Annotated in this window: 42 protein-coding genes (1 of these 42 running past the window's edge); 30 read left to right on the top strand and 12 right to left on the bottom strand. The window is 65.1% G+C overall.

Going from position 1 to position 57,671, the window contains the following annotated elements:
- The 6 genes from ACIPG5_RS22075 to pvdM all read right to left on the bottom strand — a co-directional run.
- Positions 1-6,401: the 5' portion of an amino acid adenylation domain-containing protein gene (locus ACIPG5_RS22075; RefSeq protein ID WP_401378154.1), read on the bottom strand. It extends 2,143 nt beyond the left edge of the window; only the first 6,401 of its 8,544 coding nucleotides appear in the window; its start codon is at positions 6,399-6,401; its stop codon lies off the left edge, out of view.
- Complete coding sequence (locus ACIPG5_RS22070; protein WP_401378152.1) at positions 6,401-12,781, bottom strand: amino acid adenylation domain-containing protein; 6,381 nt, start codon at positions 12,779-12,781, stop codon at positions 6,401-6,403. Before ACIPG5_RS22070 ends, ACIPG5_RS22075 begins: the two co-directional genes overlap by 1 nt.
- Positions 12,782-12,900: 119 nt before the next feature.
- Positions 12,901-14,556 carry a cyclic peptide export ABC transporter gene (locus ACIPG5_RS22065; protein WP_401378149.1) on the bottom strand — a complete coding sequence of 552 codons (1,656 nt, stop codon included), beginning with the start codon at positions 14,554-14,556 and terminating at the stop codon, positions 12,901-12,903.
- 73 nt (positions 14,557-14,629) lie between these two features.
- The gene (locus ACIPG5_RS22060; protein ID WP_401378146.1) at positions 14,630-15,511 is read right to left on the bottom strand and encodes a formylglycine-generating enzyme family protein; all 882 of its coding nucleotides are present in this window, start codon (positions 15,509-15,511) and stop codon (positions 14,630-14,632) included.
- Positions 15,512-15,525: 14 nt separating this feature from the next.
- A complete protein-coding gene (locus tag ACIPG5_RS22055) occupies positions 15,526-16,797 on the bottom strand; it encodes an aminotransferase class V-fold PLP-dependent enzyme (protein WP_401378143.1) in 1,272 nt (423 codons plus the stop codon).
- A 17-nt stretch (positions 16,798-16,814) separates the two neighbouring features.
- Positions 16,815-18,161, bottom strand: coding sequence for a pyoverdine-tailoring dipeptidase-like protein PvdM (pvdM, locus tag ACIPG5_RS22050; protein WP_176516644.1), 1,347 nt, complete (start codon positions 18,159-18,161; stop codon positions 16,815-16,817).
- A gap of 209 nt (positions 18,162-18,370) precedes the next feature.
- On the opposite strand from pvdM, the gene ACIPG5_RS22045 reads away from it, so the two are divergent.
- Positions 18,371-20,005, top strand: coding sequence for a PvdJ/PvdD/PvdP-like protein (locus ACIPG5_RS22045; RefSeq protein WP_401378140.1), 1,635 nt, complete (start codon positions 18,371-18,373; stop codon positions 20,003-20,005).
- Positions 20,006-20,293: 288 nt separating this feature from the next.
- On the opposite strand, the gene ACIPG5_RS22040 is transcribed toward ACIPG5_RS22045, so the two are convergent.
- The 3 genes from ACIPG5_RS22040 to ACIPG5_RS22030 are packed head-to-tail and all read right to left on the bottom strand — an operon-like array spanning position 20,294 to position 24,844.
- A complete protein-coding gene (locus tag ACIPG5_RS22040; protein WP_401378137.1) occupies positions 20,294-21,697 on the bottom strand; it encodes an efflux transporter outer membrane subunit in 1,404 nt (467 codons plus the stop codon).
- A 3-nt stretch (positions 21,698-21,700) separates the two neighbouring features.
- The gene (locus ACIPG5_RS22035) at positions 21,701-23,665 is read right to left on the bottom strand and encodes a MacB family efflux pump subunit (RefSeq protein ID WP_176516638.1); all 1,965 of its coding nucleotides are present in this window, start codon (positions 23,663-23,665) and stop codon (positions 21,701-21,703) included.
- The gene (locus ACIPG5_RS22030) at positions 23,666-24,844 is read right to left on the bottom strand and encodes an efflux RND transporter periplasmic adaptor subunit (RefSeq protein WP_401378134.1); all 1,179 of its coding nucleotides are present in this window, start codon (positions 24,842-24,844) and stop codon (positions 23,666-23,668) included. It abuts the gene before it with no gap.
- 195 nt (positions 24,845-25,039) lie between these two features.
- On the opposite strand from ACIPG5_RS22030, the gene ACIPG5_RS22025 reads away from it, so the two are divergent.
- The 5 genes from ACIPG5_RS22025 to ACIPG5_RS22005 all read left to right on the top strand — a co-directional run bounded on the left by ACIPG5_RS22025 (position 25,040) and on the right by ACIPG5_RS22005 (position 28,353).
- A complete protein-coding gene (locus tag ACIPG5_RS22025) occupies positions 25,040-25,516 on the top strand; it encodes a sigma-70 family RNA polymerase sigma factor (RefSeq protein WP_176516634.1) in 477 nt (158 codons plus the stop codon).
- 170 nt (positions 25,517-25,686) lie between these two features.
- A complete protein-coding gene (locus ACIPG5_RS22020; protein WP_176516633.1) occupies positions 25,687-26,163 on the top strand; it encodes a histidine kinase in 477 nt (158 codons plus the stop codon).
- Positions 26,164-26,232: 69 nt separating this feature from the next.
- Positions 26,233-27,558, top strand: coding sequence for an MFS transporter (locus ACIPG5_RS22015; protein WP_176516631.1), 1,326 nt, complete (start codon positions 26,233-26,235; stop codon positions 27,556-27,558).
- A 94-nt stretch (positions 27,559-27,652) separates the two neighbouring features.
- Positions 27,653-27,949 (top strand): type II toxin-antitoxin system MqsR family toxin, encoded by a 297-nt coding sequence (locus ACIPG5_RS22010; protein ID WP_401378130.1) that lies wholly within the window; start codon positions 27,653-27,655, stop codon positions 27,947-27,949.
- A 2-nt stretch (positions 27,950-27,951) separates the two neighbouring features.
- Positions 27,952-28,353: a type II toxin-antitoxin system MqsA family antitoxin gene (locus tag ACIPG5_RS22005; RefSeq protein WP_176516629.1), complete on the top strand. Its 402-nt coding sequence runs from the start codon at positions 27,952-27,954 to the stop codon at positions 28,351-28,353.
- An 81-nt stretch (positions 28,354-28,434) separates the two neighbouring features.
- Here ACIPG5_RS22005 and ACIPG5_RS22000 read toward each other — a convergent pair whose 3' ends face one another.
- Positions 28,435-30,117 carry an electron transfer flavoprotein-ubiquinone oxidoreductase gene (locus ACIPG5_RS22000; protein ID WP_176516627.1) on the bottom strand — a complete coding sequence of 561 codons (1,683 nt, stop codon included), beginning with the start codon at positions 30,115-30,117 and terminating at the stop codon, positions 28,435-28,437.
- Positions 30,118-30,650: 533 nt separating this feature from the next.
- Between ACIPG5_RS22000 and ACIPG5_RS21995 the strand changes: the two genes are divergently transcribed.
- The 9 genes from ACIPG5_RS21995 (at position 30,651) to ACIPG5_RS21955 (ending at position 37,576) form a co-directional block, all read left to right on the top strand.
- Positions 30,651-31,400 carry an electron transfer flavoprotein subunit beta/FixA family protein gene (locus tag ACIPG5_RS21995; protein ID WP_176516625.1) on the top strand — a complete coding sequence of 250 codons (750 nt, stop codon included), beginning with the start codon at positions 30,651-30,653 and terminating at the stop codon, positions 31,398-31,400.
- Entirely contained in the window at positions 31,401-32,330 is a 930-nt protein-coding gene (locus ACIPG5_RS21990; RefSeq protein WP_176516623.1) for an electron transfer flavoprotein subunit alpha/FixB family protein, read from the top strand.
- A 78-nt stretch (positions 32,331-32,408) separates the two neighbouring features.
- A complete protein-coding gene (locus ACIPG5_RS21985) occupies positions 32,409-33,230 on the top strand; it encodes a substrate-binding periplasmic protein (RefSeq protein ID WP_401378126.1) in 822 nt (273 codons plus the stop codon).
- A 9-nt stretch (positions 33,231-33,239) separates the two neighbouring features.
- Positions 33,240-33,593, top strand: coding sequence for a DUF4398 domain-containing protein (locus ACIPG5_RS21980; RefSeq protein WP_176516619.1), 354 nt, complete (start codon positions 33,240-33,242; stop codon positions 33,591-33,593).
- Positions 33,590-34,402: an OmpA family protein gene (locus ACIPG5_RS21975; protein WP_176516617.1), complete on the top strand. Its 813-nt coding sequence runs from the start codon at positions 33,590-33,592 to the stop codon at positions 34,400-34,402. Before ACIPG5_RS21980 ends, ACIPG5_RS21975 begins: the two co-directional genes overlap by 4 nt.
- Positions 34,403-34,607: 205 nt before the next feature.
- Entirely contained in the window at positions 34,608-36,050 is a 1,443-nt protein-coding gene (locus tag ACIPG5_RS21970) for a PLP-dependent aminotransferase family protein (RefSeq protein ID WP_236238083.1), read from the top strand.
- Between the two features lie 63 nt (positions 36,051-36,113).
- Positions 36,114-36,560 carry a hypothetical protein gene (locus ACIPG5_RS21965; RefSeq protein ID WP_176516613.1) on the top strand — a complete coding sequence of 149 codons (447 nt, stop codon included), beginning with the start codon at positions 36,114-36,116 and terminating at the stop codon, positions 36,558-36,560.
- A gap of 121 nt (positions 36,561-36,681) precedes the next feature.
- Entirely contained in the window at positions 36,682-36,936 is a 255-nt protein-coding gene (locus ACIPG5_RS21960; RefSeq protein ID WP_008091885.1) for a YkgJ family cysteine cluster protein, read from the top strand.
- A gap of 34 nt (positions 36,937-36,970) precedes the next feature.
- On the top strand, positions 36,971-37,576 hold the full coding sequence (locus ACIPG5_RS21955; RefSeq protein ID WP_176516611.1) for an START domain-containing protein: 606 nt from the start codon (positions 36,971-36,973) through the stop codon (positions 37,574-37,576).
- 72 nt (positions 37,577-37,648) lie between these two features.
- Here the strand turns inward: ACIPG5_RS21955 and gltA are convergent, their stop codons facing one another.
- Positions 37,649-38,938 (bottom strand): citrate synthase, encoded by a 1,290-nt coding sequence (gltA, locus tag ACIPG5_RS21950; protein ID WP_012315351.1) that lies wholly within the window; start codon positions 38,936-38,938, stop codon positions 37,649-37,651.
- 352 nt (positions 38,939-39,290) lie between these two features.
- Here gltA and sdhC point away from each other — a divergent pair, with 352 nt between their 5' ends.
- The 11 genes from sdhC (at position 39,291) to ACIPG5_RS21895 (ending at position 53,318) form a co-directional block, all read left to right on the top strand.
- Positions 39,291-39,677 carry a succinate dehydrogenase, cytochrome b556 subunit gene (gene sdhC / locus ACIPG5_RS21945; RefSeq protein WP_077068487.1) on the top strand — a complete coding sequence of 129 codons (387 nt, stop codon included), beginning with the start codon at positions 39,291-39,293 and terminating at the stop codon, positions 39,675-39,677.
- The gene (sdhD, locus tag ACIPG5_RS21940) at positions 39,671-40,039 is read left to right on the top strand and encodes a succinate dehydrogenase, hydrophobic membrane anchor protein (RefSeq protein ID WP_054899920.1); all 369 of its coding nucleotides are present in this window, start codon (positions 39,671-39,673) and stop codon (positions 40,037-40,039) included. The genes sdhC and sdhD overlap by 7 nt, the downstream gene beginning before the upstream one ends.
- Before the next feature lie 3 nt (positions 40,040-40,042).
- The gene (sdhA, locus tag ACIPG5_RS21935; protein WP_176516609.1) at positions 40,043-41,815 is read left to right on the top strand and encodes a succinate dehydrogenase flavoprotein subunit; all 1,773 of its coding nucleotides are present in this window, start codon (positions 40,043-40,045) and stop codon (positions 41,813-41,815) included.
- An 11-nt stretch (positions 41,816-41,826) separates the two neighbouring features.
- Positions 41,827-42,531, top strand: coding sequence for a succinate dehydrogenase iron-sulfur subunit (locus ACIPG5_RS21930; protein ID WP_012315348.1), 705 nt, complete (start codon positions 41,827-41,829; stop codon positions 42,529-42,531).
- Between the two features lie 246 nt (positions 42,532-42,777).
- Complete coding sequence (locus tag ACIPG5_RS21925) at positions 42,778-45,609, top strand: 2-oxoglutarate dehydrogenase E1 component (protein WP_176516607.1); 2,832 nt, start codon at positions 42,778-42,780, stop codon at positions 45,607-45,609.
- Positions 45,610-45,651: 42 nt separating this feature from the next.
- The gene (gene odhB, locus ACIPG5_RS21920; RefSeq protein WP_401378117.1) at positions 45,652-46,869 is read left to right on the top strand and encodes a 2-oxoglutarate dehydrogenase complex dihydrolipoyllysine-residue succinyltransferase; all 1,218 of its coding nucleotides are present in this window, start codon (positions 45,652-45,654) and stop codon (positions 46,867-46,869) included.
- 93 nt (positions 46,870-46,962) lie between these two features.
- A complete protein-coding gene (gene lpdA / locus ACIPG5_RS21915; protein ID WP_176516603.1) occupies positions 46,963-48,399 on the top strand; it encodes a dihydrolipoyl dehydrogenase in 1,437 nt (478 codons plus the stop codon).
- Between the two features lie 172 nt (positions 48,400-48,571).
- Positions 48,572-49,738: an ADP-forming succinate--CoA ligase subunit beta gene (gene sucC / locus ACIPG5_RS21910; RefSeq protein ID WP_011534748.1), complete on the top strand. Its 1,167-nt coding sequence runs from the start codon at positions 48,572-48,574 to the stop codon at positions 49,736-49,738.
- Positions 49,738-50,622 (top strand): succinate--CoA ligase subunit alpha, encoded by an 885-nt coding sequence (sucD, locus tag ACIPG5_RS21905; RefSeq protein WP_003254203.1) that lies wholly within the window; start codon positions 49,738-49,740, stop codon positions 50,620-50,622. Before sucC ends, sucD begins: the two co-directional genes overlap by 1 nt.
- A 373-nt stretch (positions 50,623-50,995) precedes the next feature.
- Positions 50,996-52,309, top strand: a complete 1,314-nt coding sequence (gene brnQ / locus ACIPG5_RS21900) for a branched-chain amino acid transport system II carrier protein (RefSeq protein WP_176516601.1) — start codon at positions 50,996-50,998, stop codon at positions 52,307-52,309.
- A 262-nt stretch (positions 52,310-52,571) separates the two neighbouring features.
- Positions 52,572-53,318, top strand: coding sequence for a DUF599 family protein (locus ACIPG5_RS21895; RefSeq protein WP_314615272.1), 747 nt, complete (start codon positions 52,572-52,574; stop codon positions 53,316-53,318).
- Positions 53,319-53,385: 67 nt separating this feature from the next.
- Here the strand turns inward: ACIPG5_RS21895 and ACIPG5_RS21890 are convergent, their stop codons facing one another.
- Positions 53,386-53,661 carry a hypothetical protein gene (locus tag ACIPG5_RS21890; protein WP_079229000.1) on the bottom strand — a complete coding sequence of 92 codons (276 nt, stop codon included), beginning with the start codon at positions 53,659-53,661 and terminating at the stop codon, positions 53,386-53,388.
- 154 nt (positions 53,662-53,815) lie between these two features.
- Here ACIPG5_RS21890 and ACIPG5_RS21885 point away from each other — a divergent pair, with 154 nt between their 5' ends.
- From ACIPG5_RS21885 to ACIPG5_RS21870, 4 genes are all read left to right on the top strand, one after another.
- Positions 53,816-54,292, top strand: coding sequence for a PaaI family thioesterase (locus ACIPG5_RS21885; protein WP_286915624.1), 477 nt, complete (start codon positions 53,816-53,818; stop codon positions 54,290-54,292).
- Positions 54,289-54,771, top strand: coding sequence for a PaaI family thioesterase (locus ACIPG5_RS21880; protein WP_176516594.1), 483 nt, complete (start codon positions 54,289-54,291; stop codon positions 54,769-54,771). Before ACIPG5_RS21885 ends, ACIPG5_RS21880 begins: the two co-directional genes overlap by 4 nt.
- A 70-nt stretch (positions 54,772-54,841) precedes the next feature.
- Positions 54,842-56,746, top strand: a complete 1,905-nt coding sequence (gene htpG, locus ACIPG5_RS21875; RefSeq protein WP_401378111.1) for a molecular chaperone HtpG — start codon at positions 54,842-54,844, stop codon at positions 56,744-56,746.
- A gap of 61 nt (positions 56,747-56,807) precedes the next feature.
- Entirely contained in the window at positions 56,808-57,533 is a 726-nt protein-coding gene (locus tag ACIPG5_RS21870; RefSeq protein WP_176516589.1) for a dienelactone hydrolase family protein, read from the top strand.
- The last annotated feature ends 138 nt before the right edge of the window (positions 57,534-57,671 follow it).

The following is a 57,671-nucleotide window of genomic DNA, read 5'->3' as shown; positions in this document are numbered from 1 at the left end:
GCCTTGAGGGCCGGGTCGTGGTCGCTCGACGACAGCTGCGCCCGGTCCAGGTCGAGGCGCCTTTGCGCAGGCACCCCCAGGCGCTCGCCGATGGCCTGCTCGGTCAGCAGCAGGGCGACGTCGGCATCGCCGATGATCCACTGCAGGCGTTCGGCAGGGTAGTCGATGTCCAGCGGCACGTAGGCGGCGCCGGCCTTCATCACCCCGTAGAAGGCGACGATCGTGGCCACCGAACGGCCCAGGGCGATGCCGACCCGGTCCTCACGGCCGATGCCGCGTTCGATCAGGGTCCAGGCCAGGCGGTTGGCCTGCTGCTCCAGCTGGGCGTAGCTCAGCGCGCGACCGTCGCAGCGCACGGCGACCTGCTCGGGGCGCAGGCTGGCGTGGCGGCCGATCAGCGCGGCCAGGTCCGGCTGTGGCGCAGCACTTGCCAGCTGCGGCGGCTGGGTGCTGGCGACCGGCAGGCCGAGGGTGCCGATGGCGGCATCGGGGTTGCCCAGCAGGCTTTCCAGCAAGGCCTCGTAGTGGCCGCGCAGGGCCTCGACCTGGTGCGCCTGGAAGTGGTCCAGGCGGTACAGGAACTCGATGCGCAGGCGCGTGTTCAGGTGCACGGCCAGGTCCATCGGGTAGTTGGTGACATCGCGCAGCTGCGCCTCGCCGAAGCGCAGGCCGGCGTCACCGGCCGACTGCAGGCGCTCGTCGATCGGGTAGTTCTCGAACACGATGATGCTGTCGAACAAGGCCTGGCCGTTGCTTTCGGCCCAGCGCTGGATGTCCACCAGCGGCGTGTGCTCGTGGTCGCGCACTTGCAGGTTGCAGGTCTGCAGCTGTTGCAGCCAGGCGTGAACAGGTTGCGCCGGGTGCGGGGTCTGGATGATCGGCAAGGTATTGATGAACAGCCCCAGTAGGCTGTCGGCGCCGGCCAGGCTCGCCGGGCGCCCGGACACCGTGGCGCCGAAGCACACGGTCGGCTGCCCGGTGTAGCGCTGCAGCAGCAGTACCCAGGCGGCTTGCACCAGGGTGTTGGGGGTGACCCGCAGGCGCTGGGCCTGCTCGCGCAGGCGGCGGGTGCGCTGCTCGTCCCAGTGCAGGTACAGCGCCTGGTGGCCTTGTGCGCCCGAGCGGCTGCGGGTGCCGGCGGCACCGGTCAGTTGCGTTGGCCCCTGCAGCTCGGCCAGGCGCGGGCGCCAGAAGGCTTCGCTGTGTTGTTGGGCCGGTGCCTGCAGCCAGCGGATGTAGTCGCTGTAGCGGCCTTGCCGGGCCGGCAGGGGTTGGCCTGCGTAGCACTGGAACAGCTCGCCGAGCAGGCGCGACTGGCTCCAGCCATCCATGAGGATGTGGTGGCTGGTCAGGATCAGTTGGTGGCGCTCGTCGTCCAGGCGCACCAGCAGCAGGCGCAGCAAGGGCGGGGCGAGCAGGTCGAAGGGGCGGCGGCGCTCGGCTTCGGCGGCCGCGGCCAGGCGCGCCGGGTCGCAGGCCTGGCCGCGCCAGTCCTGTTCACGGGCGTCGAGCCGGCCCTGGCGCAGCACCACCTGCAGCGGCTCGCGCAGGTGCGCTGCCTGCCAGAAGGCGCTGCGCAGCATCTCGTGGCGTTCCACCAGCTGGCCCCAGGCGGTGATGAAGCGCTCGGCGTGCAGGCCCTCGACCGCCACGCTGGTCTGGTTGATGTAGAAGTCGCCGTCGCCGCTGTCCTGGGTGTGGAACAGCATGCCCTGCTGCACGGTGGTCAGCGGGTAGATGTCCTCGACCTGCTCGCAGGGCAGCGGCAGCGTGGCCAGTTGGGCCTGGGTCAGGTGCGCCAGCGGCACGTCGGAGGGGGTCAGGCCGATGCGCAGGCCCTGGCCGCACAGGGCGATCACGGCGCGCAGCTCGCCGGCGTAGTCGTCGGCCAGTTGCTGCATTTGCGCCGGGTCGAACATCAGCGGGCTGAAGCGCCAGTTCAGGCGCAGCTCGCCGTCGAAGACCTGGCCATTGAGCGCCAGCCAGTTCTGCAGCGGGGCGTCCGGGTGCTGCTCGCGGCCTTTGTCTGCCGGGGTGGGGCTCAGCAGGGCGTTGGCATCGTCGTTGCCGCTGTCGAACTGGCCGAGGTAGTTGAAGGTGATGCGCGCGGCGGGCAAGGCGTTCAAGGCTTCGCGCAGCGCCGGGCGGGCATAGCTGCGCAGGGCGCCGAAGAACGCGCCTTTGCCGGGCAGGCTACGCAGCTGCTCCTTGGTCAGCATGATCGCCTCGGCCAGCGAGTCGCCGGCGCTGATGCGCGCCGGGTACAGGCTGGTGAGCCAGCCGACCGTGCGGGTCAGGTCGGCTTCGTCGTCGGCAAAGGCTTCGCGGCCATGGCCTTCGAGCTCCACCAGGTGCTCGCGGGCGCCGGTCCAGCGCTGCAGCACGCGCGCCAGGGCGGCGAGCAGCAGGTCGTTGATCTGCGTGCGATAGGCCGCCGGGCATTGCTTGAGCAGGCGTGTGGTGCTTTCGGCGTCCAGGTGGGTGGTGACGCTCTGGCTGTCACGCACGCGCAGCGGCGCCGTTGTGTCGAGCGCGGGCAGGGCAGTGTCGATGCCGCTGCCCTGGCGTTGCCAGAATGCCGCCTCCTGCTCGCCGGCCGGGCTCTGCGCATAGGCCTGCAGGCGCAGCGCCCAGTCCTGGACCGGCAGAGTGCGCGGCGGCAACTGGCAAGGCTGGCCGGCGCTGGCCTGGGTGTAGGCGCTGTGCAGGTCTTCGAGCAGGATGCGCCAGGACACGCCGTCCACGGCCAGGTGATGGATCACCAGCAGCAGGCGTACCTGGCCCTGGTCTTCGCCCAGCACGGCGCGCAGCAGCGGGCCTTGGGCGAGGTCCAGGCTGCCCTGGGCGCGGTCGCACAGGGCCTGCCAGGTTTCGCCGAGGCTGGGGTCGAATTGCCAGAGCAGGTCAGCGCCGGGCGGCTGTTCGCCGAACTGGGCTTGCCACTGGCCCTGAGCTTCAGTGAAGCGCAGGCGCAGGGCATCGTGGGCCGCCACCAGGGCGTGCAGCGCCTGGCGCACGTGGGCCGGGGCCAGCGCCTGGCTGGCCGTGAGCATCACCGACTGGTTCCAGCGCTGCGCCTCGGGCATGGCCAGGGCGAAGAACTGCTGCTGCATCGGCAGCAACAGGCTGTTGCCACGGGCCGGCAGGTAAGTGGCCTGCGCCGCTTGCGCCTGGGTCTGGGTGACGCGCGCCAGGGTGCGCACGGTCTGGTGGCTGAACAGGTCCTTGGGGGTGAAGTGCAGGCCGTCACGGCGGGCGTGGCTGACCAGCTGGATGGACACGATCGAATCGCCGCCGAGCTCGAAGAAGTTGTCGTCGATCCCCACTTGCTCACGCTTGAGCACCCGCTGCCAGACCTGCACCAGGCGCGCCTGCATATCATCCTCGGCGGCGCTGTAGCTCGCCTGTGGCTGGGCCGCGCCGGGCTTGGGCAGGGCCTTGCGGTCGAGCTTGCCGTTGGGGCTCAGCGGCATGCTGTCGAGGAAAAGCCAGTGGTTGGGCACCATGTAGTCGGGCAGGTGGGCCAGCAGGGCCTGGCTCAGTTGCTGGCGATCGGGCGCGGGCTGGCCGGCCTTGGCCACCAGGTAGGCGACCAGCTGGTTGTCCACGGCCAGCACCGCAGCTTCATGGATGGCCGGCTGTTCCATCAGGCGTGCTTCGATCTCGCCCAGTTCGATGCGCAGGCCGCGAATCTTCACCTGGTGGTCGATGCGCCCGCAGTATTCGATCACACCATCGGTGCGGTAACGCGCCAGGTCGCCGGTGCGATACATGCGTGCGCCGGGCTGGAACGGGCAGGCGACGAAGCGCTCGGCGGTCAGCGCCGGGCGCTGGTGGTAGCCGCGGGCCAGGCCTGCGCCGCCGAGGTAGAGCTCGCCGATGACCCCGGCAGGCTGCGGCTGCAGGCCGGCGTCGAGCACCCAGCAGGCCAGGTTGGCGATCGGCGTGCCGATCGGCACGCTGGTCTTGCCTTCGTCGCGGCAAGTCCAGTGGGTGACGTCGATGGCCGCTTCGGTGGGGCCGTAGAGGTTGTACAGCTTCGCCTGTGGCAGGCGCGCGAACACCTGCTGCTGGGCGTCGACCGGCAGCGCTTCGCCACTGCAAACGATGCGTTGCAGGCCGCTACAGGTGGCGACCTGCTCGTCGAGCAGGAAGGCCTGGAGCATCGAGGGCACGAAGTGCAGGGTGGTGACCTGGTGCTGGTGGATCAGTTGCACCAGGCGCGCCGGGTCGCGGTGGTCACCCGGCGCGGCGATGGCCAGGCGGGCGCCGGTGATCAGCGGCCAGAAGAACTCCCACACCGACACGTCGAAGCTGAACGGGGTTTTCTGCAGCACGGTGTCGCAGGCGTCCAGCTTGTAGGCAGCCTGCATCCACTGCAGGCGGTTGGCCAGGGCCTGGTGGCTGTTGCCGGCGCCCTTGGGGCGGCCGGTGGAGCCGGAGGTGTAGATGACGTAGGCCAGTTGCTCGGGCGTGCAGGGCAGTTGCGGGTCGTGCTCGGGCTGCGCGGTTTGCGCGGTGTCGAGCAGCAGCACCGGTAAACCGGCTGGCAGCGGCAGCTGATCGCGCAGGTGCGACTGGGTCAGCAGCAGGCCGATGCCGCTGTCTTCGAACATGTAGCTCAGGCGCTCGGCGGGGTATTCAGGGTCCAGCGGCACATAGGCGCCGCCGGCCTTGAGGATCGCCAGCAGGCCGACCACCAGCTCCAGGCTGCGTTCGGCGGCGATGCCGACTGGGGTGTCCTGGCGCACGCCTTGGGCAATCAGGGCATGGGCCAGCTGGTTGGCCTGGCGGTTGAGCTGGGCATAGGTCAGGGTGGTGTCGCCGAACAGCAGCGCGGTGGCGTCTGGGGTGCTGCGCGCCTGGGCTTCGAACAGGGCATGGATCGACGGTGCTTGCGGGTAGCGGTGGGCGGTGTCGTTCCACTGTTGCAGCAGTTGCCGGCGCTCATCGGCGGCCAGCAGGTCGACTTCGCCGATGGCCTGCGCGGGCGCTGCGAGCATCTGCTGCAGCAGGCGCAGCCAATGCTGGCCGAGGCGCTCGACGGTGGCGTGGTCGAACAGGGCGCTGGCATAGGTGAAGCTGGCGCTCAGGCCCTGGGCATCCTCGTGGGTATTGAGGGTCAGGTCCAGTTGCGCGGTTTCGCCAGCCAGGGCCAGCGGCTCGATGTGCAGGCCGTGCCCGGCTGCCGGGGCGCTGTGCTGGGCCGCATCGACCTGGTGGTTGAACATCACCTGGAACAGCGGGTTGTGGCTGAGGTTGCGTTCTGGCTGCAGCGCCTCGACCAGTTGCTCGAAGGGCAGGTCCTGGTGCGCCTGGGCCTGCAGCGTGGTGGCCTTGACCTGGTCGAGCAGCCGGCTGAACGACAGGGTTGGTTGGCACTGGCCGTCGATGACCAGGGTGTTGACGAAGTAGCCGATCAGGTCTTCGGTCTCGACCCGGTTGCGGTTGGCGCTGGGCACGCCGATGCGGATGTCCTGCTGGCGCGTGTAGCGGTGCAGCAGGGCCATGAACGATGCCAGCAGCACCATGAACGGCGTGGCCTGGTGGGCCTGGGCGCAATGGCGCACGGCCTGCGCCACGGCTGGCGAGATCGCCAGCGGCAGGCGTGCGCCTTCGAAGCGCTGCACGCTCGGGCGCGGGCGGTCCAGCGGCAGCTCCAGCACCGGCACCTCGCTGCCCAGGCGCTGGCGCCAGTAGTCGAGCTGGCGCTCCTGCTCGCCGGCTTCCATCCAGTGGCGTTGCCAGATGGCGTAGTCAGCGTACTGCAGCGGCAATTCGCCAAGCTGGCTCGGCTGGCCCTGGCTGAAGCGGGCGTAGCAATGGGTCAGTTCCTTGACCATCACCTGCATCGAGCGGCCATCGCTGACGATGTGGTGCTGCACCAGCAGCAGGACATGGTCGTCGTCGCCCAGGCGCAGCAGTTCGGCGCGCAGCAGGGCGCCGTTGGCCAGGTCGAAGGGCTCGCGCGCGCGGTCCTGGATGTAGGCCTGCACGGCGGCCTCGTGCAGCGGGGTCACCTGCAGCGGCAGGTCGTCTGCCGCCACCACCTGTTGGGCGACGCCCAGCTCGTCCTCGACGAAGCGGGTGCGCAGGCTGTCATGCCGGCGCACCAACTGCGCCAGGCTGGCCTGGAGGGCGGCGGTGTCCAGCGCGCCGCGCAGGCGCAGGGCGCAGGGGATGTGGTAGGCGCTGGAGTCACGCGCGAACTGCCACAAGAACCACTGGCGCTGCTGGGCGTAGGACAGCGGCAGGCGCACGAATTCCTCGCGCACCTGCGGGATCGGCAGGCTGGCCAGCGACAGGCCCTCCTGGCGCATCTTCAGCAGGTACTGCCGGCGCTTTTCCAGCGGCAGCAGGACGAAGCGCTTGGCAATCCTCGAAGCGGTAGTGCTGTCCATCAGTGTTCCTCCATTTCGTCGAGCCAGGCTTCGAGGGTGTCGAGCTTGTGTTCATCGACCGCGGTTGTGGTGGTGTCCAGGTGAAGCGCCAGGGCTTCGAGGGTGGGGTGCTGGAACAGCGCCTGCGGGGTGAGCTCGCGGCCCAGCTCCAGCTGGATGCGCGAGACGGTGTTGATCACCAGCAGCGAGTGGCCGCCGAGTTCGAAGAAGTCGTCGTCCAGGCCCACCACCTGAACCCCCAGCACCTGCTGCCAGATGCCCGCCAGCTGCTGCTGCAAGGGCGTGTGCGGGGCGCGCAAGGGGCGTTCGGCATTGCTGTCGGGTGGCGCCGGCAGGGCCTTGCGGTCGAGCTTGCCGTTGACGGTCAGGGGCAACTGCTCAAGCCACACGCAGTGGGCCGGGACCATGTAGTCGGGCATCTGCGCCTTGAGCGCGGCACGCAGGGCGGCGCTGTCCTGGGGCTGGCCGGGGTGGGCCACCAGGTACGCCAGCAGGCGCGTGCCGGCCGGGCCTGGGGCGGCCAGCACCACGGCCTGGGCCACGCCCGGCTGGGCCAGCAGCCGGGCTTCGATCTCGCCAAGCTCGATCCGGAAGCCGCGCACCTTCACCTGCTGGTCGATGCGCCCGATGTACTCCAGGGTGCCGTCGCCGCGCCGGCGGGCCAGGTCGCCGGTGCGGTACAGGCGGCTGCCGGGTGCCTCGGCGAACGGGTTGGCGACAAAGCGCGTGGCACTGAGGCCGGCGCGGTTGAGGTAACCGCGGGCAAGGCCGGCCTGGCCGATGTACAGCTCACCGATGCAGCCCGCTGGCACCGGGTTGAGCTCGCCGTCGAGCAGGTAGCCGCTGAGGTCGTCGATCAGCTCGCCGATCGGGCTGACGTTGCGCGCCAGGTCCGCCAGGGTGATCGGCCGGTAGGTGACGTGCACGGTGGTTTCGGTGATGCCGTACATGTTCACCAGGCGCGGGCGCTGCTCGCCGAAGCGTTCCAGCCAGGGGCGCAGGGCGGCCACATCGAGGGCTTCGCCGCCGAAGATCACCAGGCGCAGGGCCAGCGCTGGCGAGGCATTGGCGCAGGCGGCCTGGGTCAGCGGCTTGAACGCCGAAGGGGTCTGGTTGAGCACGCTGACGCGCTCGTTCACCAGCAGTTGCAGGAAACCTTGCGGGTCGCGGCTGAGGGTTTGCGGCACGATCACCAGGCGCCCGCCGTGCAGCAGCGCGCCGAAGATTTCCCACACCGAGAAATCGAAGGCGAAGGAGTGGAACAGGGTCCAGACATCTTCATGGTCGAAGTGGAACCAGCGGTCGCACGCGCTGAACAGCCGCAGCACGTTGCGCTGGCTGAGCAGGGTGCCTTTGGGCAGGCCGGTGGAGCCGGAGGTGTAGATGATGTAGGCGAGGTTGTCGACGCCGCTGCGTGGCGCCGGGTTGTGCGTGGGTTGCTCTGCATGGGCTGCGTCGAGGTCCAGGCGCAGCAGGTTGCCCGCTGGCAGCTCGGTGAGCAGGCCGGGTTGGGCCAGCAGTACCTTGAGGCCACTGTCGCTGACCACGAATGCCAGGCGTTCGGCCGGGTGCGCAGGGTCGAGCGGCACGTAGGCGCCGCCGGCCTTGAGGATGGCCAGCAGGCCGACGATCATCTCGAAGCCGCGCTCGGCGGCCAGGCCAACCGGCACATCGGCGCCCACACCGGCGGCGATCAGGCGATGCGCCAGGCGGTTGGCGCGCAGGTTGAGCTCGGCGTAGCTCAGGGCCTGGCCCTGATAGCGCAAGGCGACGGCCTGCGGCCGGCGTTGGGCCTGGGCTTCGATGCGTTCGGCCAGGGCCTGGCTTTGCGGGTGCGAAACAGCGTCGCCATTCCATGCCTCCTGGGCCTGCAGGCGCTCGGCCGGGGCGAGCATGGCCAGGCGCGCGAGCGGCAGCTCGGGGTGCTGCAGGGCCTGTTCGAGCAGGGCCTGCCAGTGGTTGGCCAGGCGTTGCAGGGTGGCGGCGTCGAACAGGTCGCGGTCGTAGGTGAAGGCGGCGCTGAGGCCATGTTCACCCTGGGCTGTGCTCAGCGCCAGGTCGAACTGGGCCTGCTGCGGCTGGCTGTCCAGGGCCTCCAGGCGCAGCCCGCCGAGATGCGCGGCGTCGGCGGCCTGGTGGTGGTTGTACAGCACCTGGAACAACGCCTGCTGCGCGCCGCGTTGCGGCATCAGGTGTTCCAGCAGTTGCTCGTAGGGCAGGTCCTGGTGGTCCTGGGCCTCGATCATCGCCTGGCGGGTCTGGGCCAGCAGCCCGGCGAACGACAGGTCGGCGCTGCAGTCGGCACGCAGTACCAGGGTGTTGACGAAGAAGCCGATCAGTTGCTCGGTTTCCAGGCGGTTGCGGTTGGCCACCGGCACGCCGATGCGGATGTCTGCGTGGCCGGTGTAGCGGTGCAAGACGGCTTGCCAGGCGGCCAGCAATACCATCGGCGTGGTGGCCTGACGGGCGCTGGCGAAGCGCTGCAGGGCCTCGCCCAGCGGCGCCGGCAGGGCCAGTTGCAGGCGTGCGGCCGGGCGCTTGGAGCCGTCGCGGCGCGGCTGGTCGTAGGGCAGCTCCAGCACCGGCGCTTCACCGGCCAGGCGCGTGCGCCAGTAGGCCAGCTGGCGCTCGCGCTCGCCCGCTTCGAGCCAGCTGCGTTGCCAGGCGGCGAAATCGGCGTATTGCAGCGGCAGTGGCGCCAGGGCCTGGCCCTGGTAGAGCGCGCACAGCTCGCGAACCATCACCTGCATCGACCAGGCATCGGAAACGATGTGGTGCTGCACCAGCACCAGCAGGTGTTCATCGGCGGCCACTTGCGCCAGGCCGACGCGCAGCAGGCGGCCGCTGGCCAGGTCGAAGGGCTGGCCGAGCAGGTTGCCGACGAAGGCTTCGCGGGCGGCGGCCTCCAGTGGCTGCGCCTGCAGCGCCAGCGACCAGGGGGCGAGCACCTGCTGGCGTGGCTGGGCGCCGTCGAGGGTGAAGGCGGTGCGCAGGCTTTCGTGGCGCTCGATCAACCGGTCGAAGGCATGGTTCAGCGCGGCGACGTCCAGCGGGCCTTGCAGGCGCAGCACGCTGGGGATGTGGTAGGCGGTGCTGGCCGGGTCGAGCTTCCACAACAGCCACTGGCGTTCCTGGGCGAAGGACAGCGGCAGCTGCTCGCGCTCGGCCTGGGCGTGGATGGTGGCGGGCGTGGCGCTTTGCAGGCTGGCCAGTGCCTGGCAGAAATCGCCCAGGCGCGGCTGGTCGAACAGCAGGCGCAGGGGGAACTCCAGGGCCAGCTCGTGGCGCAGGCGCGAAACCACCCGCGCCACCAGCAGCGAGTGGCCGCCGAGGGCGAAGAAGTCGTCGGCCAGGCCCACGCGCTCGGCCTTGAGCAGCTCGGCCCAGGTGGCCGCGACCTGGCGTTGCAGGGCGCTGGTCGGCGCCAGGTAGGCGGCCTGCTGTGGCTGCCCGCTCAGCGGCGGCAGGGCCTTGCGGTCGAGCTTGCCGTTGGGGCTCAGGGGCATGGCGTCGAGCAGCAGCCAGTGGTTGGGCACCATGTAGTCGGGCAGGTGGGCCAGCAGGGCCTGGCTCAGTTGCTGGCGATCGGGCGCCATCTGGCCGGCCTTGGGTACCAGGTAGGCCACCAGCTGGTTGTCCACGGCCAGCACGGCGGCTTCATGGATGGCTGGCTGCTCCATCAGCCGCGCTTCGATCTCGCCCAGTTCGATGCGCAGGCCGCGGATTTTCACTTGATGGTCGATGCGCCCGCAGTATTCGATCACGCCATCGGCGCGGTAGCGCGCCAGGTCGCCGGTGCGGTACATGCGTTCGCCGGCGCGGAACGGGCAGACCACGAAGCGTTCGGCGGTCAGGGCCGGGCGCCGGTGGTAGCCGCGGGCCAGGCCTGCGCCGCTCAGGTACAGCTCGCCGATCACCCCGGCTGCCTGCGGCTGCAGGCCGGCATCGAGGATCCAGCAACCCAGGTTGGCGATGGGGATGCCGATCGGCACGCTGGTCTTGCCTTCGTCGCGGCAAGTCCAGTGAGTGACGTCGATGGCCGCCTCGGTGGGGCCGTAGAGGTTGTACAGGCGCGCCTGCGGCAGATGCTCGAACACCTGCAACTGGGCTTCCACCGGCAGAGCTTCACCGCTGCAGATGATGCGTTGCAGGCCGGTGCAGCGGGCCATTTCGCCATCGAGCAGGAAGGCCTGGAGCATCGAGGGCACGAAGTGCAGGGTGGTGACCTGGTGCTGTTCGATCAACTGCACCAGGCGCGCCGGGTCGCGGTGGTCGCCCGGCGCGGCGATGGCCAGGCGGGCGCCGGTGATCAGCGGCCAGAAGAACTCCCATACCGACACGTCGAAGCTGAACGGGGTTTTCTGCAGCACCGTGTCGTTGGCGTCCAGGCCGTAGGCGGTCTGCATCCACTGCAGGCGGTTGGCCAGGGCCTGGTGGCTGTTGCCTGCGCCCTTGGGGCGGCCGGTGGAGCCGGAGGTGTAGATGACGTAGGCCAGTTGCTCGGGCGTGCTCGGCAGTTGCGGGTCGTGCTCGGGCTGCGCGGTTTGCGCGGTGTCGAGCAGCAGCACGGGCAGGCCGGCCGGCAGCGGCAGCTGATCGCGCAGGTGCGATTGGGTCAGCAGCAGGCCGATGCTGCTGTCATCGAACATGTAGCTCAAGCGCTCGGCGGGATATTCAGGGTCCAGCGGCACATAGGCGCCGCCGGCCTTGAGGATCGCCAGCAGGCCGACCACCAGCTCCAGGCTGCGCTCGGCGGCGATGCCGACCGGGGTGTCCTGGCGCACGCCATGGGCAATCAGGGCATGGGCCAGCTGGTTGGCCTGGCGGTTGAGCTGGGCATAGGTCAGCGTAGTGTCGCCGAACAGCAGCGCGGTGGCGTCGGGGGTGCTGCGTACCTGGGCTTCGACCAGGGCATGGATCGACGGCGCACTGGGGTAGGCCTGGGCGGTGGCGTTCCAGTCTTGCTGCTGTTGCTGGTGCTGGGCGGTGGACGGCAGCTGCAGCTCGCCGAGCGCGCAGTGCGGGTGGTCGAGCATGGCCTGCAGCAGCGCCAGCCAGTCCTGGCCCAGGCGCTGGGCGGTGGCGGCGTCGAACAGCGTGGCGTCGTATTCCAGGGTGATGCGCAACTGCTCGCGGCCGGCCTGGATGTTCAGGCTGAGGTCGAACTTGGCGTTGGCGGGCGCGCTGGGCAGCGGCTCGATGCGCAGGCCGGCAAAGCTTGGGACGGGCTGCTCGGCGTTGTCGCTGGTCCAGTTGAACAGGCAGTGGAACAGCGCGCCGCTGGCGCCCTGGCGCTGCTCGGCAAGCACGTGTTCCAGCGGGTGGTCGGCGTGCTCCAGGCAGGCCAGGGCATGCCGGCGAACCTGGTCGAACAGGCCGGCGACGGTCTGGCGTGGGTCGAGGCGGGCGCGGTGGATCTGGCTGTTGACGAAGTAGCCGATCAGTTCCTGGACCTGCTCCTGGTTACGCCCGGCATTGGGCACGCCGAGGATGAAGTCGTCCTGGCCGCTGCGCCGGCCAAGCACCAGTTGCCAGGCCGCCAGCAGCACCATGAACGGGGTCAGGCCAAGGCTGCGGCAAGTGGCCTGGAGCTGGTTGAACAGGCCTGGCGCCATGGCCCATTCACAGGCCCCGGCGGCCTGTGGCGGGCGGCTGCCGCGGGGGTGGTCGGTGGGCAGTTCGAGCAGGGTGATACCGCCATCCAGGTAGCCGCGCCAGTAGTGCGCGGCCTGGGCCTGCGCCGGGCTGGCCAGGTAGGCGCCGCGCTGCCAGTGGGCGAAGTCGTGGTACTGCACGGCCGGGCGCGGCAAGGCCTGCCCGCTGGCATACGCCTGCGCCAGGTCGCGCAACAGCAGCGGGTTGGACCAGGCATCGCTGATGCTGTGGTGGCTGGTCAGCGTCAGCACATGGCGGTCGCTGTCCAGCTGGTACAGGCAGGCGCGCAGCAGCGGGGCCTGGGCGAGGTCGAACGGGGTGCTGGCATCAGCCTCCAGTGCCGCTTGCAGCCTGGCCTGCGGCTGGCCGCGCAGGTCGACGCTGCGCAGGTTCAGGCGCGCCTCGCGTTCCACCCGCAGGCGTGGCTGGCCCTGAATTTCCTGGATGCACGAACGCAGGATGTCGTGCCGATCGATCACCCGGTCCAGGGCCTGCTGCAGGTCGGCGGCGCGCAACGTGCCCTGCAGCATGAAGGCGCGCGGCTGGTTGTAGGTGGCGGCGTCGGGGTCGAGCTGGGCGAGCAGCCAGAGCTGCTCCTGGGCGAAGGACAGCGGGGCGTCCGTGGTGCCCAGGGCAACGATGCCGGCAGGGGTGGCGGTGGGCTCGTCGAGCCCGCAGAGCAGGGCCAGCAGCGCGTCATCGGTGGAGTGGTCGTGGGGTGTCATCTCGGTCTCGCCATCACTGGAGAATTAAGCGTATTGAGAGAGACGAAGGGGCAGCGGGGTGATTTAGGCGGGCGGTGCAACAGCCGCACCCGGCGCGCACGGGGCGCGCCAGGTGGGTTTCAGGCGAGGGCGGGGGCGCGTTCGACCACGACCTTGCCGGCCTGCAGGCGGACCAGCTGGTCGGCGATGTCGAAGTAGCGGTCGTCGTGGGAGATGACGATGATGGTCTTGCCCAGGCGCTTGAGGTCGGGCAGCAGCTCGGTATAGAAGATGCGCCGGAAGGTCGGGTCCTGGTCGGCGGCCCATTCGTCGAACACCAGCACCGGGCGCTCTTCCAGCCAGGCATTGATCAGCGCCAGGCGCTTGCGCTGGCCGGTGGACAGGTCGGTGGTGCTGAATGCGCCGTCTTGCACCTTGACCTTGTGGGCGATCTCCAGGCGCTCGAGGTAGCGGTTGGCATCGTCGGGGATGTGCGTGTCGCCCTGCACCACGTCATCGAACAGGTAGTAGTCGGCGAACACCGTGGTGAACAGCTGGCGGTAGTCGTCGCGCCGGGCGGCGTCGATGGCCTGGCCGTTGAGCAGGATCTGCCCGTGCTGCGGCGGGTACAGGCCCAGCAGCAGCTTGATCAGGGTGGTCTTGCCGCAGCCGTTCTCGCCGACCACGAAGACGATGTCGCCGTGGTTGATGCGCAGGTTCACCGGCCCGACCTGGAAGGGCTGGGCGCCGGGGCTTGGCGGGTAGATGTAGTTCACCTCGCGCAACTCCAGGCTGTCGACCGCCACCGGCTTGCTGCCAGGGTCTTGCAGCAGCAGGTGCGGCTCGGGCGAGGAGAACTGCTCGGACAGCTCGGCGATGCGGCGAAAGGCTATTTGCGCGCGGCTGACCACCGGCAAGGTGCCGATCAGGTGCTCCAGCGGGCCTTTCATGTACAGCAGCACCAGGACGAAGCCGCTGATGGCCTTGGGGTCGGCGCTCGGCCAGAGGAACTGCAAGGTCAGGCCCAGGCCGATGACCACGAAGAACAGCATCGAGCCGAAGCTCTTGGCGATCACGAAGGTGTTGATCGAGCGCACCTGGGTGGCGCAGATCTCGTCGGCGGTGTCCTGGATGCCCTGGCGGAACATGCGCTGGCGCCGGGGGCGGTGGATGCGCAGTTCCTTGGCCCCCTCGGCCACCGCGTGGTAGTGCTTCTGCAGGCGGTCTTCGGCATCGCGGGCGGCCATGAAGCCTTTGATGCCGCGGCCGCGGGCGATGTACTGGATGACGCTGCCGATGCCGATCGCCAGCAGCATCATCAGGAACATCGGCAGCGACAGCGTGGCCAGGTAGCCCAGGCAGCCCAGGGTCACGGTCAGCGAGATGGCCAGCGGCGCGAAGGCGAAGGCGAAGTCGCTGATGGTGTCGACGTCGTGGGTCAGTACCGGGATCAGGCGGTGGCTGCGAAAGCGTTCGATCTGCTCGATCGGCGCCGACAGCACCTTTTCGCCCAGGGCTTTGCGCAGCTTGGCGATGATGTGCTGGCCGACGTAGTTGGTGCCGATGTCCGAGCAGATCGAGCTGGCCAGGGCCAGTGCGCACAGCCCGGCAAAGCCCAGCACCACGCTGTTGCTCAGGCCGCCTTCGGCGTGCAGGCCGCTGTTGATGGTGGCCAGCAGCGCGGTGACGCTGAGGCCACCGACCATGCCCATGACAATCGACAGGCTGACGATCGGCCAGAAGGGTTTGAGCAGGGTGAACAGCTCGCTCAGGGCCCCGCGGGGTTTGGAGGTCATGTTGGTTTCCTGGATCAGAGGCGTGAGTACACCGTTAGGACGAGTGGCCGGGAGGGCAATTTAAGCCCCGGGCCTACAGCTCGCGGGCCACCCTGAAGCCCAGCCAGTCGCCCAGGCGCTCGGGGGTGTTGGTGTTGCGGTTGCCCGAGCGCGAGAAGATCGGCGCCTCGCCCCAGTCGTTGCCGCGGATGCTCACCACCTTGCAGCTGCCTTCGGCGCGGCTGGCCTGGCCCCAGGCGCTGCCGTCGGCCGGCGCGCCCTGGTAGCTGTTGTGGTAGCAGTCGGCGACCCACTCGTAGACGTTGCCGTGCATGTCGTACACGCCGAAGGCATTGGCCGGGAAGCTGCCCACCGGCGAGCTGTAGCTGAAGCCGTCCTTGGGGCCGTAGACGTTGGCGTGCTGGCTGATTTCCAGGGTGGCATCGGGGTCGAGCGGGAACGGGAACATGCCGCTGCTGCCACCGCGGGCGGCGTATTCGCGCTCGGCTTCGCTGACCATGCGATAGTGCTTGCCGGTCTTGTTCGACAGCCAGGCCACGTAGCCCTGCACGTCGTGGTAGCTCATGCACACCGCCGGTTGCCGCGGGCCTTGCTTGTAGCTTGGTTTGCTGGCGGTGCAGCGCCGGCCAGGGCGGTCGTCGCCGTCGGCGATGCGCGTGCCGCTGGCCTTGAGGTAGGCGTCCCATTCGCCGGCAGTCACTTGGAAACGGCTGATGGCGAAGGGCTTGGCGAAGGTCACCGGGTGCTGCGGGCCTTCGTCGTCCTGGCGGCCCATTTCGTCGGGCGGGGTGCCCATGGTGAAGGTGCCGGCGGGCAGCACCACCATTTCCGGGCACAGCGTGTCGCAGTCGCGAAATACCTTGCCGGGGGTGTCGGCGCCTTGCGCGGCCAGGGCCGGCAGGCTGCAGGCGGCCAGCAGGGCGGCCAGGGTCAGGCGGTTCAGGGGAGCGGTCATGGGCAATGCCTTGTTCAAAGGTTGCGAGTGATCAGGGCCATGGCCCGATCGATCTGCTGCTCGTCGTTGAGCAGGCTGGGGGCCAGGCGAATCACCGGGCCGACGTCACGGTGCACGGCGTCGCACATCACCTTGTTGGCGATCAGGTCGGCGGCGACGGCATCGGCGTTGCGATCCTTGATGCGAAAGAAGGTGAAGCCTGCCGAGTAGCGCTCGCTGCGCGGGGTTACCAACTGGACCTGGCGATGCTCGGCAAGGCGCTCCTTGAGCAGGCTGTTGAGCTGGTGGATGCGTTGCTGCACCTCGGCCTTGCCCAGCTGCAGGTGCAGCTTGAAGGCTTCGCCGGCGGCCCAGCGGTGCTCGAAGGCGTGGTAGCCGCCGGGGGTCATGATGGTGGCGAAGTCCTCATCGCGGGAGAAGGTGGCGAAGGTCGGCGTCAGGTGTTGCATGCCCGTGGAGGCGGCGCAGATGATGCCGGTGCCGCGTGGGCCGAACATCCACTTGTGGGTGCCGGCGATGAAGTAGTCGCAGTTGAAGTCGGCGAAGCGCGCGTTCTCCACGCCGAAGCCGTGCACGCCATCGACCACGTAGAGGATGCGCTCGGCTTCGCTGCGGTTGCGGTTGTGCCGGCGCACCAGCTCGCCGATCTCGCCCACTGGCAGCTTGACGCCACTGCCCGAGTGCACCCAGGTCATGCCGAGCACTCGGGTCTGTGGGCCGATGGCTTTGTCGACCGTGCTCAGGACCTGGTCGGTGGACACCGTCCAGGGGTCGTCGAACAGGCGGATCTTGCGCACCGTGGTGCCCTGGCGCTGGGTGCGGAAGGCCAGCGCCTTGTGCGTGGAGTAGTGCTCGTGCTCGGTGACCAGGATCTCCTGGCCGGCGTTCACCGCAAGGCCGCCATAGATCATCGCCAGGCCTTCGGTGGTGCTGCCGGTGAGGGCGACCTGGCGCGGCTGCACGTCAAGGTAGCGCCCGGCCCATTCGCGCACTTCGTCCTCGCGCTGCCATTCGTACTGGCTTTCCCAGTCCATCAGCGCGGCGGGGTTGCGGTCGAGGTCGGCGCGGTGGCGGTCGATGGCCGCCTGCACCGGGCGCGGGTGGGCGGTGACCAGGAAGTTGGCGAAGTGCGCCACCTGCGGGTCGAGCGGGAACAGCGTGCGCAGGTTGCGCCATTTGTCGGCGCCGGTGAGCGGCGTCTCGCTGCTGGCCAGGGCCTCGGGCAGCAGGGGCAGGCTGGCGGCCAGCAGGCCGGCCTGTTTGAGGAAGGTGCGGCGGTTGCTCATGGTCGGGCGGGCTCGCTTCAGCGGTTGGCGACGGGGAGGGCGGCTTTTTGCACCTGGGCCCAGGCGCGCAGGAAGTTGCCCGCCCAGAGCTTGGCGATGTCGGCTTCGCTGTAGCCGCGGGTGAGCAGCTCGGCGGTGACATTGCGGATTTCGCTGACGTCCTTCCAGCCGTCCAGGCCGCCGCCGTCGTTGAAGTCCGAGGCGATGCCGACGTGGTCGATGCCGACCTTCTTCACCGTGTAGTCGATGGCGTCGACGTACTGCTTGAGGGTGGCCTTGGGTTCTTCGTCGAGGATGCTGTAGAGCGAGCTTGCGTACTCGCCGAAGCGCGCCTCGGGCCAGATGGCGATCACCGCATCGCCGGGCATCAGGGCATTGGCCAGGCCTTGCAGCGGTTGCAGGTCGAAGCGCGCGCGCAGGGCGTCGAGCTTGTCCACCACCGGCTGGGTCAGGGGCTTGAGGTACTGGCCGAAACCGACCACCTGGATGACCCCGCCGCTGTCCTTGATCAGCTGCATTTCCTTGTCGGAGAGGTTGCGCGGGATGTCGACCAAGGCCCGCGGCGCCGAATGCGAGGCCACCAGCGGCGCGCGCGACAGGCGCGCGACATCTTCCAGGGCCAGGGTCGACATCTGCGAGACATCGATGATCACGCCCAGGTCGTTCAGGCGCTTGACCGCCTGCTCGCCCAGCGGCGACAGGCCACCCAGTGCGTCGGCGGTGTCGTTGAAGAACGGCAGCGGCCGCGAGGAGTCGGCCCAGTCGTTGTTGCCGACATAGCTGAAGCCGAACATGCGCATGCCGCGTGCCGCCCACAGGTCGAGCTGCGCCAGGTCGTGGCCCAGCGGGTAGGCGTTGAGCATGCTGATGAAGATGGCGAACTTGCCTTCGCCGTTCAGGCGCCGGAAGTCGTCGGGGGTGTAGGCGATGCCGACCTGGTTGGGGAAGTCGCGGACCATGCCGGTGATGATCTTGTAGCGCGCTTCCTGCTCTTGCCGGGCGGCATCGACGAAGCCTGGGGTGGGGCGGTGCGGGGCGTTGGCGCCGTTCCAGATTTCCGGCCAGCCGAACACCGTCAGCGCCGCGCCCGACAGGCGCCCGCGGTTGGCCTTGGCCAGGTCGAACTGGCCGGGGCCGTCCTTGTCCGCTTCGTGGCCGGCGCTGCCCAGGGCCAGTGGCACGGTGACGTGGCTGTCGAACGAGAGCATGTGATCGTGCAGCGCCTCGGCCTGCTGGACGATCTTCAGCGGGTAGCCTGCGTGCAGGTGCCGCCAGTAGAAGTAGCCGGCGGCACTCCCCAGGGCGACCGTCAGGGCCAGGGGCAGGCCGATGTACAGGGCTTTGCGGGAGCGGGTCTTGGTCATTGCCATCTCGTTGCGCGTTGATCGGGTGGGCCTTGCGCCGCAGCGGCGGTGGCGCGGCCAGGGCTTGGGTATCAGGTTGGACGAACGAGGGCGGGGCAAATTTATCGACGGCGCGCGGTGGGCGGGGCGTTAAATTTCGCTGCGTGGGCAACGTTCTAGCCTTGGACAGGCCGTGCTCCATGGCCGCAACGAATGCTCAGGTAGTGGCAATGACGATTTCACGACGCGGGTTCATCGCCGGTGTGGCATTGACGGGCGTGGTAGTACCCGGAGCGCTGTATGCGCGGCATGTGCAGCGCCAGCAGTTCGACGAGCAGTTCCCGGAAACCCCGGGCGAGGCCGTGGTGGAACTGGCCGATGCGACGCTGCAGCAGTTGGGCGATACCTTGCGCGGCGTCTGGCGCTGGAGCTGCCATGGCGCCGATGCCGGCCTGCAAGGCCTGCCCGCAGGGGAGCTGGAGCTGCTGCTGGACGTGGCGCAGAACGGCCGTGGCCTGCGCGGCTACCTGGACACCCCCGAGCGCCTGCGCGGCGAGCAGGAACCCCGCTACCGGGTGCTCGGCGACCTGCTGACGGAAAAGCCCGGCACCCTGCGCTGGCGCCTGTTCGCCACCCAGGCGGGCGAGGCGCAGGCGGACTATGAATGCCAGGTGGTGCTCGACGAAGCCTGGGGCGGCCTGGGCAATGCCGGGCCGGCCAGCCTCAACGGCCGCATCGCCCGGCTCGACCGGGCCCTGACCCTGCCGCTGCAGGACAACCAGTTCCTGGCGGTCAAGCGCACCTTCCCCGAGCCCCGCGAACGCACGCCGTTGTCACCGGCCTTGCTGGCCTGGCTGGTGGCGCCCGAGCATCGGCTGTTCCACCAGTTGTGGCATGCCTCGCGGGACAAGTGGCACAAGCTGGACGAGCAGAAGCAGGCGTCCCTGCGCGGCCTGGGCTGGCAGCCCGGGCCCCGTGACCAGGAGCGCGATGCCCGCGGCCGGCACAAGGACCGCAATGGCTCGGGGGTGGATTTCTTCTTCATGCACCGGCACATGCTGCGCGCAGCCCGTGCCCTGCAGGACCTGCCCTCGTGGCCGCGGTTTCCGCTGCCGCAGCCGGAGCTGGAGCGCGACCGGGCCGGTTTCGTGCGCTATTTCGACAACCACGATGGCAATGCCTTGCCGCCCACCTGGCTGGCGCCGAGCGATGCGCAGTACACCCAGTGGGTGCGCGACATCAAGACGCCCGACACCTACCACGGCAACTTCCAGGTGTGGGAGTCGCGCTACAGCGACCCGCACTACCTGAGCACGCTGACCCTCGGCCAGTTCGGCTCGGAAATGGAGCTGGGCCTGCACGACTGGCTGCACATGCGCTGGGCGTCGGTGCCGCGTGACCCGTCCAATGGCATGCCGGTGCCGTTTGCGCGGGCGCCGGAGGACTTTGCCGGGCGTTGGTTCGAGGCGCAGAACGACTTTCTCGGCGACCCGTTTTCGTCCCATGTGAACCCGGTGTTCTGGCATTTCCATGGCTGGATCGATGACCGTATCGAGGATTGGTACAGGGCCCATGAGCGCATCCACCCGGGCCAGGTGCGGCGCACCGAAGTCAATGGCGTGCCGTGGTTCGCCCAGGGGCCGTGGGTGGAGGTGGCGGACCCTTGGCTGGGGCCGGATACCCATGGCTGCTCGACGGTGCCTGGGTTGAGGCCGGGGCGCAGTGTGGAGATGGACCCGGAAACCATGAAGCTGGCGTTGCGGATCATTTTTGGGGATGACGACCTGTTTGCCCGGTTGAAGCCCAAAGTGCCGCAGCGGCCTTGGTATGCGCGTAATTTGAAGGTGGTGCAGCGGGGGAGTTGAGTGCCTGGCGGGGGATGTGTGGCGCCTGGTAGATCGAGCGCCGCCCACGCGGCGCATCGCGGATGAATCCGCTCCTACATTTGTTGCAACGTGCCACGGTCTGTCAGGCCATAGTTGTCCGCCTTTGGTGCCCGCCGAGAAATCGCGTCGTACAAAAAAGGCTTACAACCATGACCTATCAGGCATAGGTACGTTGCAACAAATGTAGGAGCGGATTCATCCGCGATGCGCCGCGCGGGCGGCGCTCGATTTACGCCCCAAAACAAGGCCCAAGCCCTGCACCTTCGCTCAACGCTCGACCTGCCACCCGCCACCCAACGCCTTGTACAACGCCACGCTGCCTTGCAGCCGGGCCAGGCGCAGCTGCGCCTGCTGGTCCTGGGCCAGGTACAGGGTGCGCTGGGTTTCCAGCACGCTCAGCAAGGTCTCGGCGCCGGCGCCATAGCGCTGCTGCGCGAGGTCGAAGGCTTGGCGTGCCTGCTGCACTTCCTCGTCCTGCCACTGGCGCTGGCGGTCCACGCCGTGGATGGCGTTCAGCGCCTTCTCGACATCGGCAAAGCCAGCCAGGATGCTGCTGCGGTAAGTCTCCAGCAGTTCGTCCTGCTCGGCTTCGGCCAACTGCCTGGCGGCGCGCAGCCGGCCGTTGTTGAACACCGGCGCCACCAGGCCTGCGGTGAGGGTGTAGTAGGACGTGTCGAACACCTCGGCGAAGGTATTGGCGCCGGTGCCCAGGTTGGCGCCGAGGGTCAGCTTGGGCAGCAGCGCCGCCCGCGCCACTTGCACGTTGGCGCTGGCGGCGGCCAGGCGTGCCTCGGCCGCGGCGATGTCCGGGCGCCGGGCCAGCAGCTCGCTGGGCACGCCGCTGCCGATGGCGGGCCACTGCACGCTGGCGAGTGCCTGCTGGCTGGCTGGCAGCGCCTGCACCGGGTCGCCGAGCAAGGTCGCCAGGGTCACGCGGCTGTCCTGCAACTGTTGTTCGAGCAGCGGCAGCTGGCGCTGTTGGGCGGCCACCAGGCTGCGCTGCTGGGCCAGTTCCAGGCGCGTGGCGGAGCCTGCACGCTCGCGGCTTTCGACCAGGTGCAGCACGTCGCGGGCGTTGCTCAGGTTGAGCTGGGCGATACGCAGTTGTTCACCCAGGGCCAGGCCTTGCAGGTAGCTGTCGGCCACGGCGCTGAACAGGGTCAGCTGCACCGTCTGGCGGTCGAAGCGGCTGGCGTCGAGGCCGTGCAGGGCGCTGGCGCGAGCGGCGCGCAGGCCGCCCCAGAAGTCGAGTTCGTAGCTGGCACTGAGCTGGGTGCCGAAGGTGGTGTAGGTCGGCTGGCGGCGGCTGACGTCCAGCGAGTCGGCGCCGTCGCCATGCAGCAGGCGCTGGCGGCTGCCGTCCAGGCCCGCCTGCAGCTCCGGCAGCAGCGGGGCGCCGGCGATCACGGCGCGGGCCTGGGCCTGGCGAACCCGCGCTGTGGCGGCCGCCAGGTCATGGGCATTGGCCCGGGCTCGTTCGATGAGCTGGTTCAGCTCGGGGCTGGCAAAGGCTTGCCACCAGGTGGACGACGGCAGGCCAAGGTTGGCGGCGGCTGTTTCGCCTTGCCAGTGCAGCGGGGCGGCGATGCCGCTGGCGGGCGGCGGTGGCGTGCTGCAGGCGGCGAGGCCCAGGCACAGGGTCAAGAGGCTGATGCGGCTTGGCAATGTCATGGCTTATTCGCTGGTAAGGGCTTTGACCGGGTCGAGCCGGGAGGCTTTGCGCGCCGGCATGAAGCCGAACACGATGCCGGTGACCACGGCGCAACTGAACGCGCCGAGGATGGCCGGCAGGGCGAAGGCCACGGCCACCTGCGCCAGGGTCAGGGCGCCGCCGATCGCCAGGGCCAGGAGGATGCCGGTGACGCCGCCGACCATCGACAGCATCACCGCTTCGCTGATGAACTGGCGCTGGATGTCGCGCTGGCGGGCGCCGGTGGCCATGCGGATACCGATTTCGCGGGTACGTTCGCGCACGGTCATGAGCATGATGTTCATCACCCCGATGCCGCCGACCAGCAGCGAAATCGCGGCGATGGCCCCGAGCATCAGCGACAGGCTGTTCTGGGTGCGGGCCTCGGCCTGGATCAGCGCTGCGTCGTTGGTCAGTTCGAAGTCGTCCTTGCCCTGGTGGCGCTTGCGCATCAGCTGGGTGATCGCCGCTTCGCTGTCGGCCACCCGGGCCGAGTCGGCGGCGGCGATGATCACGTATTCCGGGTCATGGCTGCCGAACAGGCGGGTGGCGGCGGCGGAATAGGGCACCACGATGCGCTCGTCGCTCTTCTGGTCGCCTGAGCTTGCGCCCTTGGCGGCGAGCAGGCCGACCACCTGGAACGGCACGTTGCCGATCAGCAGGTACTGGCCCAGGGCATCGCTGCCGGGGGCCATGAGTTTGTCCCGGACCTTCTGGCCGATCACCGCCACGGCGGCGCCGCTGCGCTCGTCGGCTTCGCTGAAGAAGCTGCCCTCGACCACCGGCCAGTTGAGGATGCGCGGGAACTCGACGTTGTTGCCGCCGACGTAGAACTTCTGGTTGTTGTTGCCATGGCGCACCATCACGTTGCTGCCGATCACTGGCATCACCCGCTGCACCTGGGGCAGCTCGGCGATGGCCGCGACATCGTCGAGGGTGACGATGCCGCCGGGCTCGCGCAGGGTTGGCGGGCGGCCGTTGAGGTAGAGGATGTTGGAGCCGAACGCGGCCATCTGCGCCATCACCTGGCGTTTGCTGCCTTCGCCGACGGCCAGCATGACCACCACCGAGGCCACGCCGATGACGATGCCGAGCAAGGTCAGGGCGGTGCGAAAGCGGTTGATCCACATCACCCGCCAGGCGGCTTGCAGGGCTTCGAGCAGTTCGCCTTGCCAGGCACCGTGCGCGGTGGCGCCGCGGTCCAGGCGCTGGCGCAGGGTATCGGCCTGCAGGCTTTGCGCCGTGGTTTGTGGCGGCTGGCCGGCAGCGGAGTCGCTGACCATCAGGCCATCGCGGATTTCCACCACCCGCCGGGCGCGCTGCGCCACGGCGCGATCGTGGGTGATGAGGATGATCACATGGCCCTGGCTGGCCAGCTCGTCGAGCAGGGCCATGACTTCGCGGCCGCTGTGGCTGTCGAGGGCGCCGGTGGGTTCGTCGGCGAGGATGATGTGGCCGCCGTTCATCAAGGCCCGGGCAATCGACACACGCTGCTGCTGGCCGCCGGAGAGCTGGTGCGGGCGGTTGCCCAGGCGGCTGGCCAGGCCCAGGCGGGTCAGCAGGGCGGCGGCGCGGGCGTGGCGTTCGGCCGGTGGGGTGCCGGCGTAGATGGCGGGCATCTCGACGTTTTCCTGGGCCGAGCCGGAGGGGATCAGGTGGTAGCCCTGGAACACGAAGCCGAAGGCTTCGCGGCGTAGCCAGGCCAATTGGTCGCCATCCAGCTGGGCGACGTCCTTGCCGGCGAACAGGTAGCTGCCAGTGGTAGGGCGGTCGAGGCAGCCGAGGATGTTCATCAAGGTCGACTTGCCGGAGCCGGAGGCGCCGACGATGGCGATGAATTCGCCGGGCCGGATGCTCAGGCTGATGCCGCGCAGCACCTCGACCGTGGGCGTGTCGCCGCCGCCGTAGGACTTGCGGATATCGCGCAGCTCGATCAGGGGCGTGTCCATTCAACCTCCACTGGCGGCAGGGGCGCCGATGACCAGGCGTTCACCTTCGTCGAGGCCGTCGACGATCTGCACGCGCAGGCGGTCGCTAAGGCCAATGCGCACCTGGCGCTGTTCGACCTTGCCATCCTTGCCCAGCACCTGGGCCAGGCGCAGGCCTTCGCCGGCGCCGTCGTCCAGGGCGGCCAGCGGTGCGGTGAGCACTTGGCTGGCGTGGCCGGCGACGAAGAACACCTGGGTGGTCATGTCGGCCATCAGCGCGCCGTCGGGGTTGTCGACGTCCAGCAGCACGGTGTACTGCACCACCTGGCTGGCGGCGGAGCCGGCGCTGGCGCTGAGCGGGCTGCCGCCGCCCTGGCTGGCGTGGGCCAGCGGCTTGGGCGGGATCGGCAAGATCTGGCGCACGGTGCTGTGCCAGCGGCGCTTGCCGCCGGCCAGGGTGGTGAAGTAGGCGGTCATGCCGGGCTTGACCTTGCCGATGTCGGCCTCCGAGACCTGCGCCCACACGGTCATCGGCGACAGTTTGGCAATGCGCAGGATCAGTGGGGTCTGCTGCTGGGCGTTGAGGGTCTGGCCTTCGCGCGCATCCACCGCGACCACGGTGCCGTCCATGGGCGCGTAGATGCGCGTGTAGCCGAGCTCTGCTTCGTCGCTGCGCAGGTTGGCCTGGGCCTGGCGGATCTGCGCCTGGTACATGGCGATGCGGGCCTGGGTCACCTTGAGCTGAGCGTCGGCGGCCTGCAGGTCTTCGGCGCGGGTGGCGCCGGCGGCGGCCAGTTCGCGCTGGCGCTTGTGCTGCTGCTGGGCCAGCAGGTATTGCGCCTGTTGCTCGGCGAGCTGGGCCTTGAGGTTGTCGATCGAGAAACGCCCGGCGTCGAGCCTGGCCTGCTGGGTCGAGGGGTCGATCTCCACCAGCAGCTGGCCCTTGTGCACTTGGTCGCCGGCTTCCACGTGCAGGGTGCGGATCTGCCCGGAGGCCTGGGCGCCGACGTCCACGTAGCGGCGCGGCTGCAGGGTGCCGAGGGCGGTGACACTGCTTTCGATGTCGCCACGGGCAACGGCGACGGTGCTGACCGGCAGGGCGCCATAGGGCAGCGCCTTCCAGGCCAGCAGGCAGCCCAGGGCCAGCAAGCCAAAGCTGCCAAGGGCGATGCGGCGGCGGGTATTGGGTGAGCGTCTCATGCGGGCTTCCAGCCAGGGGTGGGCCACGCGCGGCCAGGGCAGGGCGCGCAGGGAGGTGCCAGTAAGACGAAGGCAGGCGGGGTGGATTTACAGCGGCTGCAGGAGTGTTGCTGAGAATAATTATAATTTGTAAGATCCGTCGCTGTTATCACTCAGACCTTGTCCCGGCCTGTCAGGACGACCCCAGGTGCCGTCGTGGAACATTACTATCGCGAATTGGTGAGCTTCCTTGCTGCCCGCCTGGGCAACCGCCAGGCGGCCGAAGACGTTGCCCACGATGCCTACCTGCGGGTGCTGGAGCGAACCGGCACGCAGCAGATCGAGCACCCCCGCGCCTTCCTTTACCGCACCGCGCTGAACCTGGTGATCGACCGCCATCGGCGCCACCTGCTGCGTCAGGCCGAGCCGCTGGAGGTGCTGGACCAGGACGAGCGCTGGCACACCGCGCCGCCTACCCTGAACCTGCAGCTTGACCAGCGCCTGGCGCTGATGCGCAAGGCCCTGGACGAATTGAGCAAGCCCTGCCGCGACAGTTTCCTGCTGCGCAAGCTGGAGGGCTTGTCGCACCCGCAGATCGCCGAGCGCCTGGGGATCTCGCGCAGCCTGGTGGAAAAGCACATCGTCACCGCCATGAAGCACTGCCGGGTGCGCATGCGCCAATGGGAATCCTGAAAAAGAGGTCGTAAGTCAGTGAAAATTCTGTGTGCTGGCCACTTGATTTCTCCCTGTTTCCCGACAACTATCTAGATTGACCCCTCCAGAAAGTTCCTGGCGGTTGCCGGTTACTGGCGCAGTTTGGTCAGGGAGCGTGCCCCTATTCACCTGACTGCCCAGGTCCGACAATGACCAACAAGACCCTGCGCATCCTGATTGCCGACGAGCACCCGTGCCAGCGCCTGCAGCTGGAAAAACTGCTCAATGGCCTGGGCTATTACCGGATCGCCCCGGTGGAAAGCTTCGACGAACTGCAGCGCCTGGTGCATTGCGCGCTGGAGCCGTTCAACCTGCTGGTGGGCAACTACGAACTGGGCAGCCATGCCGGCGTCGACCTGGCGCGCTTTTGCCGGGTCAGTGCGCAGATCCAGCACGCTCTGCTGTATCACTCCCAGCACCTGAAAGTCCCTGCGGTGCCGCAGACCGAGCGCCAGGCGGTGAACGTCAGCCTGCCTCAGGTGCCGGACAACGAGGCGCTGGAGTCTTTCATGGCGATCATCGATGCACCGGTGGTGATCGGCAAACTGGCCCTGCCACCGGGGTTGTCCGGCGGCAAGCAGGCCTACCAGCGGCGCAACTTCGCGCACACGGTGTTCAGCCGCTAAGCGAGGAGGGCAGGGGCTGGCGGGGATTTGCTATCCTCTTGCCCTTTGCCGATTTGCGGACTTCTGCCAATGACTGCCATCGATACCGCTCGCCCGCCCCGGTTCAGCCGCGGCGATCACCGGACCCTGGGCCTGGCGGCACTGGGCGGCGCGCTGGAAATCTACGATTTCATCATCTTCGTGTTCTTTGCCCTGACCCTCAGCCAGCTGTTCTTCCCGCCCGAGATGCCCGAGTGGCTGCGCCTGCTGCAGAGCTTCGGGATCTTCGTCACCGGGTACCTGGCGCGGCCGCTGGGCGGCATCCTCATGGCCCATTTCGCCGACCACCTGGGGCGCAAGCGGGTGTTCAGCCTGAGCATTTTGATGATGGCCTTGCCGTGCCTGCTGATCGGGGTGATGCCGACCTATGCCGACATCGGCTATGCGGCGCCGCTGATCCTGCTGGGGCTGCGCATCCTGCAGGGCGCGGCGGTGGGGGGCGAGGTGCCCAGTGCCTGGACCTTCGTTGCCGAACATGCGCCACCCGGGCGGCGCGGCTATGCCCTGGGCTTTCTGCAGGCGGGGCTGACGTTTGGCTACCTGCTCGGTGCGCTGACCGCGACGCTGCTGGCGCAGGTGTTCACGCCCCAGGAGATTCTCGATTACGCCTGGCGTTACCCGTTCCTGCTGGGCGGGGTGTTCGGCGTGATTGGCGTGTGGCTGCGCCGCTGGCTGAGTGAAACGCCGGTGTTCCTGGCGCTGCGCGAACGCCAGGAGAAGCCGGTGAAGTTCCCGCTGCGACGGGTGCTGGGCGAGCACCGCCGGGTGTTGATCCCGGCGGCGCTGCTGACCTGCGTGCTGACCTCGGCGGTGGTGGTGCTGGTGGTGATCACCCCGACCGTGATGCAGCAGCGCTTCGGCATGAGCGCCGGGCACACCTTCGCCCTGAGCAGCGTTGGCATCGTCTTTCTCAATATCGGTTGCGTGCTGGCCGGGCTATTGGTCGATCGCCTGGGCGCCTGGCGGGCGCTGATGATCTACAGCCTGCTGCTGCCGCTGGGCATCGGCGCGCTTTATGCGAGCCTGGTGGGGCAGTGGGGCATGACCTGGCTGGCCTATGCGCTGGCGGGGCTGTCGTGTGGTGTGGTGGGGGTGGTGCCGTCGGTGATGGTCGGGTTGTTCCCGGCCGAGATTCGCGTGTCGGGTATTTCCTTTACCTACAACGTCGCCTATGCGCTCTGGGCCAGTACCACGCCGTTGGCACTGATCGCGCTGATGCCGTGGAGCCCGTGGGTGTGTGTCGGGTTTTGTCTGATCATGGGCACGGTCGGGCTGCTGACCGCGCTGTACTTCGGGCGCCGCGAGCCGCTGGCGTTTGCCGCGGAGCCGATGCCGATCATGTGCGGTGACAAATGAGGGGCTAGTGGCCGGTGGGCGGTGAGGCAATCTTTTGGGTGGAGGCTATTGGAATAACCTATTAGCCAAATTTAACCTAAAAGGTTAATTTCTCATGGAAAAGAGAACGCCTCATTGCTCCCTGGAGCGGGTTCACTCACTCGTTGCCGCCAACCGAATCAGCCCGACGGGCGCCGCTTTGAAAGGGGCGAGGGCGTTGGGTGTCGATTTTGCCTGCATGGTGGACGTCATTCGTGGGTTGAGCCGAAAGGATTTCTACAAAAGCATGACCAGTCATGGGGATCATCAAGTTTGGCAGGATGTGTATCGGCCACTCACAGCGGTCGGCTACCTCTACCTCAAGCTGTCAGTCATTGATGACGTGCTTATCGTGTCTTTCAAGGAGTTGTGATCATGAAGTGCCCGATATGCGGTGGCGCGGAACTGGCGCAAGATACACAAGACATGCCTTATCGTTACAAGGGGCAGACAACATCGATTCCGGATGTCACGGGCCAATACTGTCCTGTTTGTGGCGAGGTGGTTCTGAGCTTCGATGAAGCCCATCGCGTCAGCGAGCGGATGACGGCCTTTGATCGGCAAGTCAATGCGGCAGAGGTTGACCCCAATTTCATCGCTGCCGTGCGCAAGAAGTTCGACCTCGATCAGCGCGAGGCAGGTGAAATCTTTGGCGGCGGGGTGAATGCTTTTTCTCGCTACGAGAATGGCAAGACCAGCCCGCCTGTAGCGCTGGTCAAGCTGTTCAAGCTGCTCGATCGCCACCCTGAGCTGTTCGAGGAAGTCAGGACTGCCTGAGCTCTGGCACAAGAACCTGCATACGAAAAAGCCCCCGGGCCGTGAGGCCAGGGGGCTTTTGTTTGCCGCAAGGGCAGGGGGTTACATGTTCGGGTAGTTCGGCCCGCCCGCGCCTTCAGGGGTGACCCAGGTGATGTTCTGGGCCGGGTCCTTGATGTCGCAGGTCTTGCAGTGCACGCAGTTCTGCGCGTTGATCTGGAAGCGCTTGTTGCCGTCTTCCTGGGTGACCACTTCGTACACGCCGGCCGGGCAGTAACGCTGGGCTGGCTCGTCGTACAGCGGCAGGTTGCTGGCGATCGGGATGTTCGGGTCGGTCAGCTTCAGGTGGCAGGGTTGTTCCTCTTCATGGTTGGTGCTGGAGAGGAATACCGAGCTGAGCTTGTCGAAGCTGAGCTTGCCGTCCGGTTTCGGGTAGTCGATCTTCTTCGAGTCGGCGGCCAGCTTGAGGCAGGCGTAGTCCGGCTTGGTGTCGTGCAGGGTGAACGGCAGCTTGCCGCCGAACCAGTTCTGGTCGACGTAGTTGAACGCACCGCCCAGCAGCGGGCCGAACTTGTGCAGTGCCGGGCCGAAGTTGCGGCTGGCGAACAGCTCTTCATGCAGCCAGCTGGCCTTGAAGGCCTCGACGTAGCTGTTCAACGCATCGCCGCCCTCGCTGCCGGCGATCAGTGCGTCGGCCACGGCGTCGGCCGCGAGCATGCCCGACTTCATGGCCGTGTGGCTGCCCTTGATCTTGGAGAAGTTCAGGGTGCCCAGGTCGCAGCCGATCAGGGCGCCGCCGTTGAAGACCATCTTCGGCAGCGAGTTCAGGCCGCCCTTGCAGATGGCGCGGGCGCCGTAGCTGATGCGCTTGCCGCCTTCGAGGTACTGCTTCATCACCGGGTGGTGCTTGAGGCGCTGGAATTCGTCGAACGGCGACAGGTACGGGTTGGCGTAGGACAGGTCGACGATCAGGCCGACCACCACCTGGTTGTTTTCCAGGTGGTAGAGGAACGAGCCGCCGGTGTTGTCGGCGCTGACCACGTCCAGCGGCCAGCCGGCGGTGTGCACCACCAGGCCCTGCTCGTGCTTGGACGGGTCGATTTCCCAGATTTCCTTGAGGCCGATGCCGTAGTGCTGAACGTCGGCTTCGCTGTCGAGGTTGAAGCGCTTGATCAGCTGCTTGCCGATGTGGCCACGGCAACCTTCGGCGAACAGGGTGTACTTGGCGCGCAGTTCCATGCCTGGGGTGTACAGGCCGTCTTTCGGGTTGCCTTCGCGGTCGACGCCCAGGTCGCCGGTGATGATGCCGCGGACTACGCCGTTCTCGTCGAACAGGGCTTCCTGGGCAGCGAAGCCCGGGTAGATTTCCACGCCCAGGTTCTCGGCCTGCTGGGCCAGCCAGCGGCACAGGTTGCCCAGGGAGATGATGTAGTTGCCCTGGTTGTGCATGGTCTTGGGCACGAACAGGTCAGGCACCTTGGTCGAGCTGCCGGCATCCTTGAGCACGTAGATGTCGTCGCGCTTGACTTCGGTGTTCAGCGGCGCGCCAAGTTCTTTCCAGTCGGGGAACAATTCGTTCAGGGCGCGCGGTTCGAACACCGCGCCGGAGAGGATGTGGGCGCCGACTTCGGAGCCTTTCTCGACCACGCAGACGCTGATCTCGCTACCGGCTTCGGCGGCCTTCTGCTTCAGGCGGCAGGCGGCGGACAGGCCCGCCGGGCCGGCGCCGACGATGACCACGTCGAATTCCATGTATTCGCGTTCCACTGGTTCTCTCCTACTCATCAAGGCTCGTGCTGTTGCTTGGGTCTTATTGGGGTGCTTGCGTGCAGCGGCTCGTCACGGGAGCGAAACTGTAGCTACGCAAAGGGGGGACTACACCGTTTTGTCTTGGCCGCGCATTATATCTACACCACTCGGCGGGTCCAATACAAACGTTTGTTTGAATTTGCCGCAGGCCAGTAAAATCACAGGAACGCGGCTGGAGGGTGACCGATTTGCCGTATTGACCGGATTGGGTGTTACGGTCAAGATACGAGCGGTTTTACGCTCGCCGTAGGCTGACCGTCGGGCGCAGGTGCACCCCTAAAGACCAGGCGTAGCGCAGGGTTTTCGGGCTGATCCCGGTTTTGTAGTGGAGTCTACACGCCACGACAGAAAATGACTCGCGGGTTTTGCCTGAAGCGTCTGAACAGGACTGATTGGTCACTGTGAAGTTCGCGCTTCCCGGTACGTTTTTAGAGGTGCCCTTGTACCCACGCGCATCGCAGGGCTTAGCCCAGGCGACTATCTATTCACCGGAGAGTAACGAGGAATCCATGAAGGTTCTTGTAGCTGTCAAACGAGTGGTCGACTACAACGTCAAGGTTCGCGTCAAGGCGGACAACTCCGGCGTCGACCTTGCAAACGTCAAGATGTCCATGAACCCCTTCTGCGAAATCGCCGTGGAAGAAGCCGTGCGCCTCAAAGAGAAGGGCGTTGCGACCGAGATCGTCGTCGTCTCCGTCGGCCCGACCACTGCCCAGGAACAGCTGCGTACCGCGCTGGCACTGGGTGCTGACCGCGCCATCCTGGTCGAGGCCGCGGATGAACTGAACTCCCTGGCCGTGGCCAAGGCGCTCAAGGCCGTTGTCGACAAGGAGCAGCCGCAGCTGGTCATCCTCGGCAAGCAGGCCATCGACAGTGACAACAACCAGACCGGCCAGATGCTGGCGGCGCTGACCGGCTTCGCCCAGGGCACCTTCGCCTCCAAGGTCGAGGTAGCGGGCGACAAGCTGAACGTCACCCGTGAAATCGATGGCGGCCTGCAAACTGTTGCACTGAACCTGCCGGCGATCGTCACCACCGACCTGCGCCTGAACGAGCCACGCTACGCGTCGCTGCCGAACATCATGAAGGCCAAGAAGAAGCCGCTGGAGACCATTGCTCCAGACGCGCTGGGCGTATCGCTCACGTCCACCAACAAGACCTTGAAGGTCGAAGCGCCAGCTGCCCGCAGCGCGGGTATCAAGGTCAAGTCGGTGGCCGAACTGGTCGAGAAGCTGAAGAACGAAGCGAAGGTAATCTAAATGACTATCCTGGTTGTCGCTGAATACGAAAACGGTGCCGTTGCCCCGGCTACCCTGAACACTGTTGCCGCAGCCGCCAAGATCGGTGGCGATATCCACGTGCTGGTCGCAGGCCAGAACGTCGGTGGCGTCGCCGAATCCGCAGCCAAGATCGCGGGCGTGGCCAAGGTGCTGGTGGCCGATAATGCGGCCTACGCCCACGCCCTACCGGAAAACGTCGCCCCGCTGATCGTCGAGCTGGCCAAGGGTTACAGCCACGTGCTGGCACCGGCTACCAGCAACGGCAAGAACATCCTGCCACGCGTGGCCGCACTGCTGGACGTCGACCAGATCTCCGAGATCATCTCGGTGGAATCGGCCGACACCTTCAAGCGCCCGATCTACGCCGGTAACGCCATTGCCACCGTGCAATCGAGCGCTGCGGTCAAGGTCATCACCGTGCGTACCACCGGCTTCGACGCCGTTGCCGCCGAAGGTGGCTCCGCTGCCGTCGAAGCGGTGGCTGCCGCGCACAACACCGGTATCTCCGCCTTCGTCGGCGAAGAACTGGCCAAGTCCGACCGCCCTGAGCTGACCGCTGCCAAGATCGTCGTTTCCGGCGGCCGTGGCATGGGCAACGGTGACAACTTCAAGCACCTGTACAGCCTGGCCGACAAGCTCGGCGCTGCCGTGGGTGCCTCGCGCGCCGCGGTCGACGCAGGCTTCGTGCCCAATGACATGCAGGTCGGCCAGACCGGCAAGATCGTTGCGCCCCAGCTGTACATCGCCGTCGGTATCTCCGGCGCGATCCAGCACCTGGCCGGCATGAAGGACTCCAAGGTGATCGTTGCGATCAACAAGGACGAAGAAGCGCCGATCTTCCAGGTGGCTGACTACGGCCTGGTCGCTGACCTGTTCGAAGCGGTGCCAGAGCTGGAAAAGCTGGTCTGATCCGGCTGCTTCACTTATAAAGAAGCCCGGCCCTCCTATTGAGGGCCGGGCTTTTTTTTGCCGGGCAAGGAGTGAGGGATGGCGTTTCGCGAAACGGGCAGGGTGCTGGTATGCATGGTGGCGATGCTCTCGCCGCTGGCCATGGCGGCGGGCAAGTGCGAGCGCCTGGTGGCGACCGGCAGCCCGGATGCACCGCCCTATTCCTGGCAGGACCCGAAAGACCCGAAGCACCTGATCGGCGCCAATGTCGACCTGCTCGGGCAGGTGGCTGGCGAGCTGGGCGTGAAAGTGGAAGTGCTCAATGCCGGCAGGCGTGACCAGGCGCTGGAGGAAGTGCGCAGCGGGCGCATCGACCTGCTGCTCGACACGCCCATGCAGGTGGAGCAGCTGACCGCGCTGGATTACATCCACCCACCGTTGCAGCTCAACGAATACCTGGTGTGGACGCGCCATGACGCGACGCTGGAGTACCAAGGCCCGGCGGACCTCGGCAAATACCGCGGCAGCCTGTCGGAGCGCGCCCGCCTGACCCCGGCCTTCAGCGCCTTCGCCAAGGCACAGCTCAAGCTGGAGCCGGCGCAGAACCTGACCCAGGCCTTCCAGAAGCTGGTGCTGGGGCAGGTCGATTATGTGCTCGCCGGGCGCTACTCGGGCATGGCCATGACCCAGAGCCTGGGCATGAGCAGCCACCTGGTGGCCCGTGGCCTGCCGGTGGACCGCCCCGGCCTGTACCTGGCCATTTCGCACAACTCGGCCTGCAATGACGCCTGGTTGCGTGGGCAACTGGCGAAAAAGCTGACAGAATTGCCGATCTCCGGTGCGTCCGAAGCCGTGCTGCAACGCAATGTCGAGCGCTGGAAAGCGCAGATGCAAGTGCAGGCGGACGCCCCCAAACAGTAGGAAGAGTGCGTGAGAACCCAATCACTGATCCTTGCCGTGGCTGTGCTCGGCCTGGCTGGCTGCGCCAATGACCCGGCGCCCAATGAGCAGATGCGTATTTCCGAGCAGGCGCTGGAACAGGCCAAGGCGGTCGGTGCCACCGACCAGGTCGAGGCGATGAAGCTGGCTGAAGGCAAGTTCGCCCGGGCCAAGACCAACATGCTCACCGAAGACTATCGTGACGCCCGCATGCGTGCCGAACAGGCCGAGCTGGATGCGCGCCTGGCCGAGGCGCAGGTGCTGAACCAGAAGAGCGACGAGCAGCTCGACGTGCTGCAGCAGCGGGTCAAGCGCCTGCGCAAGCAGCTGGAGGTGCAGCCATGATGCGCGGCAGACCGATGGCGGCGCTGGCCTTGCTGGCGCTGGTGGCAGGCTTGCAGGGTTGTGCCAGCCAACGCAGCTCTGCGGCACTGGACGATGCCACGGCAGCGTTCCAGAAGGTCAAGGACGATTCCGATGTGCTGCGCAGTGCCCCGCGTGACGTGATCCGTGCTGGCGAGTCGCTGGCGCGGGCCGAACGCCTGTCCAGCTACATCGGCACCGGCAGTGACGTGCGCCATTACGCCTACCTGAGCGAGCGTTACAGCGAGATCGCCAGCGAGCATGCCAAGCTGGCGCTGAACCAGGAGCGCCTGGCCAAGCTCGACCTCGAACGCCAGCGCCTGCAGTTGGCATTGCGCGAGGCCAAGCTGGCCAGCGTGCAGCAGCAGGGCAAGTGGGTCGAAACGCAGATTGCCGCGCTGGCCTCGGAGCAGGCTGACCGTGGCCTGGTGATGACCTTGGGCGATGTGCTGTTCGACACCGGCCGTGCCGACTTGAAGAACTCGGCCAGCCGCACGGTGTTGAAGCTGGTGCAGTTCCTTCAGCTCAACCCGCGTCGCGTGGTGCGCATCGAGGGTTATACCGACAGCACCGGTGCGCCGGAGGACAACCTCAAGCTGTCGCGCGACCGCGCCCAGGCAGTGGCCGACATGCTGGTCGACCTGGGTATCGATGAGAAGCGCCTGCAGGTCGAGGGCTATGGCGACCAGTATCCGATCGAGGCCAATGCCTCGGAGCGGGGCAGGGCGCAGAACCGCCGGGTGGAAATCGTCTTCTCCGACGAGAAGGGCAAGCTCGCACCGGCGCGCTGATCGCGGCGGCCTCTCGCCGGCAAGCCGGCTCACACAGCTCCATGGCAGGTGCTGAAACGGTGGGAGCCGGCTTGCCGGCGATGAGGTTCACAGGTGCCACGTAACTGTAATGTCGACTATTCTGCAATCTGTCCCAGTACACTTTGCAACTGTTACGGTATTCTCTACCGCCAGTGAGTCGCACAAGAACAACGAGCCGCCCGCCATGACCAACCTGCTGCTGTACCAGCGTATCGCCCAGCAACTGGCCGATGACATCCGCCGTGGTGTCTACCAGCCAGGCGAGCGGGTGCCGTCCGTGCGCAAGATGAGCGCCCAGCTCAATGTCAGCCATGCCACGGTGCTGCAGGCCTATGCCAATCTCGAAGACCAGGGCCTGATTCGCGCCCGGCCGCAGTCGGGCTACTACGTTCACCAGACCCCGGCTCTGACCGCGCAGACCCCGGATATCGCCCGGGTCGAGCGGCCTGGCCTGGTCACTCGGGCCAGCATCATCCAGCAGGTACTGACCGAGGCGCGCCGTGACGGCGTGTTCCCCTTCGGTGCTGCCGTGCCTCACGTCGACTACCTGCCGGTGCGGGCCCTGCATCAGCAGATTGCCAAGGTCACCCGCTTTCACAGCCCGCGCGCCTTCAGCTACATGTTCAGCCCGGGGTTCGAGCCGCTGCGCCGGCAGATCGCCATCCGCATGCGCGATGCCGGCGTGCTGGTGGACCCGCGCGAGGTGATCGTCACCCATGGGTGTGTCGATGCCTTGCAGATGTCGCTGCGGGTGCTGACCCGCCCGGGCGACCTGATCGCGGCGGAGTCGCCCACCTATTACGGCCTGTTGCAGCTGGCGGACTTGCTGGGGCTGAAGGTCATCGAAATTCCCAGTGACCCGTCCACCGGCATCAGCCTGGAGGCCTTGCAGCTGGCGGCCAACCAGTGGTCGATCAAGGCGCTGGTGCTGACCACGCGCCTGAGCAACCCTTTGGGCGGCACCGTCCCTGAAGAGCGGCAGAAGCAGCTGTTGCGCCTGGCGTCGGACTTCGACATCCAGATCGTCGAAGACGACATTTATGGCGAACTGATGTTCGAGCAGGGCAAGACCAAGGCGCTCAAGGCGTTCGACCGGCTCGACCGGGTCATCTACTGCTCGAGTTTTTCCAAGACCTTGTCACCGGGTGTGCGGGTCGGCTGGATGGTTGCGGGGCGCTATCAGGATGAGATTCAGCGGCTGCAGACCTTCACCACCCATTCGGCCTGCAGCGTGACGCAGATGGGCGTGGCCGCCTATTTGGAAAACGGCGGTTACGACCGCCACCTGCGCTACATTCGCCAGGAGTACCGCAAGAACCTCAGTGCCTACCAGTTGGCGGTGCAGCAGCACTTCCCCGAAGGTACGCAGATGACCCGGCCCACGGGCGGTTTCATCCTGTGGGTGAGCCTGCCGGGGCGGGTCAATACCCAGGAATTACACGTGCGCGCGCTGGAGCAGGGGATCAGCATTGCGCCGGGGCTGATCTTCAGCAATACCGAGCAGTTCAACCACTGCATACGCCTTAATTGCGGGATACCGTGGAACAAGGAAGCCGAGCGGGCGGTGATCACCCTGGGCTTGCTGGCCCAGCAATTGTGCCGCGAGTCGGCGACTCCACTTTTGTAAGGCTTGCCAGGGGCGGGCGGAACGTAGAGCATAGGCACTTTGCCAGCCTGTCCGCCGATGTCCATGAAACTGTTGCGTAGCCTTGCCCTGATCGTTTGCCTCGTGCCCCTGTACCTGCCCGCTGGAGTGGCCGAGGCTGCGCAGCCTGCCGTGCAGGCGCAGGACAAGGCGGCAAAGCCTGCGCCCAAGCAGCCTGCCAAGCCGGCCAAAAGCAAGGCCAAGCCGGTGCACAAACCCGTCAGCAAGGCGGTGCGCCAGCCATTGCCCAAGGCCAAGCTGGACCTGAGCCTGCCCGCCGACATGGTCAACGAGCTTGAGCCCAGCGTCGGCAGCACGCCGCCCAGGCGCAAACCTTTGCTGCCGGCCATGTTCACCGAAAAGCCGGAAACCGACGACAGCCCGTTCCAGCTCAACGGCCGCCTGATCAGCAACGAAATGCAGCTGCAGTTGCGCAACGACAGCCGGCGCGATGTGGAAGGTGCGGCCATCGAATTCCAGTTCCGCCAATAGCCGTACCCAACTGACTGCCGGGTCACGGCAGATTTCATCGGGTCAGCAATTTCAAACGCATGTTTGAGCGGTTACTATCCAGGGACGTTCGTCCCGTCTTGCTCCAGGGAGTCCTGTTTTCATGAAGTGTCGCGAGGGTTGCGGTGCCTGCTGCATCGCCCCGTCCATCAGCTCGGCGATGCCGCGCATGCCTGAGGGCAAGCCGGCCGGTGAGCGCTGCCTGCACCTGACTGTCGACAACCTCTGCGACTTGTTCGGCAAGCCCGAGCGGCCAGCGGTGTGTGGAGGGTTCCAGGCGGATGTCGAGGTGTGTGGCAGCGACCGTGAAGAGGCGATCAGGATTCTGGGTTGGTGGGAGCAGATGACGGCGGCGTGACAAGGCTGGATCTTCGACAACAAGGATAAAGATGATGAGATCGTTCAAGCGTATTGCACTGCTGTGTGGCATGGGTGTCCTGCTGGCGCCGGCCGCCTGGGCGGAAAACTGGCAAGTGGCCAAGGACGAGGACGGGATCAAGGTCTCCCTCAGCGAGGTGGCCGGCTCCAAGTACAAGGCCTACCGTGGTGTGACCCTGATCAAGGCCCCTCTGGCCAAGGTGCAGGCGTTGCAGGAAGACGTGGTCGGGGCCTGTGCCTGGATTCACGAGTGCGAGTCGCAGAAGCTGCTCAAGCACGAAGGCGACCAGAGCTGGACCTACACCCGCTTCAATACACCATGGCCGGTGACGCCGCGCGACTCGGTGCTGCATGTCACCACGGTCAAGGATGCCGACGGCAGCCTGACCCGCAACCTGAAGGAAGAGCCGACCTATATCCCGGAAGAGAAGGGCTATGTGCGGGTGGCGAAAGTCGAAGGCTTCTGGAAGCTGGTGCCCAAGGGTGACAGCACTGAAGTGACCTACCAGGTGCACACCGAGCCAGGTGGCAGCGTGCCGGCGATGGTTGCCAACAAGTTCGTGGTCGATGCGCCGTTCAATACCCTGAAAGGGTTGCGCGAGCGGGCCGAGAAGAACTGAGGCCGCTACAGGCGAACGGCAATGAAAAAAGGCTGCCCGAGGGCAGCCTTTTTTGCGTTCGGCTCGGGGAGCTTACTTGCGGTCCTTCAGTTCGACGATGTCGCGCTGCAGCTCGCCGGTGTACAGCTGGCGCGGGCGGCCAATCTTGTACGGGCTGGAGAGCATTTCCTTCCAGTGCGAGATCCAGCCCACGGTACGTGCCAGGGCGAAGATCACGGTGAACATGCTGGTTGGAATGCCGATCGCCTTGAGGATGATCCCCGAGTAGAAGTCGACGTTCGGGTACAGCGAGCGCTCGATGAAGTACGGATCGGTCAGGGCGATCTCTTCCAGGCGCATGGCCAGTTCGAGCTGCGGGTCGTTCTTGATGCCCAGCTCGCCGAGCACTTCGTCGCAGGTCTTCTTCATCACGGTGGCGCGCGGGTCGCGGTTCTTGTACACGCGGTGACCGAAGCCCATCAGCTTGAACGGGTCGTTCTTGTCCTTGGCCTTGGCGATGTACTTGTCGATGTTCGAGACATCGCCAATTTCATCGAGCATGGTCAGCACGGCTTCGTTCGCACCGCCGTGGGCAGGGCCCCACAGTGCGGCGATACCGGCGGCGATACAGGCGAACGGGTTGGCACCCGAGGAGCCGGCCAGGCGCACGGTGGAAGTGGAGGCGTTTTGCTCATGGTCGGCGTGGAGGATGAAGATCTTGTCCATTGCCTTGGCCAACACCGGGCTGATCGGTTTGATCTCGCACGGGGTGTTGAACATCATGTGCAGGAAGTTTTCCGCGTACGACAGGTCGTTGCGCGGGTACATCATCGGCTGGCCCATGGAATACTTGTAGACCATCGCGGCCAGGGTCGGCATCTTGGCGACCAGGCGCACCGCGGAGATTTCGCGGTGTTGCGGGTTATTGATGTCCAGGGAGTCGTGGTAGAACGCCGACAGGGCGCCGACCACACCGCACATCACCGCCATCGGGTGAGCGTCGCGGCGGAAACCGTTGAAGAACGACTTCAGCTGCTCGTGAACCATGGTGTGGTTCTTCACGGTGCTGACGAACTGAGCCTTCTGCTCGGCATTGGGCAGCTCGCCGTTGAGCAGCAGGTAGCAGGTTTCCAGGTAGTCCGATTGCTCGGCGAGCTGTTCGATCGGGTAGCCGCGGTGCAGCAGCACGCCCTTGTCGCCGTCAATGTAGGTGATCTTCGACTCGCACGAGGCGGTCGCCATGAAACCGGGGTCGAAGGTGAAGTGACCAGTGGCCCCTAACCCGCGGACGTCGATTACATCAGGACCAACGGTGCCGGTTAAAATGGGCAGCTCGACGGGGGCAGCGCCCTCGATGACCAACTGCGCTTTTTTGTCAGCCATGTGGCCTCCTATTAATGCTTGAAATCATCAGACAGACCCCCCACGCAGGGCCCGCACCACTATAGAGAAGTAAATTCGAATGTCAATTTGCCTAAAGGCTGCTTGAAAGCGGGCTGCAGGCCTGATTTTTCACGAAATTCTCGCCCATTTACGCCTTTTGTTCGCTAAAGGCAATGCGCTATTTGGGCTACCCCCTTCCGTTGTCATAAGCAGCCTAACTGTCTATACTCGGCACCCGACTCCCTGGGGCTTGCAAGCCCGAACTGCTGGGGGTCGCCGTTCCCTGGGTGGTGGGTACCTGACCAGTACACTTACCAACAACTTTGCCCTGATTCGCTAGGGGCTCTTCAGTGTGAAAAAAGCCGTGAAAAGCCAACGACCTGTAAACCTAGACCTAAGGACCATCAAGCTCCCGATCACCGCGTACACGTCCATTCTTCACCGTATCTCCGGCGTCATCCTGTTCCTCGGCCTTGCCATCATGCTTTATGCACTGGGCAAGTCGCTGGGTTCCGAGGAAGGCTTCGGCGAGGTGAAGGCGTGTCTGACCAGCCCGCTGGCCAAACTGGTGACCTGGGCCCTGCTGTCCGCCCTGCTGTATCACCTGGTGGCAGGCGTACGCCACCTGATCATGGACATGGGCATCGGTGAGACGCTGGAAGGCGGCAAGCTGGGCTCGAAAATCGTGATTGTCATCTCCGTGGTGGTGATCGTTCTGGTGGGAGTTTGGGTATGGTAACCAATGTCACGAACCTGTCGCGTTCGGGCCTCTATGACTGGATGGCGCAGCGCGTATCGGCGGTCGTTCTCGCGGCTTACTTCCTGTTCCTGATCGGCTACGTGGTCGCCCACCCAGGCATCGACTATGCCCAGTGGCACGGTCTGTTCTCCAACAACGCGATGCGGATCTTCAGTCTGCTGGCCCTCGTTGCCCTGGGCGCTCACGCCTGGGTCGGCATGTGGACCATCGCCACCGACTACCTGACGCCGATGTCGTTCGGCAAGTCGGCGACTGCGATTCGTTTCCTGTTCCAGGCGGTATGCGGCGTTGCGATGTTCGCTTACTTCGTCTGGGGTGTGCAGATTCTCTGGGGTATCTGATCCATGGCTAGCATTCCTACTATTTCCTTCGACGCCATCATCATCGGTGGCGGCGGCGCCGGCATGCGCGCAGCGCTGCAGCTGGCCCAGGGCGGTCACAAGACGGCCGTGGTCACCAAGGTCTTCCCGACCCGTTCGCACACTGTATCCGCCCAGGGCGGCATCACCTGCGCCATCGCCTCGGCCGACCCGAACGATGACTGGCGCTGGCACATGTACGATACCGTCAAGGGTTCCGACTACATCGGTGACCAGGACGCTATCGAATACATGTGTCAGGAAGGCCCGGCTGCGGTCTTCGAGCTGGACCACATGGGCCTGCCGTTCTCGCGTACCGAAACCGGCCGTATCTACCAGCGTCCGTTCGGTGGCCAGTCCAAGGACTTCGGCAAGGGTGGCCAGGCTGCCCGTACCTGCGCCGCTTCCGACCGTACCGGCCACGCGCTGCTGCACACCCTGTACCAGGGCAACCTGAAGGCAGGCACCACCTTCCTCAACGAGTACTACGCCGTTGACCTGGTGAAGAACAAGGAAGGCGCTTTCGTTGGTGTGATCGCGATCTGCATCGAAACCGGCGAAACCATGTACATCAAGTCCAAGGCCACCGTTCTGGCCACTGGCGGTGCCGGCCGTATCTACGCCTCCACCACCAACGCCTTGATCAACACCGGTGACGGTATCGGCATGGCCCTGCGTGCAGGCGTACCGGTGCAGGACATCGAGATGTGGCAGTTCCACCCGACCGGCATCGCCGGCGCCGGTGTACTGGTGACCGAAGGTTGCCGCGGCGAAGGTGGCTACCTGATCAACGCCCACGGCGAGCGCTTCATGGAGCGTTACGCGCCGAACGCGAAAGACCTGGCCGGCCGCGACGTGGTTGCCCGTTCCATGGTCAAAGAGATCATCGCCGGCAACGGCGTGGGCCCGAACAAGGACCACGTACTGCTGAAGCTGGACCACCTGGGCGAGGAAGTGCTGCACAGCCGCCTGCCAGGTATCTGCGAACTGTCCAAGACCTTCGCCCACGTCGACCCGGTCGTCGCGCCGGTGCCGGTGGTTCCGACCTGCCACTACATGATGGGCGGCGTTGCCACCAACATTCATGGCCAGGCCATCACCATGGACGAAGAAGGCAAGGATCACATCATTCCTGGCCTGTTCGCCGTAGGTGAAGTGGCGTGCGTATCGGTTCACGGCGCCAACCGCCTGGGTGGCAACTCGCTGCTCGACCTGGTGGTGTTCGGCCGTGCTGCCGGCCTGCACCTGGAGAAGGCACTGAGCGACGGCATCGAGCACCTCGACGCCAGCGACACCGACATCGATGTTGCCCTGAGCCGCCTGAACAAGCTCAACGAGCGCTCCACCGGCGAAGACGTCGCCAGCCTCAAGCGCGAGCTGCAAAGCTGCATGCAGAACTACTTCGGTGTATTCCGTACTGGCGAATACATGCAGAAGGGTATCGAGCAGCTGGCTGGCCTGCGCGAGCGCATCGCCAACGTCAAGATCAACGACAAGTCCCAGGCCTTCAACACCGCGCGTATCGAAGCGCTGGAGCTGCAGAACCTGCTGGAAGTTGCCGAAGCTACCGCCATTGCGGCCGAAGCCCGTAAAGAGTCCCGCGGCGCGCACGCCCGTGAAGACTTCGAAGACCGTGACGACGAAAACTGGCTGTGCCACACCCTGTACTACCCGGGTGAGAAGCGCGTTGCCAAGCGCGGCGTCAACTTTGCGCCGAAGACCGTTCCGGCCTTCGAGCCAAAAATCCGGACTTACTAAGGGTGGCTGCTATGTTGAAAGTCGAAGTTTATCGTTACAACCCCGACACCGACTCGGCGCCCAAGATGGAGTCGTTCGACGTCGATACCGGCGGCAAGGACCTGATGGTTCTGGATGTGTTGGCGCTGATCAAGGAAAAGGACGAAGGTTTCTCGTACCGTCGTTCCTGCCGTGAAGGCGTTTGCGGTTCCGATGGCATGAACATGAACGGCAAGAACGGCCTGGCCTGCATCACCCCGCTGTCGGGCGTGGTCAAGGGCAACAAGCTGGTTCTGCGCCCGCTGCCTGGCCTGCCGGTCATTCGTGACCTGGTGGTCGACATGAGCATCTTCTACAAGCAGTACGAGAAGGTGAAGCCGTTCCTGCAGAACGATACCCCGGCTCCGGCCATCGAGCGTCTGCAGTCGCCGGAAGACCGCGACAAGCTGGACGGTCTGTACGAGTGCATCCTGTGCGCTTGCTGCTCGACCTCCTGCCCATCGTTCTGGTGGAACCCGGACAAGTTCCTGGGCCCCGCCGCTCTGCTGCAGGCCTATCGTTTCCTGGCCGACAGCCGTGACACCAAGACCCAGGAGCGCCTGGCGTCCCTGGATGACCCGTTCAGTGTGTTCCGCTGCCGCGGGATCATGAACTGCGTCAACGTTTGCCCGAAGGGTCTGAACCCGACCAAGGCAATCGGTCACGTGCGTAACATGCTGCTGCAAAGCGGCACCTGATTCAAAAGTGTTGTAACTGCAGTAAGCCGAGGTGCGGGTGGTGAGCCCGCACTGAGGTAAAACCTGGGCAAGGGCCCACAAAGCCCGCGCCCGATACCTATGAAGATATGAGACCAGCAGGGGCTTCCGGGCTGGTACCCGGAAAATCAGCAGGATCCAGGTGGCGTGGTTCAGTCGCTGTGTTCGGACTTTTCCAGGTTTGCTGTGGCTCTCGCCGATCAGTCCCCTAACCGAGGGTGACCAAGCATGCAAGAAAGCGTGATGCAGCGCATGTGGGAAAGCGCCCACCTTTCAGGTGGTAACGCTGCATATGTGGAAGAGCTCTACGAGCTCTACCTGCACGACCCTAACGCTGTGCCAGAAGAGTGGCGCACTTACTTCCAGAAATTGCCCGCCGACGGCAGCACCGCTACCGATGTATCGCACTCGACAATCCGCGACCATTTCGTACTGCTGGCAAAGAACCAGCGCCGCGCCCAACCGGTTTCCGCCGGGAGCGTGAGCAGTGAACACGAGAAGAAGCAGGTTGAAGTTCTGCGACTGATCCAGGCCTATCGTATGCGCGGCCATCAGGCTGCCAAGCTCGACCCGTTGGGGTTGTGGCAGCGCCCTGCGCCCGTAGACCTGTCGATCAATCACTACGGCTTGACCAATGCCGATCTTGATACGACCTTCCGTGCCGGCGACCTGTTCATCGGCAAAGAGGAAGCGAGCCTACGCGAAATCTTCGAGGCGCTCCAGAAGACATATTGTCGCACCATTGGCGCCGAATTCACCCACATCACCGATTCCGAGCAGCGCAGCTGGTTCCAGCAGCGCCTGGAAAGCGTGCGCGGCCGTCCGGAGTTTTCCGCCGACGTGCAGGCCCACCTGCTCGAGCGCGTGACCGCAGGTGAAGGCCTTGAGAAGTACCTGGGCACCAAGTACCCGGGCACCAAGCGTTTTGGCCTTGAGGGTGGCGAAAGCCTGATCCCGATGCTGGACGAGATGATCCAGCGCTCCGGCTCCTACGGCACCAAGGAAGTCGTCATCGGCATGGCCCACCGTGGCCGTCTGAACGTGCTGGTGAACACCTTCGGCAAGAACCCGCGCGAGCTGTTCGACGAGTTCGAAGGCAAGAAGATGAACGAGCTGGGCTCCGGTGACGTGAAGTATCACCAGGGCTTCTCCTCGAACGTGATGACCCCCGGTGGCGAAGTTCACCTGGCCATGGCGTTCAACCCGTCCCACCTGGAAATCGTCTCGCCAGTGGTGGAAGGTTCGGTGCGCGCCCGTCAGGACCGCCGCAACGACACCGTGGGTGACAAGGTACTGCCGATCTCGATCCACGGCGACGCTGCGTTCGCAGGCCAAGGCGTGGTCATGGAAACCTTCCAGATGTCGCAGACCCGCGGTTTCAAGACCGGCGGTACCGTGCACATCGTGATCAACAACCAGGTTGGCTTCACCATCAGCAACCCGCTGGACTCGCGTTCCACCGAGTACGCCACCGACGTTGCCAAGATGATCCAGGCGCCGATCCTGCACGTGAACGGTGACGATCCGGAAGCCGTGCTGTTCGTGACCCAGCTGGCCATCGATTACCGCATGCAGTTCAAGCGTGACGTGGTCATCGACCTGGTCTGCTACCGCCGCCGCGGCCACAACGAGGCCGACGAGCCGAACGGCACCCAGCCGCTGATGTATCAGCAGATCAGCAAGCAGCGCACCACCCGTGAGCTGTATGCCGAAGCGCTGATCCAGGGCGGTCGCATCGACGCCGAGCGCGCTCAGGCCAAGATCGACGAGTACCGCAACGCGCTGGACAACGGCCTGCACGTGGTCAAGAGCCTGGTCAAGGAGCCGAACCGCGAGCTGTTCGTCGACTGGCGTCCGTACCTGGGCCACGCCTGGACCGCGCGTCACGACACCCGCTTCGACCTCAAGACCCTGCAGGAACTGTCGGCCAAGCTGCTGGAACTGCCAGAAGGCTTCGTCGTTCAGCGCCAGGTATCGAAGATCTACGAAGATCGCCAGAAGATGCAAGCCGGTGGCCTGCCGATCAACTGGGGTTATGCAGAGACCATGGCCTACGCCACCCTGCAGTTCGAAGGTCACCCGATCCGCATGACCGGCCAGGACATCGGCCGTGGCACCTTCTCGCACCGCCATGCGGTGTTGCACAACCAGAAGGACGCCAGCACCTACGTACCGCTGCAGAACCTGTTCCCGGGCCAGCCGCGCTTCGACCTGTACGATTCCTTCCTGTCGGAAGAAGCCGTGCTGGCCTTCGAATACGGCTACTCCACCACCACGCCGAACGCGCTGGTGATCTGGGAAGCCCAGTTCGGCGACTTCGCCAACGGTGCGCAAGTGGTGATCGACCAGTTCATCACCAGCGGCGAGCACAAGTGGGGCCGCCTGTGCGGTCTGACCATGCTGCTGCCACACGGCTATGAAGGGCAGGGGCCGGAGCACTCCTCCGCGCGTCTGGAGCGTTACCTGCAGCTGTGCGCCGAGCACAACATCCAGGTTTGCGTACCGACCACCCCGGCACAGATCTACCACCTGCTGCGTCGCCAGGTCATCCGTCCGCTGCGCAAGCCGCTGGTCGTCCTGACGCCGAAGTCGCTGCTGCGCCACAAGCTGGCCATCTCGACCTTGGAAGACCTGGCAGAAGGCTCGTTCCAGACCGTGATCCCGGAAGTCGATGCAATCGACCCGGCCAAGGTCGAGCGCCTGGTGCTGTGCAGCGGCAAGGTCTACTACGACCTGCTGGAAAAACGCCGTGCCGAAGGCCGCGAAGACATCGCGATCCTGCGTATCGAGCAGCTGTATCCGTTCCCGGAAGACGACCTGGTCGAAATCCTGGCGCAGTACACCAACCTCAAGCATGCGGTCTGGTGTCAGGAAGAGCCGATGAACCAGGGCGCCTGGTACAGCAGCCAGCACCACATGCGCCGTATCCTGGGCCGCCACAACAAGGCGCTGGTCCTGGAATACGCCGGCCGCGACGCTTCTGCCGCGCCAGCTTGTGGTTACGCTTCGAAGCACGCCGAACAGCAGGAAAAACTGCTGCAAGACGCCTTCACTGTCTAACGCCTTCGCGCACCTGAAACCGAATTTAAGGAAACACTGATAATGGCTATCGAGATCAAAGCCCCAACCTTCCCGGAATCGGTTGCCGACGGCACCGTTGCCACCTGGCACAAGAAGCCGGGCGAAGCCGTCAAGCGTGACGAGCTGATCGTCGACATCGAGACCGACAAAGTCGTTCTGGAAGTGCTGGCTACCGCCGATGGCGTGCTGGGCGACATCGTCAAGGGCGAGGGCGAAACCGTCCTGTCCGACGAAGTACTGGGTTCGATCGTTGAAGGTGGCGCTGCCGCCGCCGCTCCAGCCGCTGCCCCGGCCGCTGCTGCTCCGGCTGCCGCTGCCGCTGACGCTGGCGAAGACGACCCGGTCGCCGCTCCAGCCGCGCGCAAGCTGGCTGAAGAGAATGGCATCGACCTGGCCACCGTTGCCGGCACCGGCAAAGGCGGTCGCGTAACCAAGGAAGACGTGGTTGCGGCCGTTGCCAACAAGAAAGCCGCTCCTGCTCCGGCTGCCAAGCCTGCAGCAGCAGCTGCTGCCCCGGTCGTGGTTGCCGCTGGCGATCGCACCGAGAAGCGCGTGCCGATGACCCGCCTGCGTGCCAAGATCGCCGAGCGTCTGGTCGAAGCCCAGTCGAACATGGCGATGCTGACCACCTTCAACGAAGTCGACATGACCGAAGTCATGGCCCTGCGTTCGAAGTACAAGGACCTGTTCGAGAAGGCCCACAACGGCGTGCGCCTGGGCTTCATGTCGTTCTTCGTCAAGGCCGCTACCGAGGCGCTGAAGCGCTTCCCGGCTGTCAACGCCTCGATCGACGGCAACGACATCGTCTATCACGGCTATGCCGACGTCGGCGTTGCCGTGTCCAGCGACCGTGGCCTGGTGGTACCGGTGCTGCGCAACGCCGAGTCGATGAGCCTGGCGGAAATCGAGAACGGCATCGCCACCTTCGGCAAGAAGGCCCGTGACGGCAAGCTGGCTATCGAAGAGATGACCGGCGGTACCTTCACCATCACCAACGGTGGTACTTTCGGTTCGATGATGTCGACCCCGATCGTCAACCCGCCGCAGGCCGCCATTCTCGGCATGCACAACATCATCCAGCGCCCGATGGCCATCAATGGCCAAGTGGTAATCCGCCCGATGATGTACCTGGCGCTGTCGTACGATCACCGCCTGATCGACGGCAAGGAAGCGGTAACCTTCCTGGTCACCATCAAGAACCTGCTGGAAGATCCGTCTCGCCTGCTGCTGGACATCTAACCCTCTGGCTGCGTACCGTTCGGCGCCCGCTCTCGAAAGAAGCGGGGCCGCGCGGTTCGCGGCTTGTAGCTTGTAGCTGATAAGGAATCTTTTATGACCCAGAAATTCGACGTAGTGGTGATTGGTGCAGGTCCTGGCGGCTATGTGGCTGCCATCAAGGCTGCCCAACTTGGTCTGAAGACTGCCTGTATCGAGAAGTACACCGACGCCGAGGGCAAGCTGGCCCTGGGCGGCACCTGCCTGAACGTAGGTTGCATCCCCTCCAAGGCGCTGCTGGACAGCTCCTGGAAGTACAAGGAAGCCAAAGAGAGCTTCAACGTCCACGGCATCTCCACTGGCGAAGTGAAGATGGACGTGGCCGCGATGGTTGGCCGAAAGGCTGGCATCGTCAAGAACCTGACCGGCGGTGTTGCCACCCTGTTCAAGGCCAACGGCGTCACTTCGATCCAGGGCCACGGCAAGCTGCTGGCTGGCAAGAAAGTCGAAGTCACCAAGGCTGACGGCACCACCGAAGTCATCGAAGCCGAGAACGTGATCCTGGCTTCCGGTTCGCGTCCGATCGACATTCCGCCGGCTCCGGTCGACCAGAACGTCATCGTCGACTCCACCGGCGCCCTGGAATTCCAATCGGTACCCAAGCGCCTGGGCGTGATCGGTGCTGGCGTGATCGGCCTGGAGCTGGGCTCGGTATGGGCTCGCCTGGGTGCTGAAGTCACCGTCCTGGAAGCCCTGGACACCTTCCTGATGGCTGCCGACACCGCCGTGTCGAAAGAAGCCCAGAAGACCCTGACCAAGCAAGGCCTGGACATCAAGCTGGGCGCTCGCGTGACCGGCTCGAAAGTCAACGGCAACGAAGTCGAAGTGACCTACACCAACGCCGAAGGCGAGCAGAAGATCACCTTCGACAAGCTGATCGTCGCGGTCGGCCGTCGCCCGGTGACCACCGACCTGCTGGCTTCGGACAGCGGCGTGACCATCGACGAGCGTGGCTACATCTTCGTCGACGATCACTGCGCCACCAGCGTACCTGGCGTATTCGCCATCGGTGACGTGGTGCGTGGCATGATGCTGGCGCACAAGGCCTCGGAAGAGGGCATCATGGTCGTCGAGCGCATCAAGGGTCACAAGGCCCAGATGAACTACGACCTGATCCCATCGGTTATCTACACCCACCCGGAAATCGCATGGGTCGGCAAGACCGAACAAGCCTTGAAGGCCGAGGGTGTTGAGGTTAACGTAGGCACCTTCCCGTTCGCGGCCAGCGGCCGTGCGATGGCAGCCAACGACACCGGTGGTTTCGTCAAGGTCATCGCCGATGCCAAGACCGACCGCGTACTGGGTGTGCACGTGATTGGCCCATCGGCTGCCGAACTGGTGCAGCAGGGCGCAATCGCAATGGAATTCGGCACCAGTGCCGAGGATCTGGGCATGATGGTCTTCAGCCATCCAACCCTGTCCGAAGCGTTGCATGAAGCAGCGCTGGCAGTGAATGGCGGCGCCATTCACGTGGCCAACCGTAAGAAGCGTTAATTATAAGAAACCACGGCGGACTGCCCGTCGTGAGTCTTGCGTGCATGACTCACCGCGGAACGTCCGCCGGATCGAACTACACGGGAAAAACCGGGGTTAACGGTCACAGGTGGTGCGGCGCCAGCAATGGCGCAGCGCCGAAGCGCAGTACCTAACGAAGACGGTAAAAAGCATGAATCTTCACGAGTATCAGGGTAAGCAGCTGTTCGCTGAATACGGCCTGCCAGTTTCCAAGGGTTTCGCTGTCGATACCCCTGAGCAAGCTGCAGAAGCTTGCGACAAGATCGGTGGTTCCGAGTGGGTTGTTAAGGCCCAGGTTCACGCCGGTGGTCGCGGTAAAGCGGGCGGCGTCAAGCTGGTTCGCAGCAAGGAAGACGCCAAGGCGTTCGCTGCACAGTGGTTGGGCAAGAATCTGGTTACCTACCAGACCGATGCCAACGGTCAACCCGTCTCCAAGATTCTGGTCGAATCCTGCACTGACATCGCCAAAGAGCTGTACCTGGGCGCTGTCGTAGATCGTTCGAGCCGCCGTATCGTGTTCATGGCTTCCACCGAAGGTGGCGTGGACATCGAGAAAGTCGCTCACGAAACGCCTGAGAAGATCCTCAAGGCCACCATCGACCCGCTGGTCGGCGCTCAGCCGTTCCAGGGTCGCGAGCTGGCATTCCAGCTGGGCCTGGAAGGCAAGCAAGTTCAACAGTTCGCCAAGATCTTCGTTGGCCTGGCCAAGCTGTTCAAGGATCACGACCTGGCGCTGCTGGAAGTGAACCCGCTGGTCATCAAGGCCGACGGCGACCTGCACTGCCTCGATGCCAAGATCAACATCGACGCCAACGCCATGTACCGTCAGCCCAAGCTGAAGACCTTCCACGACCCGTCCCAGGACGACGCCCGTGAAGCCCACGCTGCCAAGTTCGAACTGAACTACGTTGCCCTCGAAGGCAACATCGGCTGCATGGTCAACGGTGCCGGCCTGGCCATGGGTACCATGGACATCGTCAACCTGCACGGCGGCAAGCCAGCCAACTTCCTCGACGTAGGCGGCGGCGCCACCAAGGAGCGCGTTACCGAAGCGTTCAAGATCATTCTGTCCGACAGCAATGTCGCGGCCGTTCTGGTCAACATCTTCGGCGGCATCGTTCGCTGCGACATGATTGCCGAAGGCATCATCGGTGCAGTGAAGGAAGTCGGCGTCAAGGTTCCGGTCGTCGTTCGCCTCGAAGGCAACAACGCCGAACTGGGCGCTAAAGTACTGGCAGAAAGCGGTTTGAACATCATTGCGGCAACCAGCCTGACCGACGCTGCTCAACAAGTTGTCAAAGCTGCGGAGGGCAAGTAATGAGCGTCCTGATCAATAAAGACACCAAAGTCATCTGCCAGGGCTTCACCGGCTCGCAGGGTACTTTCCACTCCGAACAAGCCATCGCCTACGGCACCAAGATGGTCGGCGGCGTCACCCCAGGCAAGGGTGGCACCACCCACCTGGGCCTGCCGGTGTTCAACACCGTCAAGGAAGCCGTGGAAGCTACCGGCGCTGACGCTTCGGTCATCTACGTTCCGGCTCCGTTCTGCAAGGACTCGATCCTGGAAGCGGCATTCGGCGGCATCAAGCTGATCGTCTGCATCACCGAAGGCATCCCGACCCTGGACATGCTGGACGCCAAGGTCAAGTGCGACGAGCTGGGCGTTACCCTGATCGGCCCTAACTGCCCAGGTGTCATCACCCCGGGCGAGTGCAAGATCGGCATCATGCCAGGCCACATCCACCTGCCAGGCAAGGTCGGTATCGTTTCGCGTTCCGGCACCCTGACCTACGAAGCTGTGAAGCAGACCACCGACGCCGGCTTCGGCCAGTCGACCTGCGTCGGCATCGGCGGTGACCCGATCCCGGGCTCCAACTTCATCGACATCCTGAAGCTGTTCCAGGAAGACCCGAAGACCGAGGCGATCGTCATGATCGGCGAGATCGGCGGTTCGGCTGAAGAAGAAGCCGCGGCCTACATCAAGGCCCACGTGACCAAGCCAGTCGTTTCCTACATCGCCGGTGTTACTGCACCTGCGGGCAAGCGCATGGGCCACGCTGGCGCCATCATCTCCGGCGGCAAGGGCACTGCGGACGAGAAGTTCGCCGCCCTGCAGGACGCTGGTGTGAAAACCGTGCGTTCCCTGGCTGACATCGGCAAGGCCCTGGCCGAGCTGACTGGCTGGGAAGCCAAGAAGTAAGTAACACGTAATACCCCCACGCGCACAAAGGCCACCTTCGGGTGGCCTTTGTCGTTTCTGCAGACGCGCGGGTCACCAGGATTTTTCGATGGGTTTGATAGGAATTTTGAAGCAGACGAATGTGTCAATCCGAGGATAATTCCTACTGTCCACGGTCACACAGACGACAAACATGTACGCACATCGGACAAGCGTCAGCGTTGCAGTGCGTTTACCGGGTAAAACGGTTAATCTACGCGTTCACTCTGTGCCCGTACCCCAAAAGGGAACGACACGCTAAACGGGTCTGGCCTATCAAGCCGGGCAGCATTTCCCTCATCCATAGGGAAATCCCTTCTCGAATCCCGATTTCAGCAGTGTGGTACTACCCTAAATGAAAGTTTTAAAAGGCCAGGATATCCTGGCGCTTGGCTTTATGACGTTTGCGCTTTTCGTGGGCGCCGGCAACATCATCTTCCCGCCTATCGTCGGCCTGCAGTCCGGCCCACACGTGTGGATGGCCGCACTAGGCTTCCTGGTGACCGCGGTAGGCCTGCCGGTCATCACCGTGGTCGCCCTGGCCAAGGTCGGTGGCGGCATGGATGCCCTGAGCAGCCCGATCGGCAAGTTCTTCGGCGGCCTGCTGGCGGCTGTGTGCTACCTCTCGGTCGGCCCGCTGTTCGCGACCCCGCGTACCGCGACCGTGTCGTTCGAGGTGGGCGTGGCGCCGCTGACTGGCGAAAGCCCGCTGGCCCTGTTCATCTACAGCCTGGTGTACTTCCTCGTGGTGCTGGCCGTGTCCATGTATCCGGGCAAGCTGCTCGATACCGTGGGCCGCTTCCTCGCGCCGCTGAAGATCATCGCCCTGGCGGTACTGGGCATCGCTGCCTTCGCGCTGCCGGCCGGGACCATTGGTGAAGCGCAGCCGGCCTATGCCGCCGCGGCGTTCTCCAAAGGCTTCTCCGATGGCTACCTGACCATGGACACCCTGGGTGCCCTGGTGTTCGGCATCGTCATCGTCAATGCCATCCGCTCGCGCGGCGTCGAGTCGCCCAAGCTGATCACCCGCTACGCCATCATCGCCGGCCTGATCGCCGGGGTGGGCCTGGCGCTGGTGTACATCAGCCTGTTCCGCCTGGGTGCCGGCAGCCACGACATCGCGGCCGATGCCACCAACGGTGCGGCGGTACTGCACGCTTATGTGCAGCACACCTTCGGCTCGCTTGGCAGCGGCTTCCTGGCCGTGCTGATCGCGCTGGCTTGCCTGGTGACCGCAGTGGGCCTGACCTGTGCCTGCGCCGAGTACTTCAGCCAGATCCTGCCGCTGTCGTACCGCGCGCTGGTGGTGATCCTGGCGGGCTTCTCGCTGGTGATCTCCAACCTGGGCCTGACCAAGCTGATCATGTTCTCGATCCCGGTGCTGACCGCCATCTACCCGCCTTGCATCGTGGTGGTGGGCCTGAGCTTCGTGAAGGAGCTGTGGAACTCGCCCACGCGCATCCTGGCGCCGGTGATGCTGGTGTCGCTGGTGTTCGGTATCGTCGATGCGATCAAGGGCAGCACCATCGCCCATGTGCTGCCGGACTTCATGGCGCACCTGCCGCTGAGCGACCAGGGCCTGGCCTGGCTGGTGCCTTCGGTGGTGACGCTGGTGGCTGCCGTGGCCTGCGACCGCATGCTCGGCAAGCCGCGCGAAGCGCTGGCCTGATGCGTTGAAGCCTGGCGACGGCACCGGCCACAAGCCGTAGGGTGCGCGCCGCAGGTGGAAACCAGAAAACCCCGCATTCGCAAGGATGCGGGTTTTTTTTTGCCTGCACGGGCCTCATCGCCGGCAAGCCGGCTCCCACAAGTGAGTCTCCCGAGGCCAGGCCGGGCAATGAACATTTTGTGCCGAATGTGTGTCTTTACCGACTTGCCGACGTCGAAACCCGGTTCCTATCCTTTGTGCACCTTGCCTTCGGGAAACCTGCATGAACTTCATCCAAAGCAACCTTCACAACCTGCTGGCCATCTGCTGGTTCGCGCTCTGCTGGGGCGGCTACACCCGCTATGCCATCTGGAAAGGGCGCGACACCGCGTGCCTGGCCAGCGTGTTGCACCTGTATCGCGAAGACTGGATGCGCCGCATGCTGCTGCGCGACAACCGTATCGCCGACGCCAGCGTGATCGGCAACCTCGAGCGCAATGCATCGTTCTTCGCCTCCAGCACCCTGATCATCCTGGCCGGTATCCTCACCGTGCTGGGCGCCTCGGACCGTGCGCTGTCATTGCTGGCCGACCTGCCTCTGGTGCAGCAGGCCTCCCAAGGCATGTCGGAGATCAAGTTGCTGTGCCTGGCGATGGTGTTCGTCTACGCCTTCTTCACCTTCAGCTGGTGCATGCGCCAGTACAACTTTGCAGCGGTATTGGTAGGCTCTGCGCCGATGATCGGCGAGCGCCTGGTCAATGAACTGGAGCGCAAGGCCTTTGCCTCAAGAGCCGCCCGGGTATTGTCGCTGGCGGCCAACCAGTTCAACTTGGGGTTGCGCTCCTACTATTTCGGCATGGCCATGCTGACCTGGTTCATCAGCCCCTGGTTGTTCATGGTCATGAGTGTGGGCGTGGTGCTGATTCTGTATCGCCGCGAGTTCCACTCCGATGTGCTCGAAGTGATGGTGTTCACGCCAACGGAAAGTGCACCAGCAGAGTTGGGCAAAGAAACCACTGCCACTAACTGAAACGGTTAATCCGAAAGTTATAGGCACAAAAAAACCCGACAAAGTCGGGTTTTTTTGTACAGCGCGATTACTGCTTGGCAGGCTCGGCTGGCGCGGTTTCCGGCGCCGGAGTAGCCGGTGCGGCTTCTTCGGCGGCCTTCTGCTCGGCTTCGGCCTGATCTTTGGCGGCTTCGGCGTTTTCCTTGGCAGCGTCGTTCATTTTATCCTGAGCTTCGCCCATCTTTTCCTGGGCTTGCTCGGCGTGTTGCTGTGCGTCTTGGGCTTTGTCTTCGCTCGCTTTATCGCAAGCAGCCAGGCCCATGGCAGCAGCCAGCATCAGAGCAAAAGCAAAAGGTTTACGCATGGGGGTGTATCTCCTTGGTGGGATAAGTGACTTGTTCCTTCGAGTTCACTGCTCCGGAATAAGTTCCGCAGAGGTTACAGATATATAACGCCGCGTTCTATATAGACTTTTTATCCCTTTTATGCCGAGCGGGCAGTTGCCAGGGAAACTACCGATGAGCGATTCCAGCTTGATGGCCATGGCCGAACGGTTCTTGTCGGCACTCAAACATTGCCAAGTATTGCAAATGCGCGTGGCCCAGGCAGATGCCGAAGGCATGACCTTGATGATGCCCTGGTCACCCGCCATCGTCGGCAACCCGCAGACCGGTGCGGTGCACGGCGGCGCGCTGACCACGCTGATGGACACCACCTGCGGCATGGCCACGCTGTGCGTGCTGCCGCGCTTCGAGGTGTGCCCGACCCTGGATCTGCGCATCGACTACATGCACCCGGCCGAGCCGGGCAAGGCCATCTACGGCCATGCGCAGTGCTACCGAGTCACCCGCGATGTAATCTTCACCCGCGGCGCCGCCTACCAGGACGACCCGAACCAGCCGATCTGCCAGGTGGTCGGCACCTTCATGCGCCTGGGCCAGGACATCAAGGGCGGTATCCGTTTCGGCAACAGCCTGAAGGAGGGCGGCGCATGATCCCCGAAGACGTCCGCCAACGGCTCAATGCGGCCCACGCCGTGGGCGACTACCAGCCATTGCTGGCCCTGATACCCTACGCCGCGCTGATCGGCATTACCTGCCAGCGCCAGGGCGACGACCTGCTGTTCTGCCTGCCGGCCAACCAGGACAACATCGGCAACCCCTTGCTGCCGGCCATCCACGGCGGCGTGATCGCAGGCTTCATGGAGCTTTCGGCAGCGCTGTACCTGCTGATCTACAGCGAGAGCGCCAGCATCCCGAAAATCATCGATTTCTCCATCGACTATCTGCGCGCCGGCCACTACCGCGACACCTACGCCCAGTGCCAGCTGTGGCGCCAGGGCCGGCGGGTGACCAACGTGGCGATCACCGCCTGGCAGGCTGACCGGCAGTCGCCGATCGCCACGGCCCGCGCGCATTTCAAGATCGAACCGGAAAAGCCCTTGAAATCATCGGGTCAGCCCCCATCTGAATGACATCCGCCGTCAACGCAGGCCGAATCGGCTGCCAGGCGCCAACTGCCATCAGATCGGAGTTTTGAAGACCATGAGTGTGGAAACACAAAAAGAAACCCTGGGCTTCCAGACCGAGGTGAAGCAACTGCTGCACCTCATGATTCATTCGCTGTACTCGAACAAGGAGATCTTCCTGCGCGAGCTGATCTCCAACGCCTCCGACGCCGCCGACAAGCTGCGTTTCGAAGCCCTGGCCAAGCCGGAGCTGTTCGAAGGCGACGCCGATCTGAAGATCCGCCTGAGCTTCGACAAAGACGCCGGCACCGTGACCCTCGAGGACAACGGCATCGGCATGAGCCGTGAAGACGTCATCGCGCACCTGGGCACCATCGCCAAGTCCGGCACCGCCGACTTCATGAAGAACCTCACCGGTGACCAGAAGAAGGATTCGCACCTGATCGGCCAGTTCGGCGTGGGCTTCTACTCGGCCTTCATCGTTGCCGACAAGGTCGACGTCTACAGCCGCCGCGCCGGCCAACCCGCCGCCGAAGGCGTGCACTGGTCGTCCAAGGGCGAGGGCGAGTTCGAAGTCGCCACCGTCGACAAGCCTGAGCGCGGCACCCGCATCGTCCTGCACCTGAAGAAGGATGAGCAGGAATTCGCCGATGGCTGGCGCCTGCGCAACGTGGTCAAGAAGTATTCCGACCACATTGCCCTGCCGATCCAGTTGCCCAAGGAGCAGGCAGCCGCCGAAGGCGAAGAGCAGCCGGCCGAGGAATGGGAAACCGTCAACCGCGCCAGCGCCCTGTGGACCCGTTCGCGTACCGAGATCAAGGACGAGGAATACCAGGAGTTCTACAAGCACATCGGCCATGACTTCGAGAACCCGCTGGCCTGGAGCCACAACAAGGTCGAAGGCAAGCTCGAATACAGCTCGCTGCTGTACGTGCCGGCCCGTGCGCCGTTCGACCTGTACCAGCGCGAAGCGCCTCGCGGCCTGAAGCTGTACGTGCAGCGCGTGTTCATCATGGACCAGGCCGAATCGTTCCTGCCGCTGTACCTGCGCTTCATCAAGGGTGTGGTCGACTCCAACGACCTGTCGCTGAACGTCTCGCGCGAGATCCTGCAGAAAGACCCGATCATCGACTCGATGAAGACCGCGCTGACCAAACGCGTGCTGGACATGCTGGAGAAGCTGGCGAAGAACGAGCCTGAGCAATACAAGGGCTTCTGGAAGAACTTTGGCCAGGTGCTCAAAGAAGGCCCGGCCGAGGACTTCGCCAACAAGGAGAAGATCGCCGGCCTGCTGCGCTTCGCCTCCACCCACGATGACAGCGGCGAGCAGAGCGTTGCCCTGGCCGACTACCTGGCGCGCGCCAAGGAAGGGCAGGACAAGATCTACTACCTCACCGGCGAAACCTACGCGCAGGTCAAGAACAGCCCGCACCTGGAAGTCTTCCGCAAGAAAGGCATCGAAGTGCTGCTGCTGACCGACCGCATCGACGAGTGGCTGATGAGCTACCTCAACGAGTTCGATGGCAAGGCCTTCGTCGACGTTGCCCGTGGCGACCTGGACCTGGGCAAGCTGGACTCCGACGAAGACAAGAAGGCCCAGGAAGAAGTCGCCAAGGAAAAAGAAGGCCTGGTCGAGCGCCTCAAAGGCGCCCTGGGTGACAGCGTTGCCGAAGTGCGCGTTTCCCACCGCCTGACCGATTCGCCGGCGATCCTCGCCATCGGCGAACAGGACCTGGGCCTGCAGATGCGCCAGATTCTCGAAGCCAGCGGGCAGAAGGTGCCGGATTCGAAGCCGATCTTCGAGTTCAACCCAAGCCACCCGCTGATCGAGAAGCTCGACAACGAGCAGAGCGAAGACCGCTTCGCCGAGCTTTCGCACATTCTCTTCGACCAGGCGGCCCTGGCGGCCGGCGACAGCCTGAAGGACCCGGCGGCTTACGTTCGTCGCCTGAACAAGCTGCTGGTCGAGCTGTCTGCTTGAGTTGATGCACAGGAAAGCCCGCTTCGGCGGGCTTTTTTCATGGTGAGCTAAGGAGTGCTTGATGAGCAAGGTAATCGTCGAATCGTTGGTCTATCACCTGTCTGGCAAGACCTATGAAAGCCGCCTGGTCTACGAGCCAGGCGCGCTGCCAAAGCCCGGCCTGGTGATGGCGCCGAACTGGATGGGTATTGGCGAAGGCGCCGAGCGCATTGCCAAGGAAGTGGCCGAGAAGGGTTACGTGGTGCTGATCGCCGACCTGTATGGGCAATCGGTGCGCCCGTCCAATGCAGATGAGGCCGGTGCGGCGATGATGCCGCTGAAAAATGACCGGGCCGAGCTGCGCAAGCGCATGAACGAGGCGTTGTCGCAGCTGCTGGCGCAGTCCAAGGCCTTGCTGGAGCCGGGCAAGGTTGCCACGTTCGGCTTCTGCTTCGGCGGTTGCTGCGCCCTGGAGCTGGCCCGTACCGGCGCCGACCTGAGGGCTGCGGTGTCGTTCCATGGCACGCTGGATACCCCGAACCCGGAAGACGCCAAGCGCATCAAGGGCTCGGTGCTGGTGCTGCATGGCGCTGCCGACCCGCTGGTGCCGAAGGAGCAGCTGCCGGCGTTCGAGGAGGAGATGAACGCGGCCAAGGTGGATTGGCAGTTGCTCAGCTACGGCGGCGCGGTGCATTCGTTCACCGACCCCAACGCCAACGTGCCGGGCAAGATGCAATACGACCGCCGCACCTCGGAGCGCGCGTTCCGCTCGATGCACAACCTGCTGGCCGAAGTGTTCCAGCGCTGACGGCGCAGCCAGGCCCGCTCCCACAGATAAAGTGTTGCCCCTGATGTGGGAGATTCTATGGTTGGGGGCAAAGTTTTTTGCCCCCGTTACTGATGTATTCGCTTTGGTTTTTCATCAGGGCGAACGCAATTCTGGCTA

Origin of the sequence: Pseudomonas sp. NPDC087029 (assembly GCF_044745345.1) — a bacterium.
Lineage (GTDB): Bacteria > Pseudomonadota > Gammaproteobacteria > Pseudomonadales > Pseudomonadaceae > Aquipseudomonas > Aquipseudomonas faucium.
This window is presented reverse-complemented; position numbering and strand designations above follow the sequence as displayed.

What these genes read in the sequence shown, in the direction of transcription:
- ACIPG5_RS22070 (WP_401378152.1), bottom strand. Translation starts at nt 12,781, where the DNA reads ATGACACCCCACGACCACTCCACCGATGACGCGCTGCTGGCCCTGCTC.
- ACIPG5_RS22065 (WP_401378149.1), bottom strand. Translation starts at nt 14,556, where the DNA reads ATGACCTCCAAACCCCGCGGGGCCCTGAGCGAGCTGTTCACCCTGCTC.
- ACIPG5_RS22060 (WP_401378146.1), bottom strand. Translation starts at nt 15,511, where the DNA reads ATGACCGCTCCCCTGAACCGCCTGACCCTGGCCGCCCTGCTGGCCGCC.
- ACIPG5_RS22055 (WP_401378143.1), bottom strand. Translation starts at nt 16,797, where the DNA reads ATGAGCAACCGCCGCACCTTCCTCAAACAGGCCGGCCTGCTGGCCGCC.
- pvdM (WP_176516644.1), bottom strand. Translation starts at nt 18,161, where the DNA reads ATGACCAAGACCCGCTCCCGCAAAGCCCTGTACATCGGCCTGCCCCTG.
- ACIPG5_RS22045 (WP_401378140.1), top strand. Translation starts at nt 18,371, where the DNA reads ATGACGATTTCACGACGCGGGTTCATCGCCGGTGTGGCATTGACGGGC.
- ACIPG5_RS22040 (WP_401378137.1), bottom strand. Translation starts at nt 21,697, where the DNA reads ATGACATTGCCAAGCCGCATCAGCCTCTTGACCCTGTGCCTGGGCCTC.
- ACIPG5_RS22035 (WP_176516638.1), bottom strand. Translation starts at nt 23,665, where the DNA reads ATGGACACGCCCCTGATCGAGCTGCGCGATATCCGCAAGTCCTACGGC.
- ACIPG5_RS22030 (WP_401378134.1), bottom strand. Translation starts at nt 24,844, where the DNA reads ATGAGACGCTCACCCAATACCCGCCGCCGCATCGCCCTTGGCAGCTTT.
- ACIPG5_RS22020 (WP_176516633.1), top strand. Translation starts at nt 25,687, where the DNA reads ATGACCAACAAGACCCTGCGCATCCTGATTGCCGACGAGCACCCGTGC.
- ACIPG5_RS22015 (WP_176516631.1), top strand. Translation starts at nt 26,233, where the DNA reads ATGACTGCCATCGATACCGCTCGCCCGCCCCGGTTCAGCCGCGGCGAT.
- ACIPG5_RS22010 (WP_401378130.1), top strand. Translation starts at nt 27,653, where the DNA reads ATGGAAAAGAGAACGCCTCATTGCTCCCTGGAGCGGGTTCACTCACTC.
- ACIPG5_RS22005 (WP_176516629.1), top strand. Translation starts at nt 27,952, where the DNA reads ATGAAGTGCCCGATATGCGGTGGCGCGGAACTGGCGCAAGATACACAA.
- ACIPG5_RS22000 (WP_176516627.1), bottom strand. Translation starts at nt 30,117, where the DNA reads ATGAGTAGGAGAGAACCAGTGGAACGCGAATACATGGAATTCGACGTG.
- ACIPG5_RS21995 (WP_176516625.1), top strand. Translation starts at nt 30,651, where the DNA reads ATGAAGGTTCTTGTAGCTGTCAAACGAGTGGTCGACTACAACGTCAAG.
- ACIPG5_RS21990 (WP_176516623.1), top strand. Translation starts at nt 31,401, where the DNA reads ATGACTATCCTGGTTGTCGCTGAATACGAAAACGGTGCCGTTGCCCCG.
- ACIPG5_RS21985 (WP_401378126.1), top strand. Translation starts at nt 32,409, where the DNA reads ATGGCGTTTCGCGAAACGGGCAGGGTGCTGGTATGCATGGTGGCGATG.
- ACIPG5_RS21975 (WP_176516617.1), top strand. Translation starts at nt 33,590, where the DNA reads ATGATGCGCGGCAGACCGATGGCGGCGCTGGCCTTGCTGGCGCTGGTG.
- ACIPG5_RS21970 (WP_236238083.1), top strand. Translation starts at nt 34,608, where the DNA reads ATGACCAACCTGCTGCTGTACCAGCGTATCGCCCAGCAACTGGCCGAT.
- ACIPG5_RS21965 (WP_176516613.1), top strand. Translation starts at nt 36,114, where the DNA reads ATGAAACTGTTGCGTAGCCTTGCCCTGATCGTTTGCCTCGTGCCCCTG.
- ACIPG5_RS21960 (WP_008091885.1), top strand. Translation starts at nt 36,682, where the DNA reads ATGAAGTGTCGCGAGGGTTGCGGTGCCTGCTGCATCGCCCCGTCCATC.
- ACIPG5_RS21955 (WP_176516611.1), top strand. Translation starts at nt 36,971, where the DNA reads ATGAGATCGTTCAAGCGTATTGCACTGCTGTGTGGCATGGGTGTCCTG.
- gltA (WP_012315351.1), bottom strand. Translation starts at nt 38,938, where the DNA reads ATGGCTGACAAAAAAGCGCAGTTGGTCATCGAGGGCGCTGCCCCCGTC.
- sdhD (WP_054899920.1), top strand. Translation starts at nt 39,671, where the DNA reads ATGGTAACCAATGTCACGAACCTGTCGCGTTCGGGCCTCTATGACTGG.
- sdhA (WP_176516609.1), top strand. Translation starts at nt 40,043, where the DNA reads ATGGCTAGCATTCCTACTATTTCCTTCGACGCCATCATCATCGGTGGC.
- ACIPG5_RS21930 (WP_012315348.1), top strand. Translation starts at nt 41,827, where the DNA reads ATGTTGAAAGTCGAAGTTTATCGTTACAACCCCGACACCGACTCGGCG.
- ACIPG5_RS21925 (WP_176516607.1), top strand. Translation starts at nt 42,778, where the DNA reads ATGCAAGAAAGCGTGATGCAGCGCATGTGGGAAAGCGCCCACCTTTCA.
- odhB (WP_401378117.1), top strand. Translation starts at nt 45,652, where the DNA reads ATGGCTATCGAGATCAAAGCCCCAACCTTCCCGGAATCGGTTGCCGAC.
- lpdA (WP_176516603.1), top strand. Translation starts at nt 46,963, where the DNA reads ATGACCCAGAAATTCGACGTAGTGGTGATTGGTGCAGGTCCTGGCGGC.
- sucC (WP_011534748.1), top strand. Translation starts at nt 48,572, where the DNA reads ATGAATCTTCACGAGTATCAGGGTAAGCAGCTGTTCGCTGAATACGGC.
- sucD (WP_003254203.1), top strand. Translation starts at nt 49,738, where the DNA reads ATGAGCGTCCTGATCAATAAAGACACCAAAGTCATCTGCCAGGGCTTC.
- brnQ (WP_176516601.1), top strand. Translation starts at nt 50,996, where the DNA reads ATGAAAGTTTTAAAAGGCCAGGATATCCTGGCGCTTGGCTTTATGACG.
- ACIPG5_RS21895 (WP_314615272.1), top strand. Translation starts at nt 52,572, where the DNA reads ATGAACTTCATCCAAAGCAACCTTCACAACCTGCTGGCCATCTGCTGG.
- ACIPG5_RS21890 (WP_079229000.1), bottom strand. Translation starts at nt 53,661, where the DNA reads ATGCGTAAACCTTTTGCTTTTGCTCTGATGCTGGCTGCTGCCATGGGC.
- ACIPG5_RS21885 (WP_286915624.1), top strand. Translation starts at nt 53,816, where the DNA reads ATGAGCGATTCCAGCTTGATGGCCATGGCCGAACGGTTCTTGTCGGCA.
- ACIPG5_RS21880 (WP_176516594.1), top strand. Translation starts at nt 54,289, where the DNA reads ATGATCCCCGAAGACGTCCGCCAACGGCTCAATGCGGCCCACGCCGTG.
- htpG (WP_401378111.1), top strand. Translation starts at nt 54,842, where the DNA reads ATGAGTGTGGAAACACAAAAAGAAACCCTGGGCTTCCAGACCGAGGTG.
- ACIPG5_RS21870 (WP_176516589.1), top strand. Translation starts at nt 56,808, where the DNA reads ATGAGCAAGGTAATCGTCGAATCGTTGGTCTATCACCTGTCTGGCAAG.